Below are 57671 nucleotides of genomic sequence, written 5' to 3'. Positions count from 1 at the left end.
GCGCGTCATCCGTTCGCCCAACGGCGAGGACGTGCTGTACGTGTTCCACGCGCGGGCGGAGGGGCGGTCGCTGCTCCTGCCGTACAACGTGATCCGCAAGGAGGTGAGCAACCCGATCACGTGTAACGGGTACTCGCTCTTCGAGGACGGCACGCTCGTGTACTTCCGGATGCCCGCGCCGGTCGCGGGCGAGCAGGGCCGGACCGTACGCGCGGAGCCGACCCGGGTCCACCTGATGCAGATCTGGCAGACGCCGTACGTCTCGGACGTGTTCGACGCGGCCCGGCCGGTGGGCACGGGGCCGCTGGAGCGGATCGGCAACGCCGACCTGGTGCGCGGGATCTCCGACTGCCTCTCCGTCGTGCGGTTGGCCGACGCGATGGAGCCGTCCGTTCCGGTGTTCGAGGGGCTCATCGCGGCGTGCGTCCGGATCGCCGACCAGTACCACTGGCTGGACGAGCACGACCTGCGCTCCGCCGTCGGAGCGGTGCGGGCGACCGCCGAGCAGGTGCTCGACGAGTTCGAGCGGGTCGAGTCGCTCACCGCGCAGGCCACGGCCGCCCTGGACGAGGCCGCCGAGCAGATCGCCCTTCTCGTACGTCAGGTGCGTGGAGAGGCGCCGACGTCGGCGGGCGAATGGGTGGCGCGGCTGGCCGAGCTGCGCCGCGCCCAGGGCCGGCTCGCGACCCTGCGGGAGGTCCGCTACGTCGACGTCGAGCGGCTGGACGCGCTGGCGGGCGGGTTCGACGCCGAGATCGCGGAGGCCGCTCGGAGGGCGGTCGAGTTCCTCCAAGGCGCGGACGCGTTCACCGGATATCACGCGGAGGTGGACCGGCTCACCGCCGAGGCGCAGGCGATCGGGACCGTGGCGGAGTCGGGTCCCGTGGCCGAGCGCCTGGCCGCGCAGACCGAGGGGCTTGAGGTCCTGACCGAGGTCGTGGGCGGGCTGGACATCGCGGACGCGACCGTACGCACCGGCATCCTCGAACGCGTCGCCGAGGTGCTCGCGGGGATCAACCAGGCGCGGGCGACGCTCGCCGCGCGACGCCGCGAGCTGCTCGCGGGCGAGCAGAGAGCCGAGTTCGCCGCCGAGTTCGCCCTCCTCGGCCAGGCCGTCAGCGCCGCGCTCGCGCTCGCCGACACACCGGAGAGCTGCGACGAGCAGATGGGGAGGCTGCTGCTCCGGCTGGAGGACCTGGAGTCCCGGTTCGGGGATTTCGACGACTTCGTGGCCAAGCTGGAGGCCAGGCGTGGGGACGTCTACGAGGCGTTCTCCTCGCGGCGGCAGACGTTGCTGGACGCACGAGCCCGCCGCGCGGAACGGCTGGTCGCCTCCGCCGGCCGCATTCTGGAGAGCGTCCGCAGGCGCGCGGGGAGCCTCGGCTCGATCGACGAGGTGAACACGTACTTCGCCTCCGACCCGATGGTGGCCAAGCTCCGCGCGGTCGCCGACGAGCTGCGCTCCCTCGGAGACCAGGTACGCGCCGACGAGCTCGACGGGCGGGTCAAGGCGGCCCGCCTGGACGCGGGGCGGGCGCTGCGCGACCGGCTCGACCTGTACGCCGACGGCGGCGAGACGATCCGGCTCGGCCGCCATCTGTTCTCGGTCAACACCCAGCCCATCGACCTCACCATGGTCCCGATGGACGGGCGGATGGCGTTCGCGATCACGGGTACCGACTACCGGTCGCCGGTGGACGACGAGGCGTTCCACAGCACCAGGGCGTTCTGGGACCAGGTGCTCGTCTCCGAGTCGCCCGAGGTGTACCGCGCCGAGCACCTGGCCGCGTCGATCCTCGACCTGGCCGAGTCGGCCTCCGGCGGCGGTCTGACGCTCGACGAGTTGCACGCCGCCCTCGCCGGAGGCGGGCTGCCGGACCTCGTCCGCCGCCTGGCCGAGACGCGGTACGACGAAGGGTACGAGCGCGGCGTCCACGACCACGACGCCGCCGCGATCCTCGGCGCGCTGCTCCCGGTGTACGCGCGCGCCGGGCTGCTGCGCTTCTCGCCGTCCGCCCGGGCCGCCGCCCAGCTCTTCTGGACCTTCGGCGCGGGTGAGGCCCAGCGCGAGGCGTGGACCACCAGGGCCAGGTCGCTGGCCAGGGCGCGTTCCCTGTTCAGACACGGTGCGCAAACGGCCGGCACGCCGGCCGACGGCGATGTCGCCGTACGTGATGACGGGGTCGGCGGTGCGATCGGGGAGCTGCGCGCGGAACTCGCGTCGGCGGTCGCCGCCTTCCTGCGCGACCGGGGTCTGCGCCTGGACGACGCCGAGCCGGCCGGGGACTACCTGTTCGACGAGCTCGCCGCCTCGGGAGCGGACGCGCCGGGGACAGGGGACGATGAGTCGGAGGATGCCGCCACGGGCGGTCCCGGCCGCGAGAGCGGCACCGGGGGCCGGGGTGAGCACGCGCGCGATGCCGGGGGCGGGGTTGAGAGCGCACGCGACGCCGGAGACCGGAGCGGTGTGGGGCCGCTCTTCACGACCGGCACGCTCGCCCGGCGGCTGGTCGAGCGGTTCCGCGAGACGCTCGGCGCGGCGGCCTCGCAGTTCGACGCCGAGCTCCGGGCCCTCGGCGACGACCTGGCCGCCAGGCACCAGCTCGTCACGGCGTGGCTGACCGCGTTCCTCGGCACGTCCCCCGACCTCGCGCCGCCTCTCCGGCCGGGAACCGTACGGCGCGAAGGCGGCTGGACGTGCACCGCGGCGGACGTACGCGCCGGGGATCTCGCCGAGGCCGTCGCCGTCCTGCTCTGCGATCTGCCGCGACGCGAGCCGTCGGTGTCGCTCACGGTCACCGTGGAGGGGCTGCTCGGGGCGCACCCCCGGCTGAACGGACAGACCCTGACGCTGCGCCTCGACGAGGTCCTGGCGCGGACCCGGCGGTTCCGGACCGAACGGGTGCCCGCCTACCGGGCGTACCAGAAGCGGCGCGGCGAACTGCTCGATCGGGAGCGGGCCCGGCTGCGGCTGGACGAGTACCGGCCCAAGGTGATGAGCGCGTTCGTGCGCAACCGGCTCCTCGACCAGGTCTATCTGCCGCTGGTCGGCGACAACCTGGCCAAGCAGCTCGGCGCGGCGGGGGAGGAACGGCGCACCGACCAGATGGGCCTGCTGCTGCTCATCTCGCCGCCCGGGTACGGCAAGACCACGCTGATGGAGTATGTCGCGAGCCGGCTCGGGCTGATGTTCGTCAAGATCAACGGCCCGGCCTTGGGGCACGCCGTCACCTCGCTCGACCCGGCGGACGCGCCGAACGCCACCGCCCGGCAGGAGATCGAGAAGGTGTCGTTCGCGCTGGAGTCCGGGAACAACGCGCTGCTCTACCTCGACGACATCCAGCACACCTCGCCGGAGCTGCTGCAGAAGTTCATCTCGCTCTGCGACGCCCAGCGCCGGATGGAGGGCGTCTGGAACGGCGGCACCCGGACGTACGACCTGCGCGGCAAGCGCTTCGCCGTCTGCATGGCCGGCAACCCGTATACGGAGTCGGGGCAGCTGTTCCGCGTCCCGGACATGCTGGCCAACCGGGCCGACGTGTGGAACCTCGGCGACGTGCTCTCGGGCAAGGAGGATCAGTTCGCGCTGAGCTACATCGAGAACGCGCTCACCTCCAACCCCGTCCTCGCGCCGCTGTCCACCCGCGACCCCGCGGACGTCGAGCTTCTCGTACGGCTGGCCCGCGGCGACGCGGACGTGCGGGCCGACCAGCTCGCCCATCCGTACCAGAAGGTCGACCTCGACCAGATCACGGCGGTCCTGAGCAAGCTGACCCGGATCCAGCGAGTGGTGCTCGCCGTCAACCAGGCGTACATCGCGTCGGCGGCGCAGGCGGACGCCTCGCGGACCGAACCGCCCTTCCGGCTCCAGGGGTCGTACCGGAACATGAACAAGCTCGCGGAGCGGATCGTCCCCGTGATGAACGACGCCGAGGTCGAGGCGCTGATCGACGACCATTACGCGGGTGAGGCGCAGACGCTGACGTCCGAGGCCGAGGCCAACCTGCTCAAGCTGGCCGAGCTGCGCGGCAGGATGAGCGACGAGCAGCGACGGCGCTGGGCCGAGGTCAAGGCCGGATATCTCCGCGCCCGTGCGCTCGGCGGCGACGAGGACGACCCGATGGTCCGGGCTGTCGGCGCCATCGGCCTCCTCGCCGACCGCGTGGGCGGCGTCGAGCGGGCGATCGACCGCACGACCGCCCCCCAAGAGAGGTGAGCCACCCCGGCCGCCTCGCGAGCGGCTTGTTCATGGCGCCCCGCCCGCCTGAGGATCGGCCCGGCCTGGCCGCCGTTGGCGTGACCGCCTCGTCCCCTGGCCGGTGACCGCGTATGTGACATGACAGCGCGGTCGTGACGGCCTGTGGGTAGCGGCCGTGCGTCATGTCCGTGGTGAGTCTCGCCGATTGCCCCTGTGCTTGCTCCTGTGTAGTGGTTGGGGCGTCATGGGCGGCCTTCGTCGATCTCAGGCGCGCCACGCGGTGAGCACCTCGTCGATGCGGTCGCGGATGCGGTCGCGCGCGTCCTTCCGGGGAACCCCGGCCATCAGCAGGCGGTCGTAGTCGGTGTCCAGATGGCGTACCGAGGCGACGACGGCCAGGGTGACGGCCTGCTCGTCGAGCACGCGGGCCGCGGCCGTACGGCCTACACGTCCGCTGCCGCGCAGCCCCGCGTGCAGGGCGATCGCCTCGGCGCGCTCCGGTGGGCATCCGGGGAACAGCCGCCGGATCTCGGCGGCGAGCTCGGCCTGGAACTCGACGTCCCCCGCTTCGCGCCGCAGCCGGTCTCGCTCGCGGCGGCGGAGCCGTACCTCCTCGTCGGCGAGGCACTGCTCCTCGGCGCGGGCCAGCGCCTCCTCTTCGACGAGGATGCCCTGCCGTTCGAACCGCTTCCTGCGGCGGTTGAACCGGACGACCACCGCCGACAGCACGCTCTCCTTCTTGGCCCGGCGGCTCAGCGCCGCGTTTCCGGCGGGAAGGAAGACGAGATGGTCCATGTCCGCGCAGGTCAGGCAGTGTGGCCGGTCGTCTTCCATGATGTGGTGCGGCCCGGTGTCCCCGCAGCCCGCGCACGTCCACGGTTCGAGGGGAACGACGACCGTCAGGTCCGGCGGCTGTGCCTCCCGTTCGGCGAGCCGCTTGCGCCGGGCCTCGCTCAGCTCCGGAGAGAACCAGTGGACCCGGAACGCGCGCTCCAGCTCCTCGCCGCCCTCGATGGTGAAGCGCAGCGGGCGCCGGTCCCGGCCCCCCGACACGTACGCGGACTCACCCTGGACCAGCCCGCGCGCCAGCGCCCACTCGCGGAGGAGCGTCACGGCGTCGGCCATCTTCGCCGCGTTCACCGCGGTCACCCGCTCAAGGCTGTCGGCCCGCCCCTGCCGCCAGGTCTCGACGTCTCTCATATAGGACCAGCGCAGGCCCGTGATCACGTCGATCGCCGTCACGTGCCCCCGCAGGGTCAGCGCCTCATGCGCCGCCCGGGCCACGCGCCCGGCCAGCCTGCTCCCCGTCGCCTCGTCGTTTCCCACCGGACAAGGGTGCCGCATCCCCGGCCCGTACGGCACAGCGCCGGTCGAGCCTGTGGATAACGGCGGTCCTCAGCGCACGCTGCGGTAGAGGTCCCGGGCGAGGGCGGTCAGCCGGGTCGCCGACGAGCCGAAGGACGCGCCGGCCGGTTGGGTGGTCAGCACCACCATGATGAACCGGTCGCCGATCACGCCGGTCGTGTGGAGCACGGGACGGCTGAAGTCCACCGGATTGGCCCGCCGCAGACCCGCCGCACGTCCTGTCGTGAGACCTGCCACGCGACCCGCGGTGGGACCTTCTGCACGACCCACGGTGAGCCCCGACGCGAGACCCGCTGTGAGACCTGCTGAACGGCCCACGGTGAGGTCCGAGGCGCGACCCGCTGTGCCGGTCGTGACGGCGGTGAGATCGGCGACGCTCACCCGGGCCAGGCTTGCCCCGGTCGCGGTCGGGCCCGCCGCTACCCGCGGCGCCATGCCGGTCGAGGGGCTCGTGGGACGTACGCACTTGACCGGCGGCACGGAGCCGTACCCCGACCAGCCCTGCTTGACCGCCCACGGGCGGGGAACACCGCGCGGGATGCCGAAATACTGGTCAAAACCGTCCTTCGCGCACTGTTGCGCCTGGCGTAGGTGGCCCATCACGACGTCGCGTACGCGCGGCTCCGCCGTGTCGAGCAGGTATCGGTAGACCCGGGCGATGTCGAGGGCGCTGATCGCGGTGTATCCCCAGAATCCCGGCTTGGCCGCCGGTGGCGGCGCGGTGTCGGTCAGGCCGATCTTCTGGGCCATGCGCTGCACGATCTTGCCCTGGCCGCCGCGCCGCCACAGCGCGGTCGCGGCGTCGTCGTCGCTGCCGCGCAGCATGGTGGCGAGCAGCGCCGCGTCGGAGGCCGGGATCGCGCCCTTCCGCCGTTCGAGGTAGTCGATCGCGATGAGCACCTTGACCACCGAGGCGGACCTGAACCGGTGATGGACCCGGTGATTCGCGATCACCTTGCCCGCCTGCCGGTCGAAGACGACGTAGCCCGCCGTCACCCCGGACGGCACCCGCACAGGCTGCGGCGCCGCAGCCGCGGCGGGCACCGTCGCGCCCGCGACGAGCTGCACGGCCGCCAGCGGGACGGCCAGGGACACGACCGCCCTCGTGAAGCGCTTCATCGGATCTCCTTGCGCGGGTTTGTCCAGGTCAGGCGGGTTTGTCCAGGTCAGGGGGTGTGCTTCTCCGGGACGACGAGGAACGGGTCGAGCAGGCCGGGGATGCCCGCCGTCGCGAGGTCGATCGCCTCGCTCATCGTCACGTCCGAGACACCGTAGCCCTGCCTGCCGGCCGCCGTGGTCGCCGTGAGCGTGGCCAGTCCCGCCCGGCGCTGGAAGAACGACCGGGTGACGTTCCAGCCGATGATCCCGTCGCGTTCCAGGGCGACCCGCCTGCGGACCAGCGATCCCCAGCGGGTGACCAGGTATTCGGGGGTCATGGCGTGCCCCAGGTTCCGGTAGCGGTCGGCCGCGAGCAGCGCCGCGAACGGGAGGCACGCCAGGGCGGCGATCCAGGTCCAGGCCGGCCAGCCCGCCCACTCCCACAGCGCCAGGAGCGCCAGCACGGCCAGGGCGTTCACGCCGAGCGCGCGGGTGAAGCGGCGGCGCAGCGCCGCGGGACCGTGCGGGACGAGAGGGACCGTGATCGGCGACGCCTCGCCTGGCGACGTTTCGCGTGGAGAGGCGCCGGACGGAACGGGAGCGAGGATGACCTCGGCGAGCCGCTCGGCCTCGGCGACCGGCGCGGGCGGCAGGAGCATCGAGCCGCCGCGCTGCGCGCCGCGTCCGACCCGCAGGCCGGTGGTCACCGCGATCAGCCGGGCCCCGCGTACGGCCCGCAGCAGCAGCGGCTCGCTGACCTCCACGCCGCGCAGCCGCCGCTCCTCGATCGTGGTCGCCCGGGTCGTGACGAGCCCCCGCGCGACGTGCAGTGTGCCTCCGGAGTGCCGGGTCAGCCGGAACCCCCAGAACGACATGACGTACCCCAGCGTGGAGGCGACCGCCACGAAGACGATCAGGGCGACGACGGACGCCGCGATCGCGGTCCACACGGGGATGTCGGTGAACCACTCCCAGCCGTCGCGCAGCGCGCCGATCTGCCGCAGGTCCACGCCGCCCTCGTTGGCCAGCCGGGACAGGAATCCGGCGACGACGCCGATCGCGACGACGCCCGAGAGCGTGAACGGGGCGTACCTGATCCAGTGCGGCCGCAGCCGGGCCAGCTCGGTCTCCTCCTGCCCGGCATCCCAGGTGACCGGCGCGGAGTCCCCGCGCGGAGCGGTCCCGGCTCCCACATGTCCCGTGCTCGCGACCGCCTGCCCCGCGCCCGTGGTCTCCACCCACGCGGCCTGGCCGGCGCCGGTTCCCGTGCCGGGGCCCGCCGCCGGATCGCCGTCGGCCGGGCCGGTCGCCACGCCGACGGAGGTCGCCGCGGGGGCGGCCGTCAGCGCCTCGCCGGTCCGCGCCGCAGACGCGGGCCGGCGGTGCAGCAGTTCCTCGCGCAGGTGGGCGGCCTCGGCGGTGCCGAGCGCGTCGAGCTTCACCGCTCCGCCGCCCTTCTGGTCCGAGCGGCCGGTGCCGATCTCGACCCGCGCCAGCCCGAGCACGCGATGGAGGATGTGCGAGGTGACGTCCACGGTGCGCACCCGGTCGCGGGGGACCGTCACCACCTGCCTGCGGAAGAGTCCCTTGCGCACCTGCACGTGCTCGTCCGTGATCCGGAACGTCGTGGTGAACCACTGGAGCACGCCGAGCACGATCATCAGCCCCAGGCCGCCGAAGCTCCACACATGACCTGAGACGCCGTTGCGCGACCCGGCCACGAACAGTCCGAGCAGCGCGGGCACGGCGCGTACCGCCACATGGAACGGGTGGACGACCAGCATCCGCGGGTTGAGCCGCCGCCACTCCTCGCCGCCGTCGCCGTTCACGTGGCGTCACCGGTGGTGGCCTGCGCGCTCGCGGTCAGCTCGTGGACGATGCGGTCGGCGGTTTCGCGGTCCAGGCCGCTGATCTTGAGCGGGCCGGCCGCGGAGGCGGTGGTCACCGTGACGTTGGCCAGCTTGAAGAGCTGCTCCAGGGGGCCGCGCTCGCTGTCCACGGTCTGGATGCGCGAGACCGGGGCGATCCGCCACTCCTGCTTGAACCACCCCGACAAGGTGTACACGGCTTCCGGCGTGGTCTCCCAGCGGTGCACGCGGTATCGCCACTGGGGCATGACGATCAGGTGCGCGGCGGCCAGGACCGCGGTGACGCCGAGCGTCGAGAGCCGCAGGGTGCGGTGGTCACCGCCGTCGGCCACCATCCAGGCGACCTGCGCGCCGATGAGCACCAGCCAACCCATGCACGCCCGCACGGTCCAGTACCAGATCGCGGTACGGCTCACGCGGTGCAGCGGCGGACGGAGGGTGGTGGGGGTTTGCACGCCCATTACTCTGCCAGATCACCCACCGCCGCATGCCTGTCGCCGATCCCCGCTTTTCCGGGACAAATGTCATGCGCGGGGCGGCAGCGTCGGTGTGGTCGGGCGGGGCCGGTCCGCCGGGTTCGCGGTGTGCGGCGGCGAGACGCCGAGGCGCTCCAGCGCCACGTCGATGGCCATGTCGAGCTGGCTGTCCACGCCCAGCGCGTACTCCCGGGGCGTGATGTCCACCTCGATGTCCGGGTCGGTGCCGTAGTTCTCGATGCGCCAGCCGACGTCGTCGAACGCGAAGGAGAACTCCGGCTGCGTGGTCACCGTGCCGTCGGCCAGGTGGTGCCGGGGCCAGATGCCGACGACCCCGCCCCAGGTCCGCTTGCCGACCAGTGTCCCGAGCTTGAGCAGCTTGAACGTGTGGCAGAAGATGTCGCCGTCCGATCCCGCCCACTCGTTCGTCACCGCGACCAGCGGCCCACGCGGCGACTCCGGCGGGTACGGCTCGGGCACGCCCCAGCGTGGGAAGTCGTACCCGAGCCGCCGGCGCGAGAGCTTCTGCAGCAGGAGGGCGGACACGTTGCCGCCGCCGTTGAAGCGGACGTCGACGATCAGGCCCTCGCGGTCGTACTCGGCGAGGAATCCCCGGTGGAACTCGGCGAAGCCGTGCGGTCCCATGTCCGGGATGTGGATGTAGCCGATCCTGCCCCGGGTCCGCTCATGGACCAGGTGCCGGTTGGCGGTCACCCAGTCGCGGTACCGGCCGGGCGTCTCGTCGGCGAGCGCCCGCACGACCACCGCCCGGGTCTCGCCGTCGCGCTCGACGGTCAGCTCCACCTCCTCGTCGGCGAGGTTGACGAGGAGCTGGTTCGGCGTGGTGTGGACGCCGAGCGGCTGCCCGTTGATCGCGATGACCGCGTCGCCGGGCCGTACGTTCACCCCGGGCCGGGTGAGCGGTGAGGTCGCATCGGGGTCCCAGCGGTCGCCGGAGACGATCCGGGCGATGATGTAGCGCCCGTCGCGGTAGGACCAGTCGACGCCGAGCTTCCCCTGCCAGTAGTGCGGCCGCTCGCGGTACTCGCCGCCCGTCTCGTACGCGTGCGAGGTGCCGAGCTCGCCGAGCAGCTCCCACAGCAGGTCCGAGAACTCGCCCCGCGTGGTCACCCGGTCGACCAGGGGGAGGTAGCGGTCATAGACGGCGTCCCAGTCGATGCCGGCCATGTCCTCGTCCCAGAAGTGCTCGCGCTGCAGCCGCCACGCCTCGCGGAACATCTGCCGCCACTCCGCGGCCGGGGCCACCGAGACCTTCACCCGGTTCAGGTCGATCCACCCGCTGGTACGGCTCGGCGTGTCGTCGTCCGGCGGCTCCTCGCCCGCCTTGAGGACCCGCAGCCGGTCGCCCGCGCGGTAGAGCAGCGTGCTGTGGTCGCGGCCGAGCTCGAAGTCGGTCAGGCCGCTCACGAGGACCTCGGCCTTCTGCTTGGCGAAGTCGTAGCAGCGCAGGGTGGCGGGCCCGCCGAGCGTGGGGTACGTCGTGTAGACGACCTTGCCCTCAAGCCCCGCGACCCGGCCGTACCGGCCTTCCGGCAGGGGGAAGGAGATGATCCGGTCGGTGAGGCCCGAGGTCTCGATGACCAGCGGCGCCGGGGCCTCCTCGGCTGCCTCGCCGCCCGCTTCCTCCGGAGCCCGGCCCGTGTCTTCGGCGGGAGTGGCCGTGGTCTCGGAGAGCGGACGGGGCTCGGGCACGAACGGCGACCGCACGTCCGACCGCAGCGCGATCGCGTACGGCCGCGTGCCGAGCGGGAAGCCGAGGTCGAACTGGAGCTCGTCGTAGACGGGGGTGAACGCCCGCTGCCCGATGAAGTAGAGGTAGCGGCCTCCCGGATCGAACGACGGCCGGTGGTCCACCAGCAGCGGCAGCGTCGCCATGAACGTCTCGCCGGTCTCGACATGGAACAGCTTGATCGCCATGGCCTGCGCGGAGATCGGGCAGGCGTAGGCCAGCCACGACCCGTCGGGCGACCACTCCGGGTCCTCGATCGCCCCGAACAGGCTGGCCTCCACCTCGGTCACGCGTACGCCGAGCTCGTCGCCGAGGTGGTCGAGATCGACGACGAGGAGCTCGTTGCGGTGGTTGGTGACCGCCACCCGGTCGCCTGTCGGGCAGACGGCGAGCCGGCTCACCCGCCCGGTGTCGGCGGAATCGAGCCGGATCGGCTCCGTCTCGCCGTCGGCCGTCAGGATGACCAGCACCTCGCGGTCGCCGGCGTCGCTGGCCGCCGCGATCAGCCGCCGGTTGTCGTTCAGCCAGGTCAGGAAGCGGTAGCGGACGCCGTCCTGCTCGCCGTGGCGGCGTACCGGCCCCTCCCAGTTGGCGAAGGAGAACGCCTTGCCGCGCGTGGTGATCGCGAGCCCGCTGCCGTCGGGGCTGAGCGTCGCGGTGTCCAGGTACTCCGCGGCCGAGACGAACCTGCGGTTGCGCTGGGTGCGCGAGCTGCCGAGTTGTATCTCGACCTCCCGCGCCGCGCCGTCGTACGGGTCGAGCAGATAGACGGCGCCGTGGGCGTGGTAGACGAGGCAGCACCCGTCGGAGGACAGGTTGCGCGCGTAGTAGTCGCCGTGATCGGTGTGCCGTCGCAGGTCCTCACCCTGCGGAGTGCAGGAGTAGACGTTGCCGATCCCCTCGTGATCGGACAGGAAGTAGATCCGGTCGCGGACCCAGCAGGGCGACGCGAGGTTCCCGGGAAGCTGGATGAGCCGCCGGAACGCCCCGCGCCCCGTCGGGTCCACCCACAGGTCGCCCACGGTGCCGCCCCGGTACCGCTTCCAGCGCGCCGGGTCGGCCGTGTTGCGCCCCAGCACCATGCCGTACCGTCCCTGGCCCGGGGCGGGCGGGCCGTACGAGATCGTCCCGGCCGGGCCGTACGGCAGGCGCTCGGGCACCTCGCCGGGACGGACGCGGTGCAGCCACCGGTAGCCGTCGAACGGCTGGCATTCGTCGCTCGCGTAGACGATGGCGCCCGAGGGGTCCCAGCCGGTCACCACGGAGCTGGCGCCGTGGAAGGTGATCCGCTGCGTCGCCCCGCCCTCCGCGGGCATGACGTAGACCTCTTCCGGCCCCTCCTCGCGCCCGACGAAGGCGATGCGGGCCCCGTCGGGGGAGAAGCGGGGGTACGTCGCCTCCGCCAGGCCCGCGGTCAGCCGGAAGGCGCGACCGCCGTCCGCGTGGACCATCCACAGATCGTCCTCGCAGGCGAACACGATGACGTCGCGAAAGATTGTCGGAAAGCGGAAATATCCAGACATGCCGCCTCGCCGGGTGTCGCGGATGTGTCCGGATGGTCACACCCCGGACCTGGCGGGCGGTGCCGGTGCGGGTGGGGCGCCCCGATATCGCGGCGCCGGATCTCGCGACCCGGTGTCCGCGGCGGGGCGACCGGCGTGTCCGCGAACCGGATCTCGGTGGCGTGGCGCGTCCGGGGCCGGGCCCGGATCGGGTGGCCCGGCCCTTCGGTCAGCTATTCGTTTTGTGGCTATTCGTTCTGGGTCGTCGGTCGCTCGTCCATGGAGCCGCTCGATCCCGGCGACTTCTTGGACTGCTTGGCCGAGCGGGCCTGCTTGATGGCCGTCTTCTTGGCCTTGCCCGTCGACTTCGCGGCCTTCTTCTTGGGTGTTTCAGCCATAATTCCCCCGTTTGAGCCATGATGCGAGCCCATGTCCGCATCAAGGCGGTTGATACCCAATCCGGTTATTTGTCACCCCGTGACGAGGTTTGCTGACTTCAGACCGGGCAGAGGTGCGGCATGCGACGCGACAAGGACCGTGAGCACAACCGCGACCGCCGTGACGTGGGCGGTGTCGAGAGCGGCGCCGAGATCGAGGAGGAGCCCGACTTCGCCGAGGAGCACGCCCCGTCCGAAACCGATCCGGCGAACGCGCGGGCCTCGGACGGGTGGCCCGACGAGCGCTGGGACAAGCCGACCCAGGTCTGACGAGGGGCGCGGCGGTGAAGTAACCGTGGAACGCCCGGAGCGACGAAGGAGTGAGGACGTGACGACACGAGCCGACTTCGGGCGCCCCGAGCCGCCGAGCGGAGCGAGGCAAATGAGCATCGCCTGAGGGAGCAGAGAATGACGACCAGGGAAATGGGGGTCGACCCCCGGGAACTCGACGACGACGATCTCTTTCGAGAGATGCGCCATCTCCACGAGACCCGGAACGAGACGCTCCTGCACGGATCCGACGACGCGCTGGAGCACCACACGACCCGGACCCGGGAGCTTGAGGAGGAGTACCTCAAGCGCTACCCCGAGCGGGACATCGATCCGGGGCGCCTGCGCAGCGGAGCACGGATGAGGTGAGCCGCCGTGAGCAGGACCGCAACGGGCCGGAAGCCGCACCGTCGCGGCGGTGACGCCCCCGGTCAGGCGGCGGAGGTCCCCCGGCCGCTCGCCGACGTGCAGAGCGTGCACGACGACGACATGCGCGTGTACGAGACCGTCGCCGCGCTGTACGTGGACCGGCGCGTGGCCACCGCCACCGAGATCGCCCGGCTCGCCGACCTCCCCGAGGAGTTCGTACGGCACAGCCTGGACGTCCTTGTGGCCGACGGGTGGCTGGTTCGCCGCCAGGGTGCCTACCTGGTCGGACCCCACGACTGGGGCCTGGAGTACTGAGCCGCGACGGTGAACGCGGGCGGTGAATCCCGGTAGTGACGCCGCCGACACGGCGAAGCCGCCGCACTCGCGGAGTGCGGCGGCTTCGGCGCGGATGGGTGTCCGCGGGGAAGACCCCTTTACAGGGCCCTGTGAAGGGGTCTTGGGGAAGCTCCGAAGACCTTGGGGCGCTCGACGTCAGACGCAGGCGTTGCCGAGGGCCGTGGTGGCCTCGGCGGCCTTCTTGGCGAAATCGCCGACCTTGGTCGCGACGGCGGGGTCCTTCGGGTCGATCTTGAGGTCGCCGAAGGAGTCGCCGAACTTCGTCAGCGCGCTCTGGAGGTCGCCGTCGGCCTTGCCCGCGAGCTCCTTGAGCTTGGCCGCGAGGTCCGCGCTCGCCTTGTTGAACCCGTCGAAGTTCGTCCCGGCCGAGGCCATCGCACCCTGGTAGTCCGTCATCGCCTTGGTCACCTCCGTGCAGAGGGCCGCCTTGTCGGCGCCGCCGCAGGCCGAGGTCAGGGCGAGAACCGCGGATGCCGCGACGACGGCGAGGGAGTTCCGGACGATGCTCATTGATTGCCTTCCTAGTGATCTTTGAGACGGGGAGCGACGCTAGGGACGCCCCCTTGCAGGTCACTTACAACCCGCTTACAAAAGCGGGAGATCGTAAAGTACCGGTGTTGCCGGACCTATGCTTGCGCCCATGACGCGACGACTTGCCGAAGTTGCCAAAAAAGTGGGGGTGAGCGAGGCGACGGTGAGTCGCGTGCTCAACGGCAAGGCGGGCGTTTCGGACGCGACGCGGGAGGCCGTGCTCACCGCGCTTGACGTGCTCGGGTACGAGCGGCCCACGCAGCTCCGCGGGGAGCGTGGCCGGCTGGTCGGCCTGGTGCTCCCGGAGCTGCAGAACCCGATCTTCCCGGCGTTCGCCGAGGTCGTCGGCGGATCGCTCGCCCAGCAGGGGTTCACGCCCGTGCTCTGCACCCGTACCGTCGGCGGCATCTCGGAGGCGGACTACGTCGATCTCCTGCTGCAGCAGCAGGTGTCCGGCGTGGTCTTCGCGGGCGGCCTGTACACGCAGGCGGGGGTGGTGCACGAGCACTACCTCAGGTTGATCGACCGGCGGCTGCCGACGGTTCTCGTGAACGCGGCCGCCGACCACTGGGAGTTCCCCCGCGTGTCGTGCGATGACTCGATCGCCGTCGAGCAGGCCGTGGGCCACCTGCGGGCGCTCGGGCACGAGCGCATCGGCCTCGTCGTCGGCCCGCCCGACCACATGCCGTCCGTACGCAAGCTGGAGGCGTTCCGGGCGTCCGGCGGCGAGCTGGTCGAGCACACCATGCACTCGCTGGAGGGCGGCCACGCGGCGGCGGCCAAGCTGCTCGCCCGCGATGTGACGGGCATCGTCTGCGGCAGCGATCCGCTCGCGCTCGGGGTGATCCGGGCCGCCCGCCGCCAGGGGGCGCGGGTGCCCCAGGACGTGTCCGTGGTCGGGTACGACGACTCCGCGCTGATGACGTGCGTGGATCCGCCGCTGACGACGATCCGGCAGCCGATCGAGGCGATGGGACGGGCCGTGGTCGAGCTGCTGGTCAGCCAGATCGACGGGACCGCCGTCGCGACCGGCGAACTGCTCTTCGAGCCCGAGCTGGTGGTCCGCGCCTCCACGGCCCGGCCCCGCACCGCCGCCGGCCAGTAGTGCAGTCGACTGCGAGACCACCCGGCTGTACACCTTGATCCAGGCCGGGGTGCCGGTCAAGGTTGCCCCGGCCGAGGCGGGCGCTGCGCAAGCGAACGCAAATTCTTACGCGAATTGTCGTATGCTTGCGTTCATGACACGACGGCTTGCGGAAGTTGCCAAGAAGGTGGGCGTGAGCGAGGCGACGGTCAGCCGCGTCCTCAACGGCAAGCCCGGCGTGTCCGACGCCACCAGAGAGGCCGTGCTCACCGCCCTCGACGTGCTCGGGTACGAGCGGCCCTCACGGCTGCGCGGGGAGCGGGGCCGGCTGGTCGGGCTGGTGCTCCCAGAGCTGCAGAACCCGATCTTCCCGGCGTTCGCCGAGGTTGTGGGCGGCGCGCTGGCGCAGCGCGGATTCACCTCCGTCCTGTGCACCCGTACGGTCGGGGGCGTCTCGGAGGCCGACTATGTCGATCTGCTCCTCCAGCAGCACGTGTCCGGCATCGTCTTCGCGGGCGGCCTGTACGCCCAGGGCAACGCCTCGCACGCCCACTACGAGCGGGTGCGGGAGCGAGGGCTCCCCATCGTGCTGGTCAACGCCGCCGTCGAGCACCTGCGGTTCCCGCAGGTCTCCTGCGACGACGTGGCCGCCGCCGAGATGGCGCTCGCCCACCTGCTGGCCCTCGGCCACCGTCGCGTCGGCATCCTGCTCGGCTCGCCCGACCATGTGCCGTCCCAGCGCAAGCTCGCCGCGTTCCGGGCGTTCGCGGAGGGGCGGGGGGTGGAAGTGACCCCGGAACAGGTCGAGCACGCGTTGTTCTCCATCGAGGGCGGCCACGCCGCCGCTGCCCGGCTGGTGCGCCGCGGCGTCACCGGCATCGCCTGCGCCAGCGATGTGCTGGCACTCGGCGCGATCCGCGCCGCCCGCCGGGCCGGGCTGTCGGTCCCGGGGGACGTCTCCGTCGTCGGCTACGACGACTCGGCGCTGATGAACTGCGCCGATCCGCCGCTGACGACCGTGCGCCAGCCCATCGAGGCGATGGGGCGGGCCGCCGTCGAACTGCTCGTCTCGCAGATCCGCGCGGGCGCCGTCCCGAGTGACGAGCTGCTGTTCGAGCCTGAGCTGGTCGTCCGCTCCTCCACGGGACCCGCGCCGGCCGACCCCGCCTGAGCCGGATTTCTCTCTCGCCCGAGCAGCCCGCGCGCCTGGTCCCGCCGGTTCGCCTGCGTGGCCCGCGTGCCTGGTCCGGTCACCCCGGTCCATCCCGCCCGTGTCTGAGCCTGGCCTCTCCCGCTCAAGTGGCCCGCGTGCCTGCCTGAGCCTGGCCGGAGCAGCGCCCGCCCGACCCGAGGCCGATACCGTCCCTCCTCATGCCGTCGGTGCACGGAAGCATCGACGATCTACGGGTTCTGCCGTGGAGATTCGCGCTGCTGTCACTTTTTTGCATCGAGCACGCCAGCGTCTTGCTCTCATATGTTTCGCTTTGTATGTTTCTGGCAAATGTCCGGCTCGTGACCGTCCGAGGAGGCGGTGGGCGAGCGGGGGCGCCTAGACGGGTCGTGGTGTGCCGTTCCAGGAGGGAACAAGATGAAATCCCGCAACCTCTCGATACTGCTGGCGGCAGGCATCACCCTCACCGTCGCCGCCTGCGGCAGTGGCGGTGACGACGCGAAGGACAGTGCCAAGTCCGGCGCGTCGGCCGGGGCGGACGCCCCGGTCACGATCACGGTCGGCTGCCAGCCGCCGAAGAGCAACCCGAAGGAACGCGCCCAGTGGGACGCCGACGTCGCCGCGTTCCAGAAGCTGCACCCGAACATCACGATCGAGAGCAAGGACCCGTTCCCCTGCATCGTCCCCGAGACGTTCCAGGCCAAGCTGGCCGGAGGGGAGATGGAGGACGTCTTCTACGTCTACTACACCGACGTCCAGCGGATCATCGCCGCCGGGCAGGCCGCCGACATCTCGCCGTACATCGACACGGTGACCACGTTGAAGGACATGCGTCCGGACGTGCTCAGCGTGTTCAAGAACGGCGACAAGATCTACGGCCTTCCGCGCACCAACTACTCCACGGGCCTGGTGTACAACCGCAAGCTCTTCACCCAGGCCGGTCTCGACCCGGACAGCCCGCCCAAGACCTGGGCCGAGGTCCGGGAGGCGGCCAAGAAGATCGCCGCGCTCGGCCCCGGCTACGTCGGGTACGGCGAGTACAGTGCCGGCAACACCGGCGGCTGGCACTTCACCTCCGCGCTGTACGGGCGGGGCGGCGAGATGGTCACCCCCGACGGCAAGCAGTCGGCGTTCAACAGCCCCGAGGGCAAGGCGGTGCTGGAGAACCTCAAGGAGATGCGCTGGACCGACAACAGCATGGGCACCAAGCAGCTCCTCCGCTGGGAGGACCTCATGCGGATGATGGGCTCCGGCAAGCTCGGCATGATGATCGGCGCCCCCGACGTCGTCCAGGCCGTCAACAACGACTTCAAGGGCAAGTTCGAGGACTACGGCGTGACCTCGCTGCCCGAGGCCAAGCAGTCGCTGAGCGGCGGTGACGGCTACATGTTCAACCCCAAGGCCACGCCGGAGAAGATCAAGGCGGGCCTCATGTGGCTGGAGTACCGCCTCCTGACCCCGGGCCAGGGCCAGTTCAACTACGAGCGGAGCAAGGCCGACGGGCTGCCGGTCGGCCTGCCCAGCACCGACCTGTACGGCTCGACCCCGCCCGGCGAGAAGATCATCGAGCAGCGCAAGCAGTTCGCGACGGTTCCGGTCGACCACTTCCAGTCCTACGTGGACGGCTCGGCGAACATCCAGTTCAAGCTGGAGCCGCCGAAGGCCCAGGAGATCTACGCGGTGCTCGACACGGCGATGTCGGCGGTGCTGACCAGGCAGGACGCGAACATCGACCAGCTGCTCTCGGACGCGCAGAAGAAGGTTGACAACATCCTCGCCAAGTCGAGCTGACCTCGGCTCCGGGGCGCCGCCGACACGCGGCGCCCCGGTGGTCACGTCGATTCAGGAGTCAAAACCGATGACCACAATCACCGTGCGCGGCTCGCGGCGGCGGGGCCGGGAGGCGATGGGGCGTGCCGTGCGCCGCAACCTCACGGCGTACGGGTTCCTCTGCGGGGCGCTCATCTGCTTCGCGTTCTTCTCCTGGTACCCGATGATCCGGGAGTTCCTGCTCAGCTTCCAGAAGACGAACTTCGTCGGGCCGCCCGAGTGGGTGGGGCTGGACAACTTCCGCACGGTGATGGAGGACTCGGCGTTCGGGCCGGCCTGGGTCAACACCGCGATGTTCACCCTGCTCGCGCTGGTCGCCGGGTACGCCGTGCCGTTCGTGATCGCGCTGGTCCTCAACGAGCTGCGGCACGCCAAGGCGTATCTCAGGATCGTCGTCTACCTGCCGGTGATGCTGCCGCCGGCCGTCGCGGTGCTGCTGTTCAAGTGGTTCTACGACCCGGGCCCGGGACTGTTCAACCAGATACTCGACCTCGTCCACCTGCCCGCGCTGAGCTGGCTCGACTCCACCACGACGGCGCTGATCTCGCTGGTCATCGTGTCCACGTGGATGAACCTCGGCACCGGCACGCTGATCTACCTCGCCGCGCTGCAGAGCATCCCCGGCGAGCTGTACGAGGCGGCGGAGCTGGACGGCGCCGGGCTGCTGCGCCGCGTCTGGCACGTCACGATCCCGCAGACCCGGCTGATCCTCCTGGTGATGCTGCTGCTGCAGATCGTCGCGACCATGCAGGTCTTCATCGAGCCGTACCTGCTGACCGGCGGCGGGCCGGAGAACGCGACCGTCACCGTCGCCTACCTCATGTACCAGTACGCCTTCAGCTTCGGGAACTTCGGCGGTGGCGGCGCGCTGGGCCTCATGCTCATGATCGTGCTGATGGTGTTCTCGGCCGTCTACCTGCGCGTCTCGCGGGACGACAAGAACTGAAGGGAGTGGCACCGATGTCGAACCGCACGGCCGAGGCGTCCGGCGCCGACGTTCGCCCGGACCGGCGGGCCCCTGTCGGGCCGTACGCGCCGGCGCGGAGGAGCGGGCGCCGCCGTCCGGGCAGGACGGGAGAGCGGCGCGAGGTCCGCGGCCTGGTCTCGCCGCACACGCTGACCACCACCCGCGGCCGGATCGTCTACTGGACGGTCCTCGTCACCGTGGTGGTGGGGTTCACCGCGATCTTCGTCTTCCCGCTGTACTGGATGGTCACCAGCGCCCTGAAGTCGCCGGAGGAGATCGCCCAGATCCCGCCCTCGCTCTTCCCCGAGAAGATCGACTTCGGGGTGTACAAGGAGGCGTGGGACCAGCTCGACCTGGGCCTCTTCCTGCGGAACACGGTCGTCTACGCCGGCGGGGCCTGGCTGTTCACGCTGGCCTTCGACGTGTCCGCGGCGTACGCGCTGTCGAAGCTGCGGCCGGTGCTCGGCAAGGCCGTCCTGGCCATGATGCTGTCCACCCTGATGATCCCGCCGATGGTGATCCTGCTGCCCGCGTACCTGACGGTCAAAGATCTGCCGATCCTGGGCTGGAACCTGCTGAACACGCCATGGGCGATCTGGCTGCCCGCCGCCGCGAACGGGTTCTTCATCTTCCTGCTCAAGCGGTTCTTCGACTCGATCCCGCGTGAGCTGATCGAGGCCGCCGAGATGGACGGCGCCACCCCCGCGCGGATCCTCTGGTCGATCGTGCTGCCGGTGTCGCGGCCGATCCTCGGTGTGGTCTCCATCCTGTCGGTGGTGAACGTCTGGAAGGACTTCGTCTGGCCGCTGCTCGTGCAGCCGGACACCGACAAGATGCCGATCAGCGTCGGCATCTCCTCCCTTTCCGCTCAGATGCCGCAGAACGTTCTCATGGCCGCGCTCGTCATCGCGAGCGTCCCCGCCATCGTGGTCTTCCTGTTCTTCCAGCGCAGCATCATGGCCGGTCTCACCGCTGGAAGCCTCAAAGGCTGACGCGGCCGCGCGTCCGCCGGTTCACCCATCTGTGTAAGGAGTTGTGTTCAGCATGTCCGGCAATGCCTCTCGGGGGACGACTCCACAACCCGAAGAAGAATGGTGGCGCGGCGCCGCGATCTACCAGGTGTACCTGCGCAGCTTCGCCGACGGGAACGGCGACGGCACCGGAGACCTGGCGGGGCTGCGGGCCCGCCTGCCGTACCTCGCCGACCTCGGCGTGAATGCGATCTGGCTCAACCCGTGGTACCCGTCGCCGATGGCTGACGGCGGGTACGACGTGGCCGACTACCGGGGCATCGAACCGGACTTCGGCACCCTGCCGGAGGCGGAGGCGCTGATCGAGGAGGCGCACGCCCACGGCATCCGGATCATCATCGACGTCGTGCCCAACCACGGATCCGACCGCCACACCTGGTTCCAGGAGGCGCTGGCCGCCGGTCCCGGCTCGGAGGCCAGGAAACGGTTCTGGTTCCGCCGGGGCGACGGCGACGCCCCGCCCAACGGCTGGCGCTCCATCTTCGGCGGGCCCGCCTGGACCCGCGTCCCGGACGGGGAGTGGTATCTGCACCTCTTCGCTCCCGAGCAGCCGGACTTCAACTGGGAGGACCCGCGGGTCCGCGACGAGTTCCTCGACATCCTGCGGTTCTGGTTCGACCGCGGCGTGGACGGCTTCCGCATCGACTCCGCCGCCGTGCTCCTGAAGGACCTGGACAGCGTGGAGGAGTCCTACACCGACCACGACGGCGTCCACGACATCTACCGGGAGTGGCGGCGGGTCTGCGACGAGTACCCGAGCCGCGTGCTCATCGGGGAGGTGTGGCTGCCCGACCAGGAGCGTTTCGCGCGGTATCTCCGGCCGGACGAGCTGCACACCGCCTTCAACTTCGACTTCCTGTCCTCCGCCTGGGAGGTGGGAGCGCTGCGCCGGGCCATCGACCTCACCCTGGCGACGCACGTCCCGCTGGGCGCCCCCGCGACCTGGGTGCTGTCCAACCACGACGTCGCCCGCCCCGTCACCCGGTACGGCAGGGCCGACACGTCCTGGGACAACGCCGATCGCAGGGACGGCGCGCCGTACGACCCCGAGCTGGGGTACCGCCGGGCCAGGGCGGCGGCGCTGCTCGCCATGGCCCTGCCCGGCAGCGTGTACGTCTACCAGGGCGAGGAGCTGGGGCTGCCGGAGGTGGAGGACATCCCCGGCGAGCTGCGCCAGGACCCCATGTGGCATCGCTCCGGGCAAACCGTGCCAGGCCGGGACGGATGCCGCGTGCCGCTGCCCTGGTCGGGCAGCGAGCCGCCGTTCGGGTACAGCACGGGCGAGCCGTGGCTCCCGCAGCCGGCCGCGTGGAAGGACCTCACGGTCGAGGCGCAGCGGGCCGATCCCGGGTCGATGCTGTCGCTGTACCGGGCCGCGCTGCACCTCCGCCGCGAGCGGCTCGGCGACGGCGCCATGACGTGGCTGCCCGTGGGCGACTCCGTGCTCGCCTTCACCCGCGACACCGGCGTGACCTGCGTCGTCAACCTCGGCCCCGATCCCGTACGGCTGCCGCCGCACGAGGAGGTGCTGCTCGCCAGCGGACCGCTCGACGGCGACCTCCTGCGCGCCGACACGACGGTCTGGCTGGTCTGAGGCACGACACGCGAAGGGCCCGGACGGGGTTTTCCCGTCCGGGCCCTTCGCCGTGGAGCGGCGTCAGGCGGGGGAGGTCTCGGGGGCGGGGGTGAGCTCCGCGGTGCAGAAGGCGCACCTGCGGGCCTTGACGGGGATCGTGCTGAGGCACTCGGGGCATTCCTTCTCGGTGGCCTCCTTGTTCCGGTCGAACAGGCCCATCAGCCGGTTCATCGGCATGACCACCAGCCAGTAGATGACGGCGGCGATGATGATGAACGTCAGCACGTGGTTGACGAAGTCGCCGTACTTGAACTCGCTCCCGTTGATCGTGAACGAGTACGTCGAGAAGTCGGGCTGCTTGCCGCCGGTCACCGCGCCGATCAGCGGGGTGACGAGGTCGGCGACGAGCGCCTGGACGAGCCCGCTGAAGGTGGCTCCGACGACGACCGCGACGGCCAGCTCGACGAGGTTCCCGCGCATCAGGAACTTCTTGAATCCGCTCATGGGCCAACGACCTACCCCAGGGACTCCGCCGGGTGCAAGGGGTGGGAAGCGTCACTTTTCCGCCATCGGGCGGCCGGGCGCCTGTGGCCGATTTTGGGTCTTGACTGTGGACGGCCCGGCTGGTGCCATAGCAACGAAAGTTAGGAAGCTTTCCTAACGTTCGCCCTGTCCTGACCGCGCGCGGCACCCCGTCCCCTGCCCCGGACGCCAGTCGTCCGGGCCCCGATCGATCGCCGGGTCCGTACCGGCCCCGGCGCACGCCCCCAGCCGATCCTCGTCACGCACACAGGATGAGATGAGATGCGCATTCGACCATTGATCATCGCCGCCGGACTGCTGCTTCCCCTGGCCGCGGCCCATCCCGCCGCCGCTGCCACGACCGTCTACGAGGCCGAGGACGCCACGCTCTCCGCGGCTTCCGTGGCCACCAACCACACCGGATACACCGGAACCGGATTCGTCGACTACGACAACGCCGCCGGCGGCTACGTGCAGTGGTCCGTCTCCTCGGCCGCGGCCGGCCCGGCCACGCTGACCTTCCGGTACGCCAACGGCAAGACGACCGCGCGCCCGATGGACATCGCGGTGAACGGGGCCACGGTCGCGACCGGCGTGTCCTTCGCGGGGACCGGGACCTGGGACACCTGGGCCGACAAGTCGGTCTCGGTCACCCTCAAGGCGGGGGCCAACACCGTCCGGGCCACCGGGACCGGCGCGGACGGCGGGCCGAACGTCGACAAGCTCACCGTGGTCAGCCAGGACGGTGGCGGCGGCACCGGCCCGGCCGTGCCCTTCGGCAGCCACCAGTTCGCGTACGCGTCCGGGACGCTGCGCCCGACGGGCTCCCAGGCGACGCTCGACCAGAAGGTGATCGACTACTACACCAAGTGGAAGTCCGCCTTCATCCGGCAGAACTGCGGGAACGGCTGGTACCAGGTGATCTCGCCGGACGCCGACCACCCGTACGTCGCCGAGGCGCAGGGCTACGGCATGGTCGTCGTGGCCACCATGGCCGGGGCCGACCCCAACGCGAAGACGATCTTCGACGGGATGGTCAAGTGGATGCTGGCCCACCCGTCCGTGCACAACCCCAACCTGCTCGCGGCCGAGCAGGACGCCTCGTGCAAGAGCGTCGACGGCTCCGACTCGGCCACCGACGGCGACCTGGACGTCGCGCTCGGCCTGCTGCTGGCCGACCGGCAGTGGGGCAGCTCCGGGACGTACAACTACAAGGATCTGGCCGTCAAGCACATCAACGCGATCAAGGCCAACGAGGTGAACCCGACGACCCACCTGATGCTGCTGGGCGACTGGAGCACCGCGGGCGACTCGCTGTACTACGTCAGCCGTTCGTCCGACTGGATGATCGACCACTTCCGCGCGTTCAAGAAGGCCACCGGCGACAGCGCGTGGGACACGATCAGGACGGCGCACCAGAACCTGATCACCTCCCAGCAGGCGAACTACGCGTCGAGCACCGGACTGCTCGCGGACTTCGTGATCAACACGAACACCACGCCCAAGCCCGCGTCCGGCAAGGTGCTGGAGGACGCGAACGACGGCAAGTACTGGTGGAACGCCTGCCGCGACCCCTGGCGCATCGGCGCCGACGCCGTGACCAGCGGCGACAGTGCCTCCCTGGCCTCCGCCCGGAAGATCAACACGTGGATCAAGAGCAAGACCGGCGGCAACGCGAACAGCATCGGCGTCGGCTACTCGCTCAGCGGCTCGCAGATCAGCAGCGGCAGCGAGCCCGCCTTCTTCGCCCCGTTCGCGGTGACCGCGATGACGGACCCGGGCGGCCAGGCGTGGCTCGACGCGCTGTGGACGAAGATGGTCAACACGTCGTTCTCGTCCAACGACTACTACTCGGCCAGCATCCAGCTCCAGGTCATGATCCTGGCCTCCGGCAACTACTGGCTGCCGTGACCCGGCTGGTCTGAGGTCCGTTCCCGGCGAGGCGTCCCGCCTTGCCGGGAACACCCTGTTTCAGGCCAGGGAGCGGGCCAGTGCGGTGTGGACGTCGTCGACGGCGCCGCCGAGCCGGCGCATGAGCGCGACGGACAGCTTGCCCTCCCGCAGCCGGTCGTCCAGCTTGGTCCGGACGTGCGCCACGCCGTTGACGTCGCGCCCGCTGACGGAGTTGTGCAGCACCTGCTTGAGGTCCAGCGCCGCGTCCGGGCTGATCTCGGCGTCGGCCAGCCCGTCGGCGAGAAGAAAGTCGAACCGGGCGACGGCGCGGTCCAGGGGGACCCGCCTTGAGGTGGCGAGCGGCAGCGCGGACACGTCGCGCTCGCGGCCCGACGTGCTGTCCGCCTGCCGTGTGCGCGCCGGCCGGGAGTCTCCGGCACGCGAGTCAGGGCCGGCCGCGGGGCTCGCCGACGGGCGGTCGCCCGTCTCGCCCTGGGGAGGCTCGCGGTGGCCGCCCGGGTCCGCCACCGGTCTCGCCGGCTGCCCGGTCGGCTGAGTCGCCGGGGTCGGCTCGTTTCGGGCCGGTCTGGGCGTCTCCCGCTGGCCCGGCGCCTGCCCTCCGCCCTCCGCGGCGTCTCCCGGCTCCGCAGGCGGCTCCGTCCTCGGGTGCTCGCCCGCGGCCTGGGCGGTGACGCCGGACGCGCCGGACGACACGACGGCCGGCGTCGGCGCGTCCGTCGTCGGCCGCGCGACGACGATGTCGCCCCCGGCCGCGCCGAGCTGCGACCACATCAGGACGCCGACGGCCACCGCCCCGGCCGCGGCGGCCGCGCCCCATCCCCGACGGCGGCGCCCGTCCGGGGCCGGTTCGGGCGCCAGCGACTCGGCCACCTCGTGCGCGCTCGGCCGTTCGGCGGGGTCGGGGGAGAGGCAGCGGCGGCACAGCTCGGCGATCTCGGCGGGCAGGCCCACCACGTCCGGCATCGGCGGCGGGCCGTCGCGCCGCGCCGCCTCGATGCCCTCCCAGGTCGTCTCCGGGTACGGCGGGGCCCCGGTGAGCATCTCGTAGAGCAGCACGCCCAGGGCGTACACGTCCACCGCCGGGTCCGCGGTCATCCCGCGCAGCCGCTCGGGAGCGACGTACGGGGGCGTGCCGAAATCGGCCACGAGGTGGTCGTCGGCCTCGCCGGTGAAGGCCGCGATGCCGAAATCGAGCAGCTTGGCCCCGTCCGGGGTGAGCAGCACGTTCTCCGGCGTGACGTCGCGGTGGACGATGCCGCGCTCGTGCGCGGCGGCGAGCACCCGGGCCAGCCGGGTCGCGATCAGGGCGGCCTCCGCCCAGGGCAGCGGTCCCTCGGTGACGCGGTCGGCCAGCGAGCGTCCCTCAAGGAGGCGCATGACCACGTACGCGGCGAGGCGGCCGCCGTTCGTGACGGTCTCGCCGTAGTCGTAGACCTCGATCGCGTCCGGGTGGATCAGCCGGGCGGTCGCCCTGGCCTCACGCCGGATCAACTCGCGGCCCGGATGGTCCCCGTCCAGCGTGCCGTCCAGCACCTTGATCGCGACGGTGCGCTGCAGGGACTGGTCGAAGGCGCGCCAGATGACCGACATCCCGCCCGTCGCGATCCGCTCCTGCAGGAGGTAGCGGCGGGTCAGGACGTCGCCCTCGCGGAGCTCAGGACGATTCACGTACCACCAGTTCCGTGGGCAGCACCTGGTCGCCCTCGGACGCCCCGGCCTCGGCCACCGAGGTGAGGAGCAGCTTGGCGGCGAGCGAGGCGAGCTCCTCGACGGGCTGGCGGACGGTGGTCAGGGTGGGGGAGGTGTGCCGGGCGATCGGCGCGTCGTCGAAGCCGACGACGGCGACGTCGTCCGGCACCTTGCGCCCGGCGCGGCGCAGCGTCTGCATGGCCCCGGCCGCCATGACGTCCGACGCGGCGAAGACGGCGTCCAGGTGCGGCGCCCGTTGCAGCAGCCACTGCATGGCGTGCGCGCCGGAGGCGTGGCTGAAGTCGCCGTACGCCACCGGCGGGTCGGCGAGGCCCGCGTCGCGGAGCGTCTGGCGGAACCCGTCCAGGCGGTCCCTGGCGGCGGGGAGCGTCGGTGGGCCGGCGATGGTCGCGATGGCCCTCCGGTTGCTCAGCAGGAGGTGCTCGGCCGCCTGCCGCCCGCCGTCCCGGTTGTCCATGTCGACGTACGGCAGCTCGACGCCGTCCGGGGGACGGCCCGCGCAGCGTACGGGGATGCCCGAGGCGGCGAGGGTGACCGCGAGCGGGTGGCGCGATCGGGCGCTCACCAGGAGCACCCCGTCCACCGCCCCCGCGACCAGCGGCGGGGCGGTGATCGCCGCGGTCGAGGGCGTGGCGGTCATGACGACCATCGGGACGCCGTGCGCCGCCAGCGTCTCCTCGCAGGCCGCCAGCAGCCTGGCATAGAAGGGCTCGCTGAAGAGTCGCGGAGTCTGCTCGCAGACGACGGCGGCGATGATCTGGTCGGTGCGTCTGCCTCCGGAGCCGCGAGGCGCGCGACGCCGTACGTAGCCGAGGCGGGACATGGCGTCGTGCACCTGGCGGCGAGTGGAGGTCGTCACGCGGACCGAGCCGGTGAGGACCCGGGACGCGGTCGCCGGAGAGACGCCGGCTGCGGCGGCTACCTCTGCGAGGGTGGGAAGATCGGCCATTCCGTCTCCTCGGCCCGAAGTGTTACGGCTTGGGAGCGCTCCCAACGGAACGTATCACTGTTTCGTGCGTGTCAACAGAGGTTTCATCGGTATGAAACCTTTCGGAGTATTCGGCGCACGTTCGATATGGTCAGGGGCCTGCTGTCCCATTGTTTTCGCGGCAGTTCTGCGGCAGTTCACCAGGGGATTTCGCCATGGAGAACGCGAACGAGTTCCGGTGAACGGCCAGGGTGGGAGCGGATTGACCTGCGACTTGACCGTCAATGGTCGAACTGAGTGACGAAGGGGTGCGCGCTCGTCACGGTAGGGTCCTTGACAACGAGATCACGGACCGGCGCACGCCTCTCTTTCGGTCCGTCATATTTTGGCCCCGCTGAGAAAGGTTCCTTCTGAGTGACCAGCTTTAGCCGGATCGTCCTGCCGGTCGCCGCGGGCGCGGTCGCGCTGACCATGCTCGCCGGGTGCTCCGGCTCCGGAACGGACGCCGCGGCTCCGTCCCCGTCGGCCTCGGCGGTGTCCGACTCCGACTCCGCGGCGGCGTCTCCGTCGGCCGTCGCCTCGGAGACGCCCTCCGCGGACGCGGAGCCGTCCGAGTCTCCGTCCGACTCGGGGGACCCGGGTGACGGGGCGGGGCACAACGACGCGGACGTCTCCTTCGCGAAGATGATGATCCCGCACCATCTGCAGGCCATCGACATGGCCGGCCTCGCCCGGACCCAGGCCGGCGACCAGTGGATCAGGGACCTCGCCGCGAAGATCACCGAGGCGCAGGACCCGGAGATCCGGACCATGAAGGGGTGGCTGGACGGCTGGGGTGAGGAACCCCTCCCGCGTGACCACGCGATGCCGGGGATGCTGTCCAAGGCCGAGATCGACAAGCTCGCCAAGGCCGACGGATCCCCGTTCGACCGCCTCTTCATCACCCTGATGATCAAGCATCACCAGGGTGCGATCAAGATGGCCGAGGAGGAGATCGCCTCCGGTGCCTCCACGGACGCCAAGGCGATGGCCGAGACGATCGTCAGCGCGCAGAAGGCCGAGATCAAGGAGATGAAGGGCTACCTCGCCAAGCTGAAGTGACGGCAGGCGCCCGGCCCGCTTCACCGTGAGCGCGCCTCGCGCCTCCGGCGGTCCGTCGTGCTTTCGCGAGACCGGCCGTCAGCGGCGCGTGTGATTCGGCTCGGCCCCAACCACCTGGTCTATTTGAGCGTCCGATATCTGAATAAAGTCGGCACAATACGACCAGGAGAGTGACCGACGTGGAGTTCCGCCTGCTCGGCCCGGTGTCCGTGATCGGCGACGACGGGACCGTGCTCGACATCGGGCCGGCGCAGCAGCGGGCGGTGCTCGCGCTCTGCATGCTGGCCGCGCCCCGGCCGGTCAGCGCCGCCCGGATCGTCGACGCGCTCTGGCCGGAGGAGCCGCCGCCGGGGGCCGTCAACACCGTCCAGGCGTACATCTCCAAGCTGCGCCGCGTCCTCGAGCCGGGCCGCATCCGGAGGGGCAGCCCGTCCGTGCTGGTCAGCACGCCCGGCGGGTACGCGCTCGTCATGCCCGAGGGCGGTTACGACCTGGGCCGGGCCAGGGACCGCATCGCCGAGGGGCGGCGGCTGCTCGGCGCCGGTGAGCAGGCCGCCGGCGCGAGGGAACTGCGGCGGGCGCTGGCCGAATGGCGCGGCGAGCCCCTCTCCGGCTTCGAGGACGAGCCCTGGGCGCGAGACGACGTCACCCATCTGGCCGAGCTGCGGCTCACCGTCGTCGAGGATGCGTCCGAGGCCGAGCTCGCGCTGGGCATGGGGCCGGAACTCGCGCCGGGACTGGCCCGGCTGCTGCTCGCCCACCCGTTGCGCGAACGGCTGCGCCGGATCACCGCGCACGCGCTCTACCAGGCGGGACGGCAGGCGGAGGCGCTCGCCGTGCTCGCCGAAGGCCGCCGCATGTTCGTGGACGAGTTCGGCCTCGATCCCGACCCCCGTTCCCGGGAGCTGGAGCGGCGGATCCTCTCCCAGGACCCCGCCCTCGTGCCGGATCGCGTCATGGTGACGGCGGACGAGCCGAGCGACCGGGCCCTGTGGACCGAGAGCGCCGTGTCCGCCCCGACGACCTGGTTGATCGGACGGGCGGCCGAGGCCGAGGTGCTGCGCCGCGCCATCGCCTCACCCGGACACCGGGTCGTCCTCGTCGCGGGGGAGCCGGGCATCGGCAAGACCAGCCTGGCCGAGGACGCGGCCCGCCACGTCCCCAGGGTCGTCTTCGGCCGCTGCTGGGACGGCACCGGCGCCCCGCCGTACTGGCCGTGGGCGCAGGCGGTCCGGGAGCTGACCGGCAGGGGCGGCGAGCTGGCCGAGATCACCGGCGCGACCGGAGAGTTCGCCCTCTACGAGGCGTTCGCGCAGCTGGTCGGCGGCCACGGTCCCGTGCTGGTCGTCATCGACGACCTCCAGTGGGCGGACGCCTCGTCGCTGCGCCTGCTGGAGTTCCTGGCCGCCACCCGGTCGTGCCCGGAGCTGACGGTGGTGGCCACCTACCGCGACACCGAGGTCGGCGAGCCGCTCGCCAGGGCGCTGTCCACGCTCGTACGGCTCCCGCACGTCGAACGGGTCGTCCTCGGCGGCCTGTCGGAGAAGGCGATCGCCGAATACCTCGAACGGGCGGGGGCCGACGCGACGCGGGCCGCCGAGGTGGCCAGGCAGACCGGCGGGAACCCGTTCTTCCTCGGCGAGGTGGTCCACCTCGGCGCGGACGCTCCGGGCGCCGTCGCCGACGTGCTGCGCGGCAGGATGGCCACCATGCCGCCGGGCGCGGCCGAGGTGCTCTCCGCCGCCGCCCTCCTGGGGCGCGAGGCCGAGCTCGGCGTCCTCCTCGACGTCGTGGACGCCCCGCGCGACCAGGTGCTCGACGTGCTGGACGCGGCCGTCCACGCGCGGCTGCTGATCGAGAGAGGGCTGGTCTACCGCTTCGCCCACGACATCGTCCGGGACGTGCTCAGGAACGGGCTCGCGCCGTTGCGGCGCCGCCGCCTGCACGCCCGCGTGGCCGCAGCGCTCGAACGGCGCGGCAGCCACCTGGCGGAGCTCGCCCACCACTACCGCGAGGGTCTGGTGATCGCGGGGATGGCGGCCAAGGCCATCGAGTACGCCCGCCAGGCTGCGGCGCACGCCACCTCCCAGTTCGCGTACGAGGACGCCGCCGACCACCTGCGCCACGCGGTGCCGCTGACCGGACGGCTCCCGGTGGCCGACCCGGCGCTGAAGTGCGACCTGCTGCTCGACCTGGCGGACGCGCAGGCCGCGGCCGGCATGACCACCCAGGTGCGTGCCTCCCTGGAGGAGGCCGCCGAGATCGCCGAGTCGCTGGGCGACGACGAGCGGCTGGCCCGTGCCGTCCTCGGCTTCTCCGACCCGCTGGCCTGGGCGATGTACGAGGAGTGGACCGCCGGAGACGCGCTCATCGGGCGCGTCGAACGCGTCCTGCGCGCCCACGCGGGCGAGGGGGCGCCCTGGCGCTCCCCGCTCCTCGCGGCCGCCGCCGTCACCGGCGCCTTCTCCCGTCCGGTGCCGGAGAGCACGGTCCTCGCCGAGGAGGCGGTGCGCGAGGCGCGGCGGACGGGGGACGACCGCGCGCTGCTGCGCGGCCTCAGCGCGTACGAGATCCTCTCGCGGGGCGTCGCCACGCACGCCGAGCGCCAGGCGGTCATCGACGAGATGGCGGAGGTGGCCCGGCGCACCGGCGACCCGGTGTCCGAGTGGCTGGCCCGCGAGGCCGACTACATCGAGCTGGTCACGCAGGGCGACGACGAGCGGGCGGGGCCGCTCCTGGAGTGGCTGCGCGAGACGGCGCGGCGGGTCCGCCAGCCGGCCCTGCTCAGCCTGGCGGCGTGGCTCGCCGCGATCCGCGCGTACATGCGGGGCGATCTCAAAGGAGCGCTCGCCGAGGCCGAGGAGGCGGCCCGGGTCCATCCCGAGGGCGCGCTCGGCAGGGACGACGCGGCCGTGCGCCAGGAGGTCTTCCGTTTCCTGCTGCTGCGGTCGCGCGGAGAGGCGACGGCGGCGCTCGCCCTGGCCGGCCGGATGCTCGCGCTCCGGCCGGGCCAGCCGGGCTGGCTGGTCCTGAAGTGCGTCGCCCTGCTCGACGCCGGCGGGCGCGACGAGGCGGCGGACGTCCTCGCGGAACTGGCGCGCGGGGATTTCGCCGCCATCGACGGCGATCTCGCCTACCGGTACATCCCCGAGCTGCTGAGCGAGGTGTGCGCGGAGCTGGGAGACGTGGCCGCGTCGCGGGCGCTCTACGCGCGGCTCGCGCCGAGCGCCGGGCGGCTGCTCGGCTGGTCGGTGGCCGACCTGTGCCTTGGACGGCTGGCACTCGCGCTCGGCGACCGCGAGGCCGCGGCCGGGCACCTGCGCGCGGCGCGCGACCTGGTCGCCCGCTCGGGGGCCGTGCTGTACGAGCCCCGGGTGCGCGAGCTGCTCGCCCGGTCGGAGTGAGCCCCAGGGGTGGTGTGGTGCGGACCGTCGGGGGCTGCGCATGCTGGAGGGAGACGCCCCGGCCGCGGTGGCCATCCGGCCGGAGGTCGCGAAGAAAGGCGGGCTTCGCATGGACATCGTCGAGTACGCCGACGCCGCCTGGCGGGGTGAGATCCCGGACATCGTCGTGTTCACGGGACTCGCCGGTCAGGGCTTCGTCGAGGTCGCCGAGGGCGTGGGCTACCGAAACGGCTTCGGCAACACGATCGCGATACGCGACGGCGGGGAGGTGACGCTGTTCGACACCGGCACCCCGGACGAGGCGGACCGGTTGCACGCCGAGCTGCGCGCGTGGACCGACGAGCCGGTGACGACCGTGATCTACTCGCACGGGCACATCGACCACGTGTCGGGCGTGGGCCCGTTCGACGCGGAGGCCGACGCGGCGGGGCGGCCCAGGCCCACGGTGGTGGGGCACGAGGCGATCCCCGCCCGATTCGATCGGTACATCCTCACCAACGGCTACAACGCGGTGATCAACCAGCGGCAGTTCCAGGTGCCGGACCTGACCTGGCCGACCGAGTACCGCTACCCCGACGTGACGTACCGCGACGAGCTGACGGCCGGGCCCGTCGAGCTCTTCCACGCCAAGGGCGAGACCGACGACGCGAGCGTCGGGTGGGTGCCGTCGCGGCGCGTCCTGCTTCCCGGCGACCTGTTCATCTGGGTGAGCCCCAACTGCGGCAACCCGCAGAAGGTCCAGCGCTACCCCCGGGAGTGGGCCATCGCGCTGCGCCGGATGGCCACGCTCGGCGCGGAGACCATGCTGCCGAGCCACGGCGCCCCGGTCTTCGGCGCCGACCGGGTCGAGCAGGCGCTGACCGAGACGGCGGAGTGGCTCGAGGCCGTCGTCGAACGCTCCCTGGAGATGCTCAACGAGGGGGCCAGGCTGGACGACATCGTCCGGGCCGTACGGCCTCCGGCGCGGCTGGCGGACCGGCCCTACCTGCGGCCGCACTACGACGAGCCGGAGTTCGTGGTGCGCAATATCTGGCGGCTGTACGGCGGCTGGTACGACGGCAACCCCGCCCATCTGAAGCCCGCGCCCGACGCCGTGCTCGCCGCGGCCGTGGCCGAGCTGGCGGGAGGCGCGGAGCGGCTGGGCGAGGCCGCGCTCAAGGCGTTGGACGACGGCGACCAGCGGCTGGCGGGGCACTTCGCGGAGATGGCCGTGCAGGCCGCGCCGGACGACCCGGGAGCGCACCTCGTCCGTGCCCGGGTGTACGCCGCCCGCGCCGCGTCGGAGGAGTCCCTGATGGCGAAGGGCGTGTTCACCTGGGCGGCCGAGGAGTCACGGAAGGCCGCCGGAGGCGCCTGACCGGGAACCGGACCGGAGCGACAGCCGGCGGCGGAACCCACCGGCTTGGTGACCCCTCCCTTCGCCGTTCCATGGGAAATCCGCTGTCTTTAACATCGCCGAACTGTCGAAGTCCCCCGAGGGTGGGAACGATGGCGTGAGTGAACGAGGGCAGAGAGATTTGGCCGGGTGACCCCTATCCGCTGGGGGCCACCTACGACGGTGCAGGCACCAACTTCGCGCTCTTCACGGAGGTCGCGAAGAAGGTCGAGCTCTGCCTGTTCGACGAGGACGACGCCGAGGAGCGGGTGCCGCTCACCGAGGTCGAGGGGTTCGTCTGGCACTGCTACCTGCCGGGCGTGGGCCCCGGCCAGCGGTACGGCTACCGCGTCCACGGTCCGTACAACCCGGCGCGGGGGCTGCGATGCAACCCCGCCAAGCTGCTGCTCGACCCGTACGCGAAGGCGGTCGAGGGCGCGGTCCGCTGGGACCAGGCGGTGTACGGCTACCGCTTCGGAGAGCCGGACAGCCGCGACGACAGCGACTCGGCGCCGTACATGCCGCGCGCGGTCGTGACGAACCCGTTCTTCGGCTGGGGGCACGACCGGCCGCCGGCCACGCCGTACCACGACACGGTGATCTACGAGGCGCACGTGCGCGGGCTGACGATCCGCCACCCGAGGATCCCGGAGCGGATCAGGGGCACCTACGCCGCGCTCGGACACCCGGAGATCATCGACCATCTGACCGGGCTCGGGGTGACCGCGATCGAGCTGATGCCGGTCCACCAGTTCGTCACCGACCACGTGCTGGAGAAACGCGGCCTGGCCAACTACTGGGGATACAACACCATCGGGTTCTTCGCCCCGCACAACGAGTACTCCAGCTCGGGCCAGCGCGGCGAGCAGGTGCTGGAGTTCAAGGCGATGGTGAAGGCCCTGCACGAGGCGGACATCGAGGTGATCCTCGACGTGGTCTACAACCACACCGCCGAGGGCAACCATCTCGGGCCGACCCTGTCGATGCGCGGGATCGACAACGCCAACTACTACCGCCTGGTGGAGGACCACCCGGCGTACTACATGGACACCACGGGCACCGGGAACAGCCTGCTGATGCGCAGCCCGCACGCGCTGCAGCTCATCATGGACTCGCTGCGGTACTGGGTCAGCGACATGCACGTGGACGGCTTCCGCTTCGACCTCGCCTCCTCCCTCGCCAGGGAGCTGCACGCGGTGGACCGGTTGAGCGTCTTCTTCGACCTCGTCCAGCAGGACCCCGTCCTCTCGCAGGTCAAGCTCATCGCCGAGCCGTGGGACGTCGGGCCGGGCGGCTACCAGGTGGGTAACTTCCCGGCCCGCTGGACCGAGTGGAACGGCCGCTACCGCGACACGATCCGCGACCTGTGGCGCGGCGAGCCGGCGGCGCTGCCGGAGTTCGCCTCGCGGCTGACCGGGTCGAGCGACCTCTACCAGGACGACAGCCGCCGCCCGGCCGCCTCGATCAACTTCGTCACCTGCCACGACGGGTTCACGCTCCAGGACCTGGTCTCGTACAACCTCAAGCACAACGAGGCCAACGGCGAGGACGGCAGGGACGGCGCGGACGACAACCGGTCGTGGAACTGCGGGGTCGAGGGGCCGGCCGGCGGGCCGGTCCAGCGGCTGAGGGAGCGGCAGAAGCGCAACCTCCTCGCCACGCTGTTCCTCTCCCAGGGCGTGCCGATGCTCTCGCACGGCGACGAGACGGGCCGGACGCAGGGCGGCAACAACAACGCCTACTGCCAGGACAACGAGACGAGCTGGGTGGACTGGTCGGACACCCGGGAGAACCGGCTGCTCCTGGACTTCACCCGGCGGCTCTCGCGGCTGCGCCGCGACCACCCCGTCTTCCGCCGCCGCCGGTTCTTCTACGGCAGGCCCGAGCGCGGCTCGCACGACGAGCTGAGCGACATCGCCTGGCTGACGCCGTCCGGCACGGAGATGACGGACCAGGACTGGCACAACGGCTACGCCCGGGCGCTCGCCGTGTTCCTCAACGGCGACGCCATCACCGAGCCGGACCGGCGTGGGCGGAAGATCAGCGACGACTCGTTCCTGCTGCTGTTCAACGCCCACCACGACGTCATCCGGTTCACCGTCCCGACCGGCTTCGGCGAGATGTGGACGACCGCGCTCGACACGGCGCGGCCGGTCTCGACCGACTCGCGTGTCTGCCGGGCCGGTGAGGAGGTGCCGGTGTCCGGTCGTTCGGTGCGGGTTCTGCGCCGCGCGGGGTGACGCTGGGTGACGCGGCGTGGGATGGCCTGGCGGTGACGTGGTCGCGCCGTCAGTATGAGGGACGAAGCCAGGGAGTACGGATCACCGCGAGCGGCCGGCCCGCGCGCCACCTCGGCCGAAGGGCCGCCCGGCACGAGGCCGGAGACGCCGGCGTGGCGGGGTGCCGCCGGCGGGGTCCGCGGAACACGACCGGGCCGGAAGACCTGACGAAGGGTGGTGCCGTGACCTCGACGTACCGACTGCAACTGACCCCAGAGCTCGGATTCAGGGAGGCGGCCGAGCTGACCGGCTATCTCCGGGAGCTCGGCGTCGGCGCCCTCTACCTCTCGCCGATCCTGCAGGCCGTGCCGGAGTCCGCGCACGGATACGACGTCACCGACCACGCCGCCGTACGGGCCGAGTTCGGCGGCCTCCCGGCCCTGCGCGCCCTGGCCGCGCGGGGCCTGCCGCTGGTCGCCGACGTGGTGCCGAACCACATGACCGTGCCGGTCCCGGAGTCGTGCAACGTGGCGCTGTGGGCGGCGTTGCGGGACGGGCCGGCCTCGCCGTACGCCCGGTGGTTCGACCTGGAGTGGCCGGTGGCGCTCCCGGTGCTCGGAGACGACGTGGGCGACCTGTACGGGGATGGGACCGGTAACGAGGGCGGGGCCGGGGGCGATGGGTTCTCCGTGGACGGCAACGTGCTGCGCTATCACGAGCACGAGTTCCCGATCAGGCCGGGTACCGAGGGTCTCCCGCTGCCCGAGCTGCTCAGGGCCCAGCACTATCGGCTGGTCGGCTGGCGCGACAGCCCCGGCTACCGGCGGTTCTTCGACGTCTCCTCGCTGATCGGCCTCCGGGTGGAGGATCCGGAGGTCTACGACGCCACCCACGCGGTGATCCTCTCCCTGCTCGACGAGGGCGTGCTCCACGGCCTCCGGGTGGACCATCCGGACGGGCTGGCCGACCCGCGCGGCTATCTCCGGCGGCTGCGGCCCCGCGTGCCCGGGCCGTTGTGGGTGGAGAAGATCCTGATCGACGGCGAGCGGCCGCCGGAGCACTGGCCGTGCGACGGCACGACCGGCTACGACGCGCTCAACATGGTCACCCGGCTGTTCGTGGACCCGGCCTCCGAGGAGCAGCTCGTCAAGACGTTCGCCCGCCACACCGGCGTGACCGAGGACTACGAGACGGTGCGGTACGCGGCGAAGAAGCACGTCATCGAGCTGTTCTTCCGCGGCGAGGTCGACCGGCTCACGGCGGCCCTGTCCGGGGCCGGGCCCGAGACCGGCGCGCTGCGCGAGGCGGTGGTCGAGCTGCTCGCCGCGACGCCGGTCTACCGTGCGTACGTCGATCCCGGCGAACCGCCGTCGGTCGAGTCGGTCGGCGTGGTCAGGGGCGCGGCGCGGGAGGCGGCCGCGTACGCCGACCCCGCGGCGGTCGCGCGCGTCGCCGACCTGGTCCTGTACGGCCCGTCCGAAGCGGTGACGCGGTTCCAGCAGACCTGCGGTCCGGTGATGGCCAAGGGGGTCGAGGACACCGCGCTCTACCGGTGGTTCCCGCTGGCCGCGCTGAACGAGGTCGGTGGCGAGCCGGACCGGTTCGGCGTGTCCGCGGCGGAGTTCCACGAGTTCTGCGCCGGGCTGCCGCCGCGCACGATGACCACCCTGTCCACGCATGACACGAAACGCTCCGAGGACGTGCGGGCCCGGCTGGCGGTGCTGTCCGAGATGCCGGACGAGTGGGCGCTCGCCGTCGACTCCTGGGCGGCGGAGGTGGCGTTCGACTCCCGGCTCGACTACCTGGGCTGGCAGACGTTGATGGCGTCCTGGCCGATCAGCGTCGAGCGTTTCACGAAATATCTGCTCAAAGCGGCACGAGAGGCCAAGACGGCGATCTCCTGGCAGAACCGCGAGCCCGGCTACGAGAACGGCGTCAGGGAGTTCGCCCAGCGGGCGATCGACATCTGCGGCCCGTCGGTGGCCGCCTTCACGGCGGTCGTGGACCAGTACGCCCGGGTCAACTCGCTCGGCCAGAAGGCCGTCCAGCTGATGATGCCGGGCGTGCCGGACGTCTACCAGGGCAACGAGATCACCGACTTCTCCCTGGTCGACCCGGACAACCGGCGGCCGGTGGACTTCCGCCGCCGCCGGGCGCTGCTGGCCGAGGTGCTCGCCCCCGGGGCCCGCCCCACCACCTGGGACGGGCAGAAGATGCTGGTCACCGCCACCGCGCTGCGGCTCAGGAGCCGGCTCGACCCGGCGGCGCCGTACGCGCCGGTGGAGGCGGGCGAGCACGGGGTGGCCTTCGCACGCGGGGACGAGGCGGTGGTGGTGGCGACCCGCCTGCCCGTGGGCCTCGAACGGCGCGGCGGCTGGGGAGGCGAGACCCTCATGCTTCCTCCGGGCCGGTGGCGCGACCTGCTGACGGGACACGAGCTCACCGGGCGCGTCCCGATGGGTCACCTGCTGTCCCGGTATCCGGTCGCGATCCTCGGGCGGTGACCCGTGAACGACCCCATGTACGACCCCTTGCACGACACGGCGGAGCACAACGACGGGAGAGGCATGTTCGAGGTCTGGGCACCCGAGGCGGAACGCGTGGAGGTCGAGTCGGGAGGCGTCCGGCGGGACATGACGGCCGGTCCGGGCGGCTGGTGGCACGCCGCCGGCGCGGAGCACGGCGTCGACTACGCCTTCCACGTGGACGGCGACGGCCCCTTCCCCGACCCCAGGACGCGGCGGCAGCCGTACGGCGTGGAGGGGCCGAGCCGGGTCTACGACCACGACCGGTACACCTGGAGCGACCAGGACTGGCACGGTCGCGACCTGCGCGGATCGGTCATCTACGAGCTGCACGTCGGCACGTTCACCCCGGAGGGCACCTTCGCCGCCGTCGCGGAGCGGCTGCGGCACCTGGTGGACCTCGGCGCCGACTTCGTCGAGCTCATGCCGGTGGCCCCGGTCCCCGGCCGGCGCAACTGGGGGTACGACGGCGTCGACCTCTACGCGGTCCACGAGGTGTACGGCGGGCCGGACGGCCTGAAGGACCTGGTCGACGCGTGTCACCGGGCCGGGATCGGCGTGATCCTCGACGTGGTCTACAACCACCTGGGGCCCTCGGGGAACTACCTCTCGAAGTTCGGGCCGTACATGCACGGTTTCAAGGGGTCGTACTGGGGCGACGCGATCAACCTCGACGGCCCGGGGTCGGACGAGGTCCGGCGGTACTTCATCGAGAACGCGCTGCAGTGGCTGCGTGACTACCACATCGACGGTCTGCGGCTGGACGCGGTGCACGCGCTGCACGACCGGCGCGCGACGCACTTCCTGGAGGAGCTGTCGGCAGAGGTGGAGGCGCTGTCCACGAACGTGGGACGGCCGCTCACGCTGATCGCCGAGTCGGACCTGAACGACCCGCGCATGGTCACCTCGCGCGAGGCGGGCGGGCTCGGGATGCACGCGGCGTGGAACGACGACGTCCACCACGCCGTCCACGCGGCGGTGACGGGGGAGCGGCACGCCTACTACGCGGACTTCGCCGACCTCTCCGCCCTGGCCAAAGTGCTCACATCCGGATATTTCCATGACGGCAGCTATTCGTCGTTCCGCGGGCGGAGCCACGGCAGGCCGGCGAACGGGGTTCCTGGATACCGATTCGTCTGCTGCGTGCAGAACCACGACCAGATCGGCAACCGGCCGCTCGGCGACCGGATGGAGCCCGAGCAGCTCTGGATCGCCGCCGGGCTGCTGCTGACCTCGCCGTTCACGCCGATGCTGTTCATGGGGGAGGAGTGGGGGGCCGCGACGCCGTTCTACTTCTTCACCGACCACCACGACCCGGCGCTCGCCGCGGGCGAGGCCGAGCGGCGCAGGCGCGAGTTCGAGGGGTTCGGCTACGACTGGAAGGCCCCCGACCCGCAGGACGAGGCCACGTTCCTGCGCTCCAAGCTCGACTGGAGCGAGATCTCCGAGGACGGGGGGATGTCCCTGCTCGGCTGGTACCGCGACCTTATCGCGCTGCGCAAGACGCACCCCGACCTCGCCGACCCGCGCCTGGACCGGGTCAGGGTCCGCTACGACGAGGAGCGCCACTTCCTCGTCATGGAGCGCGGCTCGCTGCGCGTCGCGGCCAACTTCGGCTCCTTCCCCACTCCGGTACGGCTCTCGCCGGGGGTCAAGCACGTGCTGCTCGCCTCCGACGACGCCGTGGGGGTCATGGACGGCGACCTCTACCTTCCCGCCCAGTCCCTCGCGGTCGCGCAGATCTGATCCCGGCCGGCCCCGCGCCGCCGCTCCCGGCAGGCCGTAGCAGCGTCCGAAGCTCGGTCCGGAGGTGCCTGGATAAATCGGGTGCTTTCCGGCGGGGCGTGCGGGAACCTGGTCGCCATGCAGGCCGCTCTGACCGTGACCCCGGCGCAGCTTCCCGACGTGCTGCTGCACGTCGCCGTCGTGCGTCCGGTGTTCCTCTGGGGCGCGCCCGGCATCGGGAAGAGCTCGCTGGTCCAGGCGTTCGCCGAGTCGCTCGGGCTGGACTGCGTCACGCTGCTCGGCACCCAGCTCGCGCCGGAGGACCTCATCGGCGTGCCGCAGATCGTGGACGGCCGGAGCAGGTTCGCACCGCCGGAGACCATCGCCAGGGCCGAGCCGTACTGCCTCTTCCTCGACGAGCTCAACGCCTCGGCTCCCGAGGTGCAGAAGGCGTTCTACTCCCTGATCCTCGACCGCCGCATCGGCACGTACGAGCTGCCCGAAGGGTCGGTCGTCATCGGCGCGGGCAACCGGGCGACCGACAACGCCCTCGCCAGGCCGATGGCGTCCGCCCTGGTCAACCGGATGGTGCACGTCCACCTGCGGGCCTCGGCCGACGACTGGCTGAAATGGGCGGCCGACCACGGCATCCACCCGTGGATCGTCGGCTACCTCACGCAGCGCCCGGACCACCTGTGGAGCGCCGCGCCGAAGGTGGAAGAGCCGTTCTCCACGCCGCGCGGCTGGCACATGCTCTCCGACGCCCTCCACTCCTATGGCCAGGGCATCGACGACGACATGCTGGGCGTGCTCGCGCACGGCACCCTCACCGCCGCGCACGCCTCGGCGTTCCGGGCGTACGTGAAGACGGTGCGGCACGCCTACGACCTGGACGCCGTGCTCAAGGGCGACGCGGGCTGGCCGCGCGACCCGGAGAACCGCGACCTGCTCTACTTCCTGGCCGAGACGTTCCGCGCGCGCCTCATCCGGGGGCTGCCCGGGTCGAAGGAGCACGCTCCGCCGGACGGGAGGCAGCTCGCCTACCGGGCCAAGACGCTGCTCGTCGAGCTGGCCGAGATCTCGCTTGAATGCGCCCAGCTCGTCATCGCCACGGGAGACGACGGCGCTCCGGTGCTGCCCTCGTGGTTCCTCGTCGAGGTCAGCCGGGACCTGCCCCGGCTCGCCGCCGCGCGGAGCTGACGTGTCCCGGCGCGAGAAGAAGGCGGACCCCTGGCGCGACGCCGTGCACAAAGGGTGGGGCCTGATGGCGGGGCACCCGCTGTTCGGGACGCTGCGCGGCTACCTGTACGAGGCCCGGGACGGCGAGCTGCCCAAGGACGCGTGGGCGTACATCACGGCGGGCGGCAGCGTGCACCACCACCCGAAGAAGCGGGCGGACCCGGCCGAGTGGGCCTGGGTCTTCGCCCACTGCCTGCTGCACGCCGGGTTCGGCCACCTCGATCCCCGCTCGGCCGCCGCCGAGGACCTGGGGCCGGACGAGGCCGCGGGATGGAACGGGCCGAAACGCGCGCCTTCGGCCGCGTACCGCGCCGCGTGCTGCCTGGCCGTCGACCGGTTCCTCCACACCCTGAAAATCGGCCGGCCGCCGGAGCCCCTGCCGCATCCGCTCCCGGAGGAGGACGAGCGGACGCTGGCCGCGCGGTGGCACGTCACCGGGGTGCCCGCCGACTACCGGATCACGGGGTTCCCGGACTTCTTCGCCGGGAGTGAGGAGATCGCCGCCCGGCTCGACTTCCCGCGCTCGTTCGCGATCGGCGTGTCGGCCGCCGCGACCCGGGCGATCGAGGTCGCGGGCGGCGCCAGGAGCTCGCTCACCGACGTCGTCAAGAAGCCGTGGGACGTCGCCCTGGGCTGGTTCGTGTCGTCGTACCCGCTGCTGGGCGCGCTCGCGACCGGCATGACGATCGTCGCGGACGCGGACCTGACCCGCGCCTGGAACATCTCGATCGCCGCCGTCAACGCCCAGGCCGCCGAGATCTACGTCAACCCGCTGGTGACGATGACGACGCACGAATGGCGCTTCGTGCTGGCCCACGAGATGCTGCATGCGGCGCTGCGGCACGGCGACCGGGCCGGGTGGCGTGACCCGTACCTGTGGAACGTGGCCTGCGATTACGTCATCAACGGCTGGCTGGTCGAGATGGGCGTCGGGACGATGCCGGAGGGGCTCCTCTACGACCCGTCACTCAAGGGGCTGTCCGGCGAGGCCGTCTACGACCGGATCGCCGGAGACCTACGCCGGATGCGCAAGCTGGCCACCCTGCGCGGGCGCGGGATCGGCGACGTGCTGGGCGAGCCGCTGCCGCGTCCCGGAGCCCCGGGACGGTACGTCGACCTCGACGACTACTACCGGAACGCGCTCGCGAGCGGTCTCGTCTACCACCGCGGCAGCGGCCGCGGCGACGTCCCCGCGGGCCTCGAAGAGGAGATCCGCGCGCTCGACCAGCCCCCGCTGCCGTGGGACGCCGCGCTCGCGCGTTGGTTCGAGGAGCACCTGCCCGCCGTCGAGCGCCGCCGCTCCTACGGCCGGGCCTCGCGGCGGCAGTCGGCCACGCCGGACATCCCGCGCCCCGGCTGGACCCGTCCCGAGGAAGTCGTACGGCAGGCCACCTTCGGCGTCGTACTGGACACGTCCGGCTCGATGGACGCGAAGCTGCTCGGCAAGGCGCTGGGCGCCATCGCCTCCTACGCGGTCGCCAGGGACGTGCCGCGCGCCCGCGTGGTGTTCTGCGACGCCGCGGCGTACGACGCGGGGTATCTCGCGGTCGAGGACATCGCCGCGAAGGTCCGCGTACGGGGCCGGGGCGGCACGGTCCTCCAGCCCGGGATCGACCTGCTGGAGCGGGCGGACGACTTCCCGGCGGACGGGCCGATCCTGGTGATCACCGACGGCGCGTGCGACGTCGTGCGGATCCGCAGGGAGCACGCCTTCCTGATCCCCGCCGGGGCGCACCTCCCGTTCCGCCCGAGAGGGCCGGTCTTCCGGATGACCTGACCACCGGGGGTCGGATACGGGGCCGCGCCATTCTGGACCTCTGGCGGCGCGGGTCGGTGTTCGCCCTGCCAGGGGGTCTTACTGACGTGAGGCCCGCTCACTATGATCCCCTCCATGGCTGAGCAACCGAACGCCGTTCTGTCAGGTCGTGCCGCCGGTGCTCCGGCCCGGGTCGCCGGGCCGTTGCTGGTCCTCTTCTGGGTGTGCTCGGTGGTCCATCTGGTCGCGGGGCTCGCCGGGCTCGGCCTGGTCGACCCGGTGACCAAGGGCCTGCTGATGCCCCTTCTCGCGCTCTGGGTGCTCGCCAGACGCGGCCCCGGGATCATCGTGGCGGCTCTCCTGGCCTCCACCGCGGGAGACATCGCGCTGGAGATCGACGGGATGTTCGTTCCCGGCATGGGGTTCTTCGCCCTCGCGCACATCTGCTACATCACCTTCTTCGTGCGGGAGCGGCCCGCGTTCCGGGCCTCCGCCGCGTCCGATTCCGTGGGCGTGACCGGAACCGGAGGCGACGCGGGGAGCACGGCCGGTGATGGAAGGCACGGGCGTCGACCGGTCCGGTGGTGGATGTCGGTGGCGGCCTACGCGGTGGTGTGGGTGGCCCTCGTCGCCTTCCTCTGGCCCGGGCTCGGCGCGCTCCAGGTTCCGGTCGCCGCGTACTCCCTGCTGCTCACCGCCACCGCCATCACCTCGTCGTGGTACGGACTGCGAGCGGGCGTCGGCGGCGGGTTGTTCTTCCTGTCGGACACGCTCATCGCGTTCGGGATCGCCGACCTCGACTTCCCATACCGGGGGTTCGCCATCATGGCCACGTATATCGTCGGCCAGTATCTCCTCGCCTCCGCCGTCGTACGCCCCCCCGAACCCGGGGTGAGTCCTCGAACGGGCGGTCGGGGAAAGTGCGGGGGCTTCGAGCCGCGTGAGGGCGAGAAGCATCCCGTTTGAGCTGTAGGCGGGAAATCGCATCTCTTGCCTGATTCGACCGGGCAGGGATGATTTCGTGCATGCGCGCCCGTTCGCGAAGGCTCATTCGTCCGCGCCGCCCCGCCGATGGATCCCTGGTGCGAAACCGTGAGTTTCGACTGCTGTGGCTCAGCTTCACGATGTCGGTGGCGGCCGACCAGATCTTCCCGGTCACGGTGACCATCGCGGCCCTGAACTCGGGTGGGACAGCCTCGACCGTGGGCGCGATATTCACCGGCCGGTGGATCGCGCTGATCCTTTTCGCGCTGCTCGGCGGGTTGTGGGCGGACCGGCTGCCTCGCAGGACGGTCATGACCGTCTCCCTGGGCTTCCAGTGCTGCGTGGTCGCCGTCGGGTTGCGCGGCGACGCCCCCGCGCCGCTCCTCGCCGTCCTGGTCTTCCTCGTCGGGGCCGCGGAGGCGTTCCACCGGCCCGCGTACCAGGCGTGCCTGTCGTCCGTCCTCACCCCCGAGCAACGTCCGACGGGCGTCGCGATGGGCGCGGTCTCCTGGCGGATCGGCGCCATCGTCGGGCCGGGGCTCGGCGCGTACGTGGTGACCGTCTGGTCTCCCCGGATCGGGTTCCTCGCCGTGCTGGCGGCCTACCTGCTCGGCCTCCTCCTGCTCCTGCCGCTGCGGGAACCCCCGGTCGCCGCCGCCCCGCGTTCCTCGGCCGCACGAGAGATCGCGGACGGCCTCTCCGAAGTGCTGCGGCGGCCCTGGGTGACCGGAGTCATCATCGCCGTCGCGCTCCAGCTCATGCTCACGGTCGCGCCCACGCAGGTCCTGCTGCCCCTGGTCTCCCGCGACACGTTCGGCGGCGACGCCGTGTACGGCACCGCCCTCGCCCTGCTCTCGGTCGGCGGCCTGGCGGGCGGGGTCGTCAGCATGAAATGGAAACCCGGCCGGGCCGGGCTGACCGGCGTCATCGGGCTCGCGCTGTACGGAGCCGTGCCGCTCGCCCTCATCTGGCCGGTGTCGCCGGAGTTCCTGTACGGCTGCTACATCGTCGCCGGGCTGGGGCTGGAGATCTTCGCCGTGCAGTGGGTCATGAACCTGCAGCGCGAGATCCCTCCGGAGCGGCTCGCCCGCGTCACGTCGGTGGACTGGCTGGCCTCCTCCGTCATGATGCCCCTCGGGCTGGCGCTCACCGGTCCGGTCAGCGCGATGATCGGCCGGTCGGCGCTGCTGGCGATCGGCACGGTCGGCGGATTCACCGTGCCGCTCGCCGCCCTCTTCTTCCGTGGAATGACGCGTTTCCACAGCGACGTCGCTCCGGTCGCCCCGGACGGGGCGGCGGAGGCGACGCCGACATCGCTCAAAGCCCCCTGACGAAGAGCTTGAAATTCGCTGGAAATCACATCTTTCCCTCACGTGGCCGATGATCTAATCTGACATCCGCGCCGACCACTAATTGGTGGGCAATGTCAACCAGGCGTGCGACGAAAAGAGGAAGCTCGTGAGCGAACTCAGGGACCTCGACGAGAACAAGCCTGTGGAAAACACCTCCAGCGAGGGAGCGGTCAAGATCGAGATTCGCAGGCTCGACCGGCTGGAAACCACCGAACGGCTGAGCAACTCCACGGGAAACTGATCCCGCATCGCAGGCGGAGCCACGAGCGGAGGCCTTTCCGGCGCCCGATCGCGGCTCTCCGCGTTTCCCGGACCCCGTACGCCTTTATCTGCCTTTCGGTGCGCCTTTTCCTTTCTTATCCGGCCCTTTGTCGGGCCGCCCGTGTCTTTTTCCGCCTTCTTCGCCGGCGTGCGCGCGGACGGGAAAGGGGAAAGCAGGCGGGTCGCGGCGGGGAAAGCGCATGGAGACGGCGTCCGGGTGGCAAGAGAGCGGTTTCACACCTTTACGGGAGGCCCGATTGCGGTTGCCGAGAATAAAACCCGAGCACGCGGCCCACCGCCTCGACGACGGCCGGATACGCATCGGAGGCGACATCTACGGGCTGGCCCATGAAATCAACGACCCCCACGGCTGGGCGTGGACGGCTCTCGAAGCGATGAACGGCACGCGCACCTGCGCGGACGTCGCCGAGGTGGTGCGCGCGGGCTTCCCGGAACTGACCCGGCACGACGCGGTGGCGATCGTCGCGCAGCTCGTCGGCACCGGCCACATCGAGGACGCGGGAGCGACGGAGGCCCCCGAGCTGAGCAGCCGGGAGCGCGAGCGATACAGCCGGGGCCACGCGTTCTTCCGGTGGGCCGACCTCACCCCGCGCGAGTGCGGCTGGGACGCCCAGCTCAGATTGCGCCGGTCACGAGTGCTCCTGGTCGGTGTCGGCGGCGCGGGCGCGTCGGCCGCGCTGGCCCTGGCCGCCTCCGGCGTGGGCGCCCTGCACCTGATCGACGACGACGTGGTCGAGCTGTCCAACCTCAACCGGCAGCTCATCTTCGCCGAGGACGACATCGGCCGGCCCAAGGTGGAGGTCGCCGTCGAGCGGTTGATGACGCTGAACTCCGACATCGAGGTGTCCGGCGTGTCGGCGCGCGTCCGCGACGAAGGAGACCTGGCCGACCTGCTGCCGGGGTTCGACGTGCTCGCCATGTGCGCCGACGAGCCCAGAGGCGAGGACGGCATCCGCGTCTGGGCCAACCGGGCCTGCTTCGCGGCGGGGGTGCCGTGGGTGGGCGGCGGCTACAGCGGCCCTCTCGTCACCACGGGCGTCTTCGTGCCGGGGCGAGGGGCCTGCTACGAGTGCATGCAACGCATCGAGGACCGAAAACGGACGGACGCCGCGTACCGTCCCGTCGACCTCGGAGGGCCGGGCGCCATCGCCACGTCGGCGGGGCTGTGCGGCAACCTCGTCGCCCAGGGCGTCCTCCGGGTCATCACCGGAGTGCCCCCGATCACCGCCGGCTTCATCCAGGGCACCAACCTCATCGCCCCGCAGCAGCCGATCTACGCCGAGTTCCCGCGAGGTGAAGCGGGGTGCGCCGTATGCACGCGGTGACCGGAGCGTCCCGCGTGCGGCTGCACCCGCTCCGATCGCGCCGCGACGGCGACGACTGGATCGTCGGGCGGGTCGAGACCGGAAACTTCGTGTCCTTTCCGGACATCGGGCAGCGGGTCATCGAGTTGCTGGCCGAGGGCGGGCCCATCGACGCCGTGGCCGCACGCGTCGCCGCCGAGACCGGGACGACCATCGACGTGGCCGACTTCGTCGCGGCTCTGATCGACGTCGGCTTCGTCGCCGAGATCGATGGACGGCCCACCGGCGACACCGGGCGGGAGAGCCCCTCGCTGCCCTGGCTGAAACCGCGCCACGTCCGGTGGACACTGAGGTCAGGGGTGCACATCGGGCTGGTGGCGTTCATCCTTGCCGGCCTGGCCGCCCTCGCCGTACGGCCGGAGATCATGCCGAGCCCGAGCATCATGGCCTGGAGCGAGTTCGGCACCGTCTCGCTGGTCACCCAGATCGCCATCGCCTGGTCCCTGGTCATGCTGCACGAACTCGCCCACCTGTGCACGGCGCGGGCCGCCGGGGTGCCCGGACGGATCACCCTCGGCTCGCGCCTGCAGTTCCTCGTGGTGCAGACGGACGTCTCCGGCGTCTGGGGCGAGGAGAAGCGGGTCCGGATGACCGTCTATCTCGCCGGCATGGCGCTGGACGCCGCCATCGCCGCCGCCGGATTCGTCCTGTTGTGCGTCGTGCCTCCGGAGGAGGGCGCCCACACCGCCCTGTCCATCGTCGTGCTGACGCAGATCGACGCGATGAGCTTCCAACTCCTCATCTTCATGCGTACCGACCTCTACTTCGTGGCCCAGGACCTCGCCGGATGCCGGAACCTGTACGGCGACGGCGTGGCGTACGGGCGCTACCTGATCGCCCGCCTGCTGGGCCGGGACGGCGCGAGCCCGCTGGCCCGGTTCTCACGGCGGGAGCGCTCCGCGGTGCGCCTCTACACGATGCTGCTCGTGCTGGGCACGGCGGTGTGCCTGGCGGTCGCGGCGACGATCGTGGTGCCGGCCCTCGCGGCCATCGCGATGCCCGCGATCGACACCCTGTTGAACGGCGGCGAGGGGGCGGCGATCGTCGACGCTGCGATCGTGGTCACGGTCCTGGCCGGGGTCCAGGGGCTCTGGGCGCGCACGTGGTGGCGCAGGCACGGGCCCAGGATCAGGCGATGGTTCGCGTCGGCCGCCGCGCTCCTTGGGGCTCCCGTCCGGGCCGGTGGCTCTCGCCCGGCTGTGGATGAGCCGGAGTTTTCCACAGAGCGGTGTTCGGTGGAGCCGGGCCGCCGCGCGTGACCGCAGGCTGGGGTCTCCAGGAGCGACAGGAGGCCCTCATGAAGATCACCTATCCCGTCCCGGCCGAGACCACCTCGGTGTTCGTCGTCGCCGCCGATCGGCGGCCGGTCGATCTGGACGCGGTCGTCCCGTGGCGGATGAGCGGGCCGCACCGGAGGGCCGCCTCGCGGGTGATCGGCACGCCCAGGCTCGACCTGCGGGTGTTCCCCGCCGCCCAGTCGCCGTGGCGGCGAACGAGTCTCGGCGACGAGGGGCGTGCCGCGCTCCACGCGGCCCGTCATCACGTCGTGGTCACCGCCACCGCGCCGGTCGCCGAGCAGCCCGAGGCGGTGCAGGTCGCCAGGGCGGTGGCCCGCGGCGTCGCCGACGCCTGTCGCGGTGTGATCGTCGACGTTCTCACCGGTGGCGTCGTGCCGCACCGCACGGGATACCAGGCGGAGCCGGGCGAGTTCCGCCTTGAAGACGACTGGCTCGGCTGGAGCACGGACATCGGCTCCGACGGCTCCTGCCCGCCCTGGGATCCGGCGGGCAGCGGCGCCTGCACCTGCCTCACCGTCGCGACACGCGGGCTCCGGAGGTTCGGGCTGCCCGAGATCACGCTGGAGGGGGCCGCCTGCGCGCACGGTCTCTGCACCGTCTCCGTGCTCCGCACCGTGGCGCGGTCTCTGCTCCCCGGGCATCTCGCGTGGAGCGCCGCGAGCCCCGAGACGAGATGCCGCACGATCGGCGAGCACCTGTGGATAGGCGGCGCCGAGTCCATGCGCGTCTCCGGCGCCGCCGATCCCGGCCGACGACCGTTCCGGGTACGGCTCGGCAGTCGTGCCGACGGCTCCTGCCTCAGCGTCGGCCCGCCGTCCGGCTTCGCCGGAACGCTCAACGACTGGCTTTGCCGCACCCCCGGCTTACTCGCCGCCTGAGCCGTCACCGGCTGGATCGCCTGCGCGACGGCGAGCGGGGCGCAGAGTGAGGAGGGCGCGGGGGTGAGCGGTGTCGTGGGGCAACTGCCGGCGTGGGGAGGAGCCGTCGTTGACCGGCCGGTTGGTCGAGCCGACGTGAGAGCGGGCTGGTCAGAGCCCGGTGCGGTACGCCTCAAGACGGTCGGCCAGTTCCTTCGGGTGGCCGAGCATCGGGCAGTGGTCACCAGGCATTTCGTCCGGTTGGAAACCGAGACGCTCGGCGACGATCCCGCGCATGAACTCGGCCGGGAAGAAGCGGTCGTCGGCGGCCAGCAGGAACCTGGTCGGCACGTCAGGCCAGGAGGCCAGCGGCCACGGCTTGCCGAAAGGGGTGGGCGCCTGCTGCCGCTGGTGCCCGGCTACGAATTCGGCGGCCAGGTCAGCCGGGGTGTCGTGCAGTATGAGGGAGAGCGTGTCCTCCTCTGTGCCGCCCGCGACGCCTCTGCGCCGGTCGGCTTCCTCTCGTGCCGCCCCGTAGCCGGTGTTGCCCCACCATTCGCCCGGCGATTCGCCGGGGGCCGGGATCTGAGCCTGGAGCATCACGAGCAGGTCGGCCGGCACCCGGTCACACACCAGCGGGCCGGTGAACCCACCGAACGAGTGGGCGACGACGACCAGACCGGTGCGCCCGCCGATCGCCTCGACCACCATGTCCGCGTACTCCGCGAGCCCGGCCGACTCGTCATCACACGGCAGGTCCGGTGCCACCACGTCGTGGCCGCGGTCTCGCAGTTCGGCGGAGAGCGGTCCCCAGTACCAGGAATCGACCGCCGCAGCGTGGACCAATACGTACGTCGCCATTGGACTAAATCCTCCCGATTGTCGGTCTATTCGGCCAGCCGGGGCGGGGAGCCGGGCTGTCGGACAACGGCTACGGCCGCCGCTGATCACCGGTTGAGTGAAGACCGAAGATCATGCGGTGGTCGCAGGCCACAGCCTAGACAACGTAAGCGAAGGAAATCGAACGTATGTTGGATCGTGTGAAGCTCGCGTGAGGCGTCGGCGCGCCGGCGCAGGACCAGGGCCGCCCTGGGCAAGACCGGGCGGGACGGCATCGGCCGTCCCGGTGGAGCCGGGGTAAGACCCAGCTCGGGTGGGCGGTCGGCGGTGAAGCGGGAACCCCGGATGCGGGGGATGCCGGACCGTAAGGTCATGGCTGTCTGACCTGTGCGCACATTCGAGCACATTCCAGGCAACGGAACACTGGCCGTCGCTCGTGCGTCTTGTGGATGTGACCTCTTTTGATGCTCTTGACGGAGAAATCCGCGATGCCAGGGAGCGGACCCGTCGCCGGGAGCGGCTGACCCGGCAGCGCGCCACCCTTACCGGGCAGATCGACGAGGTCGCCCGGCTGCTCGCCGAGCTGGAGCGGCAGCTCGCCAAGGAGGATCGGGACGTCGTCAAGCTGGAGCAGGGCGGATTCTTCGCCTCGCTCTTCGGCACCAAGGAGGAGCGGCTCGCCCGCGAGCGCGCCGAGGCGGAAGCCGTACGGCAGCGCGTCCACGGGCAGCGCACCCGGCTGGAGTGGCTGACCGCCGACCTGCGCACCACCGAGGCGAGCCTGGCGGAAGTGGCGAACACCGACGGCGAGCTCATCGGGCTGCTCGCCCGCAAGGAGCGGATGCTGCTCGACTCCGACGACCCGCGTGGCCGGGAGCTGGCCGAGATCGCCGAGCGGCTTGCGCACGTCGAGGTGGATCTGCGCGAGCACGAGGAGGCGCGGCACGCCGGGATGGCGGCGGCCAACGCCGTCGGGCAGGTCCTGCGATCTCTCGGCGGGGCGCGCGGCGCGTCCACCTGGGACGTGTTCGGCGGAGGCGGCATCGCCGACATGGTCGAGCACGGCCATCTCCGGAACGCCGATCAGGCGGCCTGGCAGGCGCAGCGGGCGCTCGACGCGTTCTCCCGTGAGCTGGCCGACGTCGGGGTCACCGCGCACCCCCGGCTCCCCAAGGTGGACACGCGCTGGTTCGCCGACGTGATGTTCGACAACTTCATCGTCGACATGTACAAGCATCAGAAGATCGTGCGGACCGGCCAGGAGGTCCAGGAGGTGGCGCGCTGGATCGACGGCATGCTCGGCCATCTCGGCGCTCGATGTGAGGAACTGGCACGGCAGCGGGACGCCCTCGCCACCCACCGCGAAAACCTGCTCGAAACCTGACAATGATCCCGGCCGACACGGCCATCGCCGGCATCGCGAACGCTCATCGCACGCCCCGGAGCGGAGGGCCGGAAACCGGTGGACTGCGTGTCCGCAGTGTTGGGGCTGACGGTTGTGGTCCGTCAGCCTGGGGAAGCGGAGTGGACGGCGCGCCCAGTGTCGTGCTGAGCGCGCGTGCTCACTTCTCAGCGGTTGCGAGCCCGGTGCCGGGCTCGCGGTACGTGCTCAGTGCGCGTGGTCGTCGTGGTCGTGCTCGTCCTCGTCTTCGAGGATGCCGTCCGACGGCTCGACGCCGAGCATCGCCTCGCGGGGCTCCACATCTCTGACGTGCTCGACCAGGCCGAGGACGTGGTCGGGCTCGATCAGCCACTGGAGGGCCGCCGCACCCGTGTCGTCCGCGTTGACCAGCTCGATCTGCTCCTGGCGCTCGTCGTCGTCAAGCTCGGCGTCCGGATGGCGGATCTCCGCCAGGGCCGCCTCCTGCAACGCCTTCACATCCTGGACCTCGACGACCAGGTCGACCGTCAGGCGGAGGTAGCGTCCGGTATCCGTTTCATCGCTCATGGTGCTTGATCCTACTGGCAGCGGTCAGGGGAGCTTCCACTCGACAGGGGCGGCGCCCTGCTGTACGAGCAGCTCGTTGGCACGGCTGAACGGGCGGGATCCGAAGAAGCCGCTCCGCGCCGAAAGGGGGCTGGGGTGCGCCGACTCGATGCACGGCACCTGGCCGAGCATGGGGCGCAGGTTTCGGGCGTCACGGCCCCACAGGATGGCCACCAGCGGGCCGCCCCGCTCGACGAGGGCGGTGATCGCCCGCTCGGTGACCTGCTCCCAGCCCTTGCCCCGGTGCGAGGCCGGCTTGCCGGGCATCACGGTCAGCACCCTGTTGAGGAGCAGCACTCCCTGCTCGGTCCACGGGGTGAGGTCGCCGTTGCCGGGCTGCGGATAGCCGAGGTCGGCCATGTACTCCTTGTAGATGTTCACCAGGCTGGCGGGCAGCGGGCGGACATCGGCGGCGACGGAGAAGCTCAGGCCGATCGGGTGGCCGGGCGTCGGATAGGGATCCTGGCCGACGATCAGCACGCGGACCTCGTCGAGGGGCTGCTGGAACGCGCGCAGCACGTTGGGCCCGGAGGGGAGATACTGCCGTCCTTCGGCGATCTCCTGCCGGAGGAAGTCACCCATGGCGGAGATCTGCTCCCCGACGGGTTCGAGGGCCGCGGCCCATCCGGCTTCCATGACTTCGTTTAAGGGACGCCCTGCCATGGTGGCGAAGCCTATCTGCTTTTCGGGATCAAGGATGAAGTGTCGGTACAACCGCTCCGGTGAGAAACCTCCCGGCACGGCAGAGGCACGGCAGAGGCACGGCAGAGGTCGGCAGAGGCACAGCAGAGGCACGGCAGAGGCCCGGCGCGCGCCCACCCCTGAAAGGCGCGCGTCCGGGCCGTGCGAGCCGTCCGAGCCGTGGCCGCGGCTCCGAACCTGCACGTCACCGGTCCGGAGCCGCCGCCGTCGCTTCGGGGCCCTACTTCACCGATCCGGCGAGCAGACCCTGGACGAAGTACCGCTGGAAGGCGAAGAAGAGCACCAGCGGGATGATCAGCGACAGGAAGGCGCCGGGCGCGAGGATGTCGACGTTGGTGCCGAACTGTCGCATCTGGGACTGCAGGGCCTTGGTCATCGGCTGGTTGGCGGAGTCGGCGAAGACCAGGGCCACCAGCAGGTCGTTCCACACCCACAGGAACTGGAAGATCCCGAGCGACGCGATCGCCGGCTTGGCCAGCGGGAACACGACCGTCACGAAGATCCGCCACTCCGGTGCGCCGTCCATCCGCGCCGCCTCCAGGAGCTCGCGGGGGATGCCCACGAAGAAGTTGCGCAGCAGGAAAATCGCGAACGGCAGGCCGAACGCCACGTGGAACAGCACCACTCCGAGGATGGAGCCGAAGATGTCCAGCGCGCCGTACAGCTTGGCGATGGGGATCAGGGCGATCTGGACCGGCACCACCAGCAGGCCGATGACCACGAGGAATATGGCGTCCCGGCCGGGGAAGTCGATCCAGGCGAACGCGTACGCCGCCATGGCCGCGATGCCGATGACCAGCACCGTCGCGGGCACGGTGATCAGCACCGTGTTCCAGAACGACGAGGTGAACCCGGAGGCCAGCAGGTTGCTGTAGTTCTCGAAGGTGACCTGGGCCGGCTTGGTGAAGAGGGTCCACCAGCCGGTGGAGTTGTTCTCCTTCTCGCCCCGCAGCGAGACGACCAGCAGGCCGAGCGTCGGGACGAGCCAGAACACCGCGATGAGGACCAGGGCCACCTGGACCAGGCCCCCGCCGATCCGGTCGGCGAGGCGCCCGAGGAGGCCGCGCTCGATCGCGCGCGCGTGCCTCGCCTCGGTCAGGGTTGTCATCGCTCGTCCCTCCTGAACCGCCGGATGTTGAAGATCATGAACGGCAGCACCAGGATCAGCAGGAAGATGGCGAGGGCGCTACCCATGCCCTGGTTGCCGCCGCCGCCGAACGACACGCGCCACATCTCCAGCGCGATCACGTTCGCCTGCGGTTGCACCGAACCCGGCGCGATGATGAACACCAGGTCGAAGACCTTCAACACGTTGATGACCATCGTGACGAAGACCACCAGCAGGACCGGCGCGAGCAGCGGCACCGTGATCCGTCGGAACACCTGCCACTCGGTGGCCCCGTCGATGCGCGCGGCCTCCAGCGCGTCACGCGGGATCGCCGAGAGCCCGGCCGCGATCAGCACCATCGCGAACCCCGCCCAGACCCAGATGTACGCGCCGATGATCGCCGGGGTGATCAGGGTCGGGCCGAGCCAGGTGAGGCCGTTGAACGCCGCCTCGAAGTTCGACTGCGGAAGCCGTACGTCGTAGGAGCCCGCGGGCAGGCCGGAGAAGTAGAAGGTGCCGTCGGCGGCGGTCTCGGTGGTGGCCTTGACCTTGCCGTCCGCCACCGCCTCGACCGTGACCCCGGCGAGGCCCTTCTCCGTGCCGTCGATCTGGTTGACCGTGCCGCCGCCTCCGTGTACGACGTCGAGCCAGACCGTCCCGCTGAGACCGCCCGCGGCCGCGGTCTTGGCCGGCGTGGCGTCCTTGACGGCGTCCGGCTTGAGGCCGACGAGCGGGATCAGGACCTGCTGGCCGGGCTGGACCGGCTGCCGGGTGACGACGTCGCCGTCCTTCAGCACCACGGGGGCCTGGTCGTTCTCGCGGGGACGGGCCCCGGGATAGCCCTGGCTGCTGCTGAAGGTGTCGTGCACCGTGGTGATCACGGCATTGGCGACGCCCTTGTCCGGGTCCTGCTCGTAGACGAGCCGGAAGATGACGCCGGCGGCGAGCAGCGAGACCGCCATCGGCATGAACAGGATGAGCTTGAACGCGGTCGCCCAGCGGATGCGTTCGGTCAGCACCGCGAAGATCAGGCCGAGCACGGTCACGATCAGCGGGGCCACCACGACCCAGATGATGTTGTTCCTGATCGTGGTGAGCGTGCCCGAGTCACTGAAGATCGCGGCGTAGTTCTCCAGGCCCACGAAGCGGTCGCCCGCCGCGTCGAAGAGGCTCCGGAAGATCGAGTAGATGATGGGGTAGATCACCCAGGCGGCCAGCAGCAGGAGCGCCGGGAGCAGGAAGAGCACCGCCATCTTGGGCGACGGGCCGAGCCGCGTCGTGGCCGTGCCGCCGGCGGGGCGGGGGGCCGTCGCGGCGCCGGTGGTGTCGGCGGGGTGGGGGTCGGTCGCGGTGTCGGCACTGGTATCGGCGCCGGTGTCGGTGTCGGTGTCGGTGTCGGTGGCCGGAGGCCGCGCGACGTCGGAGTCAGTCTCTGCCGGTCCGGGGGAGCCCCCGGCGGCGAGTTCGTCGCCGCCGGGGGCCTGCGGGCCGTCCAACCGTTCGGTCACGGCCTTCTCCCCTTACTTGGTGTAGGCCTTGGCGGCGTCCGCCTCGAGCTTCTCCTGGATCCCCTTGATGTCCTTGGGGTTCCGCAGGAAGTCCTGCAGGTGCTTCCACTCGCCCTTGCCGTCCGTGCCGCCGAAGGCGCTCGGCGCGAGGTCCGACATGTCGTAGCGGACCGACTCACCCGAGGAGATGATCGTCTCGGCGAGCTTCTTGGTCAGCTCGTTCGGGTAGTTGTCGGGCGAGACGTTGCGGTTCGGGGAGAGGTAACCCGGCTGCTTGGCCCAGACCTCGCCGCCCTCCTTGGAGGCCAGGAACTCCAGCAGCGCCTGCGCGCCCTTGGAGTCCTTCATGACCACGCCGACGTCGCCGCCGAGCACGACCGGAGCGGTGTCCCCGGCCTTCGGGAACGCCATGATCTTCGCCTCTTCGCCGACCTGGGCGCCCGACTGGCCCACCGAGGCGGCGACGAAGTCGGCCTCGATGACCATCGCGGCCTTCTTCTGGCCGTAGACCTGGGTGACGCAGGTCGGGAAGTCGGTCTGCAGCGCGCCGGACGACCCGCCGAGCATGAAGTCCTTCTTGCCGAAGATCTGGGCCATCTTCTCCAGCGCGGTGGTGACCGACGGGTCCGTCCACGGGATCTCGTGCTTGGCCAGCTTGTCGTAGTTCTCCGGGCCGGCCGAGGACAGGTAGACGTTCTCGAACAGGTCGGTGAGCGTCCATCCGGAGGCGGCGCAGAGCGCGAACGGGGCGGTGCCGGAGTCGGCCAGCGTCTGCGCGGTCTTGCCGATCAGGTCGTCCCAGGTCGTGGCCTCCTGGACGCCCGCGTCGTCGAAGGCCGACTGCCGGTACCAGATCAGGGACTTGTGCGCCGCCTTCACGAGCACGCCGTACACCTTGCCGCCCGCGGAGCCGAGCTCCTTCCAGTACGGCGTGTAGTTCTGGTCGATCTGCGACAGGACTTCGGGGGAGAGCGGCTTGAGCGCGTTCTGGTCGGCGTACTGCTGCACCAGGCCCGGCTGCGGCAGGATCGCCACGTCCGGCGGGTTGCCGCCCTGGATGCGCGGGCCGAGGTAGGCGCCGGTGTCCTCACCCGTGGAGGCGTACGTGACCTTGGCGCCGGTCTTCTCCTCGAACGCCTTGAGGACCTTCTCGAAGCTGGCCTGCTCGTCACCCGTCCACTTCGCCGCGACCTCGACGGTGACGCCGGCGAGGGGCTTGGCCTCCGACGAGGCGGTGCCGCCGCCGGTGGTGGCGGGCTCGGACGGGGAGCTGCTGCACGCGGCCGCTGCGAGGGCGAGGGCGGCGGCCACACCGATCTGGAGCGGGGGGAGTTTCCGCATTGTCTATCCTCCGGTCTGAATGACCTCGCCGAGCTGCTGTTTCAGCTCGGTGACTGTTTCGTCGACGGGTTTGCCGAGGGTGAGCGCGTTGGAAACGGCGCTGGAGATGACCAGGCTGACCTGGTTGTAGTCGGCGGTGACCGGCCTCGGCCGCGCTGAGAGGATCGCCTCCTTGAGCACGGGCAGGTACGGGAACCGCTTGATGAGCTCCGGATCGTCGTACAGATCGGCCCACACCGGGGGGAACGACCCCTGGGCGAGGACCAGCCGCTGACACTCGGGTCCGGTGAAGTAGCGGATGAAGTTGAGGGCCGACTTCTGCCGCTTCGAGTACGCGCTGATGGCGAGGTTCTGCCCGCCCAGCGTGCTGGACCCCGGGCCGGTGCGGCCCGGGAGCCGGGTGACCTGGAACTTGCCGGCCACGGGGGAGTGCGTGGCCGGGCCGTACGCGTGCGGCCAGTTGCGGGTGAAGAGCAACTCTCCGCGCTGGAAGGCGAGCCGCGACTCCTCCTCCTTGTACGCGAGCGCCTCCTGAGGGATCCACCCCTCCTTGAGGCCGTCGACCAGGAAGCTGAGCGCGGTCCGGGCGGTGTCCGGGTCCATCGTCACGGTCCGCGCGTCCGACGAGAGGATCGTCCCGCCGGCCGAGTGGACCGCTTCCGCGAAGTTCACGGTCAGTCCCTCGTACGGCAGGAACTGACCCGCGTATCCACCTATGTCATATTTCTTCCCCAGGCGTTTGGCCTGATCGCGGAGCTCCGCCCAGGTCGTGGGCGGCTTGAGGTGCTCCTTCTTGAGGAGGTCGGACCGGTAGTACAGCAACCCGGCGTTGCTCGTGAACGGCACGGCCCACAGCCGGTCCCGGTAGACGGCGGTGTCCACGACCGGACGCAGCAGCTTGTCCAGGGGGAACTGGCCGCGGTCCAGCGGGACGATCCACCCGGCGTCGGCGAACTCCGCCGTCCAGACCACGTCCAGCCCGAGCACGTCGTAGCGGTCGCTGTGCGCCTGGAGGTTGGCCACCATCTGGGCGCGCTGCTCGTCGGCCGCCTCCGGCAGTTCGAGCAGCGTCACCCGTTCGGCGGGATGGGTCTGGTTCCACCGGTCGAGCAACGGCCGGAGGTACGCGGTCGTGTCCCGGCCGATGACGAGCGTGATCGGACCGGTGCCGCCGGTGCCGTCCCCTTGCTCGGGGCCTGGCTCGCTGCCGAATCCAGAACATCCCGCGAGCAGCAGGGTGGCCAGGAGTAAGCAGCCGCGGCGAACCACGTGACCTCCGGATTAAGTCCGAGTTACATACGTGTTAGGTAGGTGCATGCATGTTATGCATAGCGATAATGTGGGCGTCAACGGGTGTATCCAGTCCGCTCGGTAACGTTCCGGTCACTACGCTCTGGGAGGTGTGCGCGTGCGGCTGCCGCTGCTGGCGCTCCTCGCGAAGGAACCTGCCCACGGCTACGAACTGAAACATGCTCTCGAGAAGACGTTCGGAAGTGCGTACCCGTCGCCGAACATCGGCCAGATCTACGTCACGCTCGGCCGCCTGGAGAAGGACGGCTTCGTCCGCGCCGTGGACGTCGAGCAGTCGAACCGGCCGAACAAGAAGGTCTACTACCTCACGGCCGCCGGCCGCGAGGCGCTGGAGAACTGGGTCGACGAGCCCACGGAGGGCCCGCGGGTCCGGGACGAGTTCTTCATGAAGCTCGTGCTCGCCCCGCTGACGGGCATCGCCGACCGGATGGCGCTGGTC

At 71.2% G+C, this 57671-nt stretch carries 44 protein-coding genes (1 of these 44 running past the window's edge); 27 read left to right on the top strand and 17 right to left on the bottom strand.

The window, feature by feature from the left end:
- A protein-coding gene (locus AWQ68_RS28695; RefSeq protein ID WP_084464501.1) for a DNA repair ATPase crosses the window boundary here: on the top strand, positions 1-4216 show its 3' portion. Its footprint begins 1088 nt before the window's first position; the window shows 4216 of its 5304 coding nt (coding positions 1089-5304); its start codon lies off the left edge, out of view; it ends in the stop codon at positions 4214-4216.
- A 246-nt stretch (positions 4217-4462) separates the two neighbouring features.
- Here AWQ68_RS28695 and AWQ68_RS28690 read toward each other — a convergent pair whose 3' ends face one another.
- The 6 genes from AWQ68_RS28690 to AWQ68_RS42840 all read right to left on the bottom strand — a co-directional run bounded on the left by AWQ68_RS28690 (position 4463) and on the right by AWQ68_RS42840 (position 12655).
- Positions 4463-5524: a DUF2293 domain-containing protein gene (locus AWQ68_RS28690; RefSeq protein WP_245656168.1), complete on the bottom strand. Its 1062-nt coding sequence runs from the start codon at positions 5522-5524 to the stop codon at positions 4463-4465.
- Positions 5525-5593: 69 nt separating this feature from the next.
- Positions 5594-6682, bottom strand: a complete 1089-nt coding sequence (locus AWQ68_RS28685; protein WP_066945949.1) for a D-alanyl-D-alanine carboxypeptidase family protein — start codon at positions 6680-6682, stop codon at positions 5594-5596.
- 47 nt (positions 6683-6729) lie between these two features.
- Complete coding sequence (locus AWQ68_RS28680) at positions 6730-8490, bottom strand: PH domain-containing protein (RefSeq protein WP_066945947.1); 1761 nt, start codon at positions 8488-8490, stop codon at positions 6730-6732.
- A complete protein-coding gene (locus tag AWQ68_RS28675) occupies positions 8487-8990 on the bottom strand; it encodes a PH domain-containing protein (protein ID WP_066945944.1) in 504 nt (167 codons plus the stop codon). Before AWQ68_RS28675 ends, AWQ68_RS28680 begins: the two co-directional genes overlap by 4 nt.
- Positions 8991-9053: 63 nt before the next feature.
- Positions 9054-12278: a S41 family peptidase gene (locus tag AWQ68_RS28670; protein WP_066945942.1), complete on the bottom strand. Its 3225-nt coding sequence runs from the start codon at positions 12276-12278 to the stop codon at positions 9054-9056.
- A gap of 227 nt (positions 12279-12505) precedes the next feature.
- Positions 12506-12655: a hypothetical protein gene (locus tag AWQ68_RS42840; protein WP_157545843.1), complete on the bottom strand. Its 150-nt coding sequence runs from the start codon at positions 12653-12655 to the stop codon at positions 12506-12508.
- A gap of 120 nt (positions 12656-12775) precedes the next feature.
- On the opposite strand from AWQ68_RS42840, the gene AWQ68_RS28660 reads away from it, so the two are divergent.
- The 3 genes from AWQ68_RS28660 to AWQ68_RS28650 all read left to right on the top strand — a co-directional run bounded on the left by AWQ68_RS28660 (position 12776) and on the right by AWQ68_RS28650 (position 13648).
- Entirely contained in the window at positions 12776-12964 is a 189-nt protein-coding gene (locus tag AWQ68_RS28660; RefSeq protein WP_066945935.1) for a hypothetical protein, read from the top strand.
- Positions 12965-13102: 138 nt separating this feature from the next.
- Positions 13103-13333 (top strand): DUF6158 family protein, encoded by a 231-nt coding sequence (locus tag AWQ68_RS28655; protein ID WP_066945932.1) that lies wholly within the window; start codon positions 13103-13105, stop codon positions 13331-13333.
- A 6-nt stretch (positions 13334-13339) separates the two neighbouring features.
- Positions 13340-13648: a hypothetical protein gene (locus AWQ68_RS28650; RefSeq protein ID WP_066945928.1), complete on the top strand. Its 309-nt coding sequence runs from the start codon at positions 13340-13342 to the stop codon at positions 13646-13648.
- A 177-nt stretch (positions 13649-13825) separates the two neighbouring features.
- Here AWQ68_RS28650 and AWQ68_RS28645 read toward each other — a convergent pair whose 3' ends face one another.
- The gene (locus tag AWQ68_RS28645; protein WP_066945925.1) at positions 13826-14200 is read right to left on the bottom strand and encodes a DUF8711 family protein; all 375 of its coding nucleotides are present in this window, start codon (positions 14198-14200) and stop codon (positions 13826-13828) included.
- Positions 14201-14330: 130 nt separating this feature from the next.
- Between AWQ68_RS28645 and AWQ68_RS28640 the strand changes: the two genes are divergently transcribed.
- From AWQ68_RS28640 to AWQ68_RS28615, 6 genes are all read left to right on the top strand, one after another.
- The gene (locus AWQ68_RS28640) at positions 14331-15326 is read left to right on the top strand and encodes a LacI family DNA-binding transcriptional regulator (protein ID WP_066945922.1); all 996 of its coding nucleotides are present in this window, start codon (positions 14331-14333) and stop codon (positions 15324-15326) included.
- Between the two features lie 133 nt (positions 15327-15459).
- The gene (locus AWQ68_RS28635; RefSeq protein ID WP_066946127.1) at positions 15460-16476 is read left to right on the top strand and encodes a LacI family DNA-binding transcriptional regulator; all 1017 of its coding nucleotides are present in this window, start codon (positions 15460-15462) and stop codon (positions 16474-16476) included.
- Between the two features lie 417 nt (positions 16477-16893).
- Positions 16894-18267 carry an ABC transporter substrate-binding protein gene (locus tag AWQ68_RS28630; protein WP_066945919.1) on the top strand — a complete coding sequence of 458 codons (1374 nt, stop codon included), beginning with the start codon at positions 16894-16896 and terminating at the stop codon, positions 18265-18267.
- 67 nt (positions 18268-18334) lie between these two features.
- A complete protein-coding gene (locus AWQ68_RS28625; RefSeq protein WP_066945916.1) occupies positions 18335-19252 on the top strand; it encodes a carbohydrate ABC transporter permease in 918 nt (305 codons plus the stop codon).
- 14 nt (positions 19253-19266) lie between these two features.
- The gene (locus AWQ68_RS28620; RefSeq protein WP_084464500.1) at positions 19267-20265 is read left to right on the top strand and encodes a carbohydrate ABC transporter permease; all 999 of its coding nucleotides are present in this window, start codon (positions 19267-19269) and stop codon (positions 20263-20265) included.
- Between the two features lie 52 nt (positions 20266-20317).
- Positions 20318-21898, top strand: coding sequence for a glycoside hydrolase family 13 protein (locus AWQ68_RS28615; protein WP_066946121.1), 1581 nt, complete (start codon positions 20318-20320; stop codon positions 21896-21898).
- Positions 21899-21961: 63 nt separating this feature from the next.
- Here AWQ68_RS28615 and mscL read toward each other — a convergent pair whose 3' ends face one another.
- Positions 21962-22384: a large conductance mechanosensitive channel protein MscL gene (gene mscL / locus AWQ68_RS28610; protein ID WP_066945913.1), complete on the bottom strand. Its 423-nt coding sequence runs from the start codon at positions 22382-22384 to the stop codon at positions 21962-21964.
- 300 nt (positions 22385-22684) lie between these two features.
- Here mscL and AWQ68_RS28605 point away from each other — a divergent pair, with 300 nt between their 5' ends.
- Positions 22685-24313, top strand: a complete 1629-nt coding sequence (locus AWQ68_RS28605; RefSeq protein WP_066945910.1) for a glycosyl hydrolase family 8 — start codon at positions 22685-22687, stop codon at positions 24311-24313.
- 60 nt (positions 24314-24373) lie between these two features.
- Here AWQ68_RS28605 and AWQ68_RS28600 read toward each other — a convergent pair whose 3' ends face one another.
- Both AWQ68_RS28600 and AWQ68_RS28595 read right to left on the bottom strand, forming a co-directional pair.
- A complete protein-coding gene (locus AWQ68_RS28600; protein ID WP_066945906.1) occupies positions 24374-25984 on the bottom strand; it encodes a serine/threonine-protein kinase in 1611 nt (536 codons plus the stop codon).
- A complete protein-coding gene (locus AWQ68_RS28595) occupies positions 25971-26975 on the bottom strand; it encodes a LacI family DNA-binding transcriptional regulator (protein WP_066945904.1) in 1005 nt (334 codons plus the stop codon). The genes AWQ68_RS28600 and AWQ68_RS28595 overlap by 14 nt, the downstream gene beginning before the upstream one ends.
- 393 nt (positions 26976-27368) lie before the next feature.
- On the opposite strand from AWQ68_RS28595, the gene AWQ68_RS28590 reads away from it, so the two are divergent.
- From AWQ68_RS28590 to AWQ68_RS28530, 14 genes are all read left to right on the top strand, one after another.
- Positions 27369-28055 (top strand): DUF305 domain-containing protein, encoded by a 687-nt coding sequence (locus tag AWQ68_RS28590; RefSeq protein ID WP_218007077.1) that lies wholly within the window; start codon positions 27369-27371, stop codon positions 28053-28055.
- 170 nt (positions 28056-28225) lie between these two features.
- Positions 28226-31459 (top strand): ATP-binding protein, encoded by a 3234-nt coding sequence (locus tag AWQ68_RS28585; RefSeq protein ID WP_066945901.1) that lies wholly within the window; start codon positions 28226-28228, stop codon positions 31457-31459.
- Positions 31460-31499: 40 nt separating this feature from the next.
- Positions 31500-32816, top strand: coding sequence for an alkyl sulfatase dimerization domain-containing protein (locus AWQ68_RS28580; protein ID WP_245656164.1), 1317 nt, complete (start codon positions 31500-31502; stop codon positions 32814-32816).
- Between the two features lie 140 nt (positions 32817-32956).
- Complete coding sequence (gene glgX, locus AWQ68_RS28575; protein ID WP_066945899.1) at positions 32957-35074, top strand: glycogen debranching protein GlgX; 2118 nt, start codon at positions 32957-32959, stop codon at positions 35072-35074.
- 221 nt (positions 35075-35295) lie between these two features.
- Positions 35296-37557, top strand: a complete 2262-nt coding sequence (treY, locus tag AWQ68_RS28570) for a malto-oligosyltrehalose synthase (protein ID WP_066945896.1) — start codon at positions 35296-35298, stop codon at positions 37555-37557.
- Positions 37558-37620: 63 nt separating this feature from the next.
- Entirely contained in the window at positions 37621-39324 is a 1704-nt protein-coding gene (gene treZ / locus AWQ68_RS28565) for a malto-oligosyltrehalose trehalohydrolase (protein ID WP_066946112.1), read from the top strand.
- Between the two features lie 117 nt (positions 39325-39441).
- Positions 39442-40503: an ATP-binding protein gene (locus AWQ68_RS28560; RefSeq protein ID WP_066946109.1), complete on the top strand. Its 1062-nt coding sequence runs from the start codon at positions 39442-39444 to the stop codon at positions 40501-40503.
- 1 nt (position 40504) lies between these two features.
- A complete protein-coding gene (locus tag AWQ68_RS28555) occupies positions 40505-42319 on the top strand; it encodes a vWA domain-containing protein (protein ID WP_066945892.1) in 1815 nt (604 codons plus the stop codon).
- A 114-nt stretch (positions 42320-42433) separates the two neighbouring features.
- Positions 42434-43264: a lysoplasmalogenase gene (locus AWQ68_RS28550; protein WP_066945890.1), complete on the top strand. Its 831-nt coding sequence runs from the start codon at positions 42434-42436 to the stop codon at positions 43262-43264.
- Positions 43265-43380: 116 nt separating this feature from the next.
- Positions 43381-44613, top strand: a complete 1233-nt coding sequence (locus AWQ68_RS28545; protein WP_066945888.1) for an MFS transporter — start codon at positions 43381-43383, stop codon at positions 44611-44613.
- A 127-nt stretch (positions 44614-44740) separates the two neighbouring features.
- The gene (locus AWQ68_RS45830; protein WP_281217760.1) at positions 44741-44875 is read left to right on the top strand and encodes a hypothetical protein; all 135 of its coding nucleotides are present in this window, start codon (positions 44741-44743) and stop codon (positions 44873-44875) included.
- A gap of 277 nt (positions 44876-45152) precedes the next feature.
- Positions 45153-46241 (top strand): HesA/MoeB/ThiF family protein, encoded by a 1089-nt coding sequence (locus AWQ68_RS28540; RefSeq protein WP_066945886.1) that lies wholly within the window; start codon positions 45153-45155, stop codon positions 46239-46241.
- Positions 46220-47539, top strand: coding sequence for a hypothetical protein (locus AWQ68_RS28535; protein WP_157545841.1), 1320 nt, complete (start codon positions 46220-46222; stop codon positions 47537-47539). Before AWQ68_RS28540 ends, AWQ68_RS28535 begins: the two co-directional genes overlap by 22 nt.
- A gap of 38 nt (positions 47540-47577) precedes the next feature.
- A complete protein-coding gene (locus AWQ68_RS28530; protein ID WP_157545839.1) occupies positions 47578-48456 on the top strand; it encodes a hypothetical protein in 879 nt (292 codons plus the stop codon).
- Between the two features lie 150 nt (positions 48457-48606).
- Here AWQ68_RS28530 and AWQ68_RS28525 read toward each other — a convergent pair whose 3' ends face one another.
- Complete coding sequence (locus AWQ68_RS28525) at positions 48607-49296, bottom strand: alpha/beta fold hydrolase (RefSeq protein ID WP_066945878.1); 690 nt, start codon at positions 49294-49296, stop codon at positions 48607-48609.
- A gap of 430 nt (positions 49297-49726) precedes the next feature.
- Between AWQ68_RS28525 and AWQ68_RS28520 the strand changes: the two genes are divergently transcribed.
- Entirely contained in the window at positions 49727-50659 is a 933-nt protein-coding gene (locus AWQ68_RS28520; RefSeq protein WP_066945876.1) for a hypothetical protein, read from the top strand.
- A gap of 225 nt (positions 50660-50884) precedes the next feature.
- Here AWQ68_RS28520 and AWQ68_RS28515 read toward each other — a convergent pair whose 3' ends face one another.
- The 6 genes from AWQ68_RS28515 to AWQ68_RS28490 form a co-directional block, all read right to left on the bottom strand.
- The gene (locus tag AWQ68_RS28515) at positions 50885-51223 is read right to left on the bottom strand and encodes a hypothetical protein (RefSeq protein WP_066945873.1); all 339 of its coding nucleotides are present in this window, start codon (positions 51221-51223) and stop codon (positions 50885-50887) included.
- Between the two features lie 24 nt (positions 51224-51247).
- Positions 51248-51925 (bottom strand): uracil-DNA glycosylase, encoded by a 678-nt coding sequence (locus AWQ68_RS28510; RefSeq protein WP_066945872.1) that lies wholly within the window; start codon positions 51923-51925, stop codon positions 51248-51250.
- Positions 51926-52184: 259 nt separating this feature from the next.
- Positions 52185-53072 (bottom strand): carbohydrate ABC transporter permease, encoded by an 888-nt coding sequence (locus tag AWQ68_RS28505; protein WP_066945869.1) that lies wholly within the window; start codon positions 53070-53072, stop codon positions 52185-52187.
- Positions 53069-54580 (bottom strand): ABC transporter permease, encoded by a 1512-nt coding sequence (locus tag AWQ68_RS28500; protein ID WP_066945867.1) that lies wholly within the window; start codon positions 54578-54580, stop codon positions 53069-53071. The genes AWQ68_RS28505 and AWQ68_RS28500 overlap by 4 nt, the downstream gene beginning before the upstream one ends.
- 12 nt (positions 54581-54592) lie before the next feature.
- On the bottom strand, positions 54593-55921 hold the full coding sequence (locus tag AWQ68_RS28495) for an ABC transporter substrate-binding protein (RefSeq protein ID WP_174554161.1): 1329 nt from the start codon (positions 55919-55921) through the stop codon (positions 54593-54595).
- 3 nt (positions 55922-55924) lie between these two features.
- Positions 55925-57190, bottom strand: a complete 1266-nt coding sequence (locus tag AWQ68_RS28490) for an ABC transporter substrate-binding protein (protein WP_066945865.1) — start codon at positions 57188-57190, stop codon at positions 55925-55927.
- A 139-nt stretch (positions 57191-57329) separates the two neighbouring features.
- Between AWQ68_RS28490 and AWQ68_RS28485 the strand changes: the two genes are divergently transcribed.
- Positions 57330-57671: PadR family transcriptional regulator (locus tag AWQ68_RS28485; protein WP_066945862.1), on the top strand; the 342-nt coding region annotated here is incomplete at its 3' end.

Origin of the sequence: Microtetraspora fusca (genome assembly GCF_001570365.1) — a bacterium.
GTDB lineage: Bacteria > Actinomycetota > Actinomycetes > Streptosporangiales > Streptosporangiaceae > Microtetraspora > Microtetraspora fusca.
This window is presented reverse-complemented; position numbering and strand designations above follow the sequence as displayed.

Bases quoted from the DNA above. Each gene is read 5' to 3' on its own strand.
- AWQ68_RS28595 (WP_066945904.1), bottom strand. From the start codon at position 26,975: ATGGCCGATCTTCCCACCCTCGCAGAGGTAGCCGCCGCAGCCGGCGTC.
- AWQ68_RS28495 (WP_174554161.1), bottom strand. From the start codon at position 55,921: ATGCGGAAACTCCCCCCGCTCCAGATCGGTGTGGCCGCCGCCCTCGCC.
- AWQ68_RS42840 (WP_157545843.1), bottom strand. From the start codon at position 12,655: ATGGCTGAAACACCCAAGAAGAAGGCCGCGAAGTCGACGGGCAAGGCC.
- AWQ68_RS28505 (WP_066945869.1), bottom strand. From the start codon at position 53,072: ATGACAACCCTGACCGAGGCGAGGCACGCGCGCGCGATCGAGCGCGGC.
- AWQ68_RS28640 (WP_066945922.1), top strand. From the start codon at position 14,331: ATGACGCGACGACTTGCCGAAGTTGCCAAAAAAGTGGGGGTGAGCGAG.
- AWQ68_RS28580 (WP_245656164.1), top strand. From the start codon at position 31,500: ATGCTGGAGGGAGACGCCCCGGCCGCGGTGGCCATCCGGCCGGAGGTC.
- AWQ68_RS28625 (WP_066945916.1), top strand. From the start codon at position 18,335: ATGACCACAATCACCGTGCGCGGCTCGCGGCGGCGGGGCCGGGAGGCG.
- AWQ68_RS28620 (WP_084464500.1), top strand. From the start codon at position 19,267: ATGTCGAACCGCACGGCCGAGGCGTCCGGCGCCGACGTTCGCCCGGAC.
- AWQ68_RS28670 (WP_066945942.1), bottom strand. From the start codon at position 12,278: ATGTCTGGATATTTCCGCTTTCCGACAATCTTTCGCGACGTCATCGTG.
- AWQ68_RS28605 (WP_066945910.1), top strand. From the start codon at position 22,685: ATGCGCATTCGACCATTGATCATCGCCGCCGGACTGCTGCTTCCCCTG.
- mscL (WP_066945913.1), bottom strand. From the start codon at position 22,384: ATGAGCGGATTCAAGAAGTTCCTGATGCGCGGGAACCTCGTCGAGCTG.
- AWQ68_RS28660 (WP_066945935.1), top strand. From the start codon at position 12,776: ATGCGACGCGACAAGGACCGTGAGCACAACCGCGACCGCCGTGACGTG.
- AWQ68_RS28550 (WP_066945890.1), top strand. From the start codon at position 42,434: ATGGCTGAGCAACCGAACGCCGTTCTGTCAGGTCGTGCCGCCGGTGCT.
- AWQ68_RS28615 (WP_066946121.1), top strand. From the start codon at position 20,318: ATGTCCGGCAATGCCTCTCGGGGGACGACTCCACAACCCGAAGAAGAA.
- AWQ68_RS28645 (WP_066945925.1), bottom strand. From the start codon at position 14,200: ATGAGCATCGTCCGGAACTCCCTCGCCGTCGTCGCGGCATCCGCGGTT.
- AWQ68_RS28560 (WP_066946109.1), top strand. From the start codon at position 39,442: ATGCAGGCCGCTCTGACCGTGACCCCGGCGCAGCTTCCCGACGTGCTG.
- AWQ68_RS28525 (WP_066945878.1), bottom strand. From the start codon at position 49,296: ATGGCGACGTACGTATTGGTCCACGCTGCGGCGGTCGATTCCTGGTAC.
- AWQ68_RS28655 (WP_066945932.1), top strand. From the start codon at position 13,103: ATGACGACCAGGGAAATGGGGGTCGACCCCCGGGAACTCGACGACGAC.
- AWQ68_RS28635 (WP_066946127.1), top strand. From the start codon at position 15,460: ATGACACGACGGCTTGCGGAAGTTGCCAAGAAGGTGGGCGTGAGCGAG.
- AWQ68_RS28685 (WP_066945949.1), bottom strand. From the start codon at position 6,682: ATGAAGCGCTTCACGAGGGCGGTCGTGTCCCTGGCCGTCCCGCTGGCG.
- AWQ68_RS28675 (WP_066945944.1), bottom strand. From the start codon at position 8,990: ATGGGCGTGCAAACCCCCACCACCCTCCGTCCGCCGCTGCACCGCGTG.
- treZ (WP_066946112.1), top strand. From the start codon at position 37,621: ATGTTCGAGGTCTGGGCACCCGAGGCGGAACGCGTGGAGGTCGAGTCG.
- AWQ68_RS28510 (WP_066945872.1), bottom strand. From the start codon at position 51,925: ATGGCAGGGCGTCCCTTAAACGAAGTCATGGAAGCCGGATGGGCCGCG.
- AWQ68_RS28515 (WP_066945873.1), bottom strand. From the start codon at position 51,223: ATGAGCGATGAAACGGATACCGGACGCTACCTCCGCCTGACGGTCGAC.
- AWQ68_RS28530 (WP_157545839.1), top strand. From the start codon at position 47,578: ATGAAGATCACCTATCCCGTCCCGGCCGAGACCACCTCGGTGTTCGTC.
- AWQ68_RS28630 (WP_066945919.1), top strand. From the start codon at position 16,894: ATGAAATCCCGCAACCTCTCGATACTGCTGGCGGCAGGCATCACCCTC.